The sequence below is a fragment of the Ruminiclostridium hungatei genome, from assembly GCF_002051585.1.
In the GTDB taxonomy this organism is placed as follows: Bacteria; Bacillota; Clostridia; order Acetivibrionales; family DSM-1351; genus Ruminiclostridium; species Ruminiclostridium hungatei.
This window is the reverse complement of record NZ_MZGX01000025.1, coordinates 1-57,671: the sequence shown is the minus strand read 5'-3', so window position 1 is coordinate 57,671 and position 57,671 is coordinate 1. Positions and strand designations below refer to the sequence as shown.

Below are 57,671 nucleotides of genomic sequence, written 5' to 3'. Positions count from 1 at the left end.
AAGTATAACATCAAATTTGTATTTGCCGGCAAGTTTGACGGCGGCCTGCCCGCTGTCCGCAAGATAAGCCTCGAAGCCCATGCCGTTTAATATTTCCTTTGTCATCAGCAGGTTTATTTCATTGTCCTCAACCAGGAGCACCCTTTTGTTTATAAAGCTGCTGCATACAGGGCCTTTCTCTTTTTCCCCCTCAGCGCCGAGCAAATGGTCAGGAACTGCAAGTTCGGCTGAAAATCTGAAGCAGGAGCCCTTTCCCGGTTCACTGGCAACCTCTATCGTACCGTTCATCAATTCTGCAATTCTTTTGCAGATAGCCAGCCCCAGCCCCGTGCCTCCATATTTTCTGGTTGTTGAAGCATCTCCCTGGGTAAAGTGGTCAAATATGACAGCCACCTGCTCCTGGGATATTCCAATACCTGTGTCTTCAACACTTATACATGCCAGCACAGAACTGTTGCTTCCCGGCTTGCAATCAAGACCGATGGTTATTGAGCCTTTTTCCGTAAACTTTATTGCATTTGACAGCAGGTTCAGCATAACCTGCTTGAGTCGCGTAACGTCACCTGTCAAAAGCCCAGGTATGTTTTCGCCCAGGTTCAGCCTCAGTTCAAGCCCTCTTCTTCCGGCCTCCACCCCCACCATTCCATATATGTCCTGTACTGCCTGAACTATATTGAATTCAACACTTTCAAGCAGCATTTTCCCGGCTTCTATTTTTGAAAAATCCAGTATGCCGTTTATCAGACCCAGCAGGTTACTCGCCACCATTCCAATCTTGTCGCAGTACTCCTTCTGCCTGGCCTCAAGATAAGTCTCATTCAAAAGGAACTGGTATCCGATGATGGTATTGAGAGGCGTCCTGATTTCATGGGACATACTGGCCAGAAATTCACTTTTTGCGTTGTTTGCAAGCTCAGCCTCCTCTTTTGCGGACCTCATGGTTTTTTCGGCTTCCCTTCTCTTCTGCAGCTCATCATGAAAGGAAAAATAAAGTTCATTGAAGGTATTGGCCAACTGCTGAAGCTCCAGAGTTCCCTCCGGCTTCAGACTGAACTTGTCATCCTCAAAGGAAAAATTTCTCAGGAGTCTTGTATAGCTGTTTACAGGATATGTGACATATTTGAACAAGGTGCTTATCAGCAGCGCTATGGCGCATATTATAATCAGCGCCAGCACTATCTGTACCACAGCGGCATTTGCAGTGGCACTTCTGGCAGCCTCCAGCTCATTTTCCAGACGGGCATTCATGACTTCCTGAAACCTGGCTATGGGCTCCATGATCTCTTTCTTGTCTGAATCGTACTGCGCGTCAAACATTATCTCCCTTGCCTTATCAAGCTTTTCTGCGCTGCCCAGTATTTTTTCGGCCTGAGACAACTGATAGGCCGCCACCTCGGGAGCCATGCGTGCCTCCGGCACCTCCAGAGCTTCCAGTACCAGCCTCATGGACTGTCTTTCCGTATTTACCAATGCATCAGAGTGCTGTTTTGCCTTTGCCAGCAATTCCAGCTCCTGCTCGGGGGATTCCAGCTCCTTTAGCTTGAGTATTACCTTGTCACGGGTCTGGGTGTTGTTTATCTCCTCCCAATACCTCTGCAAATGAACCAGGTCTGTGGTGATGGCATATTTCCGGGCTTCATCCGTCAGATAGTCCGAAGCATCCGCCAGGTCTATGCCCAACTGTTTGAACTCCGTTCTCCGCCGCTCGGCAGCCTGTTCTGCCTGTATGCTGGACCGCATGTAAACGATGCTTCCTATGAGCAAGGCCGCTATGAGAAAAAATATTCCAAGTATCAGACCGCTTATTGTTGATTGTTTTATGGCTATCTGTGATTTCAACCCCTCACCTCCGCAATACACTAAAAAAAGCGCACAGGTCATATAGAAGTATGACCTGGCGCCTTTGCCGTTTTACGTATTTGTATGTTTTATATTAATCTCCCATCTATGCGTATAGCGCGTACACAAATAGAAATGAAAGACACGTAGTGGCTTTTGCTGCGTGAAAGCCACTTTGACATACAACATGTATCTTTCACGCTATACCAGCACTTAAAATGAAAACCATATTTATTATCGACTATTTCTAAATTATATTATAAAATGTCTTAGGTGGTCTATACAAGATTTAACTGAAGAATATTGACTGAAACAATGATAATGGAGCCGAAATGAACAGTAACAATTCAATTGACATGTATGAAATTCTGATTGTTGACGATACACCCGAACAGATTGAAATGGCATTGGTGGTTTTAAAAGGCAATAACTATAAGGTCAGGGTTTCCACAAAGGGCTCGTCAGCCCTCAAGCTGCTTGAAAAGCAAAAGCCCGACCTTATACTGCTGGATATTTTCATGCCTGAAATCGACGGCTTTGAATTATGCAGGATAATCAAGCAAAATACTGAATATAAAAATATCCCGGTGATCTTTTTGACCTCCAGCGGAGACGAACAGAGTATAAAAAAAGGGTTCGAGGCAGGCGCCCAGGACTATGTCACCAAGCCCTTCAATACCACAGAATTGCTGGCAAGAGTGAAGACCCATATAAAGCTCAAGCAGCAGACGGAATTCCTCTATCTGGCCAACAGGGAACTGGACAGCTTTTGCTATTCCATCGCCCACGACTTAAAGGCGCCTCTTCTGTCAATGGGAAAACTTATAGAATACCTGTCACTGGACTATTTTGACAAGCTTGGAGAAGATGGAAATACCCTTATTTCCAACATTCATAAAAAGTCCGGGGAGCTTACCGCTATAATAGACCATCTGCTTGAGTTTTCACGTATGTGTGAGCTTGAGATGAAGCCGGAGCATATAAACCTTGAGCAGCTTTTCAGAAGCGTCTTTGATGAACTGATGCTGACCCGGCCCAACAGGCAGGTTGAGCTCAGGCTTTCCGGCCTGCCTGATATTACCGGTGACAGCATAATGCTCAGAATACTTGTAACCAATATTCTTTCAAATTCCATAAAATATACTGCTCCCAGGAAAATTGCCAGGATAGCTGTTGAATACACCGAATACCCTGACAGTTATGTATTCTGTGTTACCGATAACGGGGTGGGCTTTGATATGAAATACTCTTTAAGGCTCTTCCAGGTTTTCCAGCGCCTTCATTCCTCAAAGGAATTTGAGGGCTCGGGAGTGGGACTGTCCATATGCCAGAGAATTCTCAAACGCCATAACGGAAGAGCCTGGATGACAGGGCAGGAAAATCAGGGTGCCTCCTTTTACTTCAGCTTTCCTAAAAATCCCCCAATCTAAAAAAAACAGCCCCAACCTACCTTCTCACACTAGATTGGAGCCTTGCGGGCATCAGCATTGACACCCTGACACGATTAAATTGGCAACTATATATAAAATGCAGTTATGGGGCTGCCTCCTACACCTGTATTGTATTTGTCGCTAAACCAGACAAAAAGGCGCACAAGTCTATGAAAGACCTGGCGCCCATGCCTAATTGATATTATTTTAACTATATTATAGTACTATTGCTTTTAAAATGCAATTTCTTTTCTATTAATTTCTTTTTTTATCATCATAAGGAACTTACGATGCCTCAGCTTCTTCAAACTGGCTGTTGTAAAGTGCTGCATAGAAGCCTCCGGAAGAAAGCAGTTCCTCGTGTGTACCCTGTTCCACAATATCTCCGTTCTTCATAACAAGGATCAAATCCGCATCTCTTATGGTTGAAAGCCTGTGTGCAATGATGAAGCTGGTCCTGTCCTTCATAAGGTTCTCCATGGCTTGCTGTATCAATACTTCCGTACGGGTATCAACCGAGCTGGTGGCTTCGTCCAATATGAGAATCCGGGGATCTGACAATATTGCACGGGCAATGGTCAGGAGCTGCTTCTGTCCCTGTGAAACATTGCTGGCTTCTTCGTTCAATACCATATTGTAGCCGTCGGGCTGGGTTTTGATAAAGTGATGGGCATGAGCAGCCTTCGCTGCCTTTATGACCTCTTCATCTGTGGCGTCAAGCCTGCCGTAGCGGATATTTTCCATTATTGTGCCGTTAAACAGCCAGGTATCCTGCAGAACCATCCCGAACATGTCTCTTAAGTCGTTTCTCTTGAAATCCATGGAATTAATGCCGTCAATAAATATGTCTCCGCTGTTTAAATCATAAAAACGCATCAGCAGTTTTACTATGGTTGTCTTTCCTGCTCCTGTAGGCCCGACTATGGCAACTCTCTGTCCGGGTTTGATGCTGGCTGAGAAATCATTAATTACTATATTCTCAGGATTGTAACCGAAATGCACACTCTTAAACTCAACCTGCCCCTTGACATTTTCAGTGACGACCGTTTTTTCAGCATCCTCCGGCTCTTCCTCTTCTCCAAGAAACGCAAATACTCTTTCGGCAGCGGCAGCAGTGGACTGCAGGATATTTGCAACCTGAGCCGCCTGTCCGATTGGCTGCTGGAAGTTTCTTACGTACTGTACAAAGGATACGATGTCTCCCACCTTGATGGTGCCTTTAATGGTCAGCCAGCCACCCAGGATGGTCACAAGCACATAGCCTATGTTGCCTATGAAGCCCATGATGGGGAACATCATGCCTGAAAGGAATTGTGATTTCCATGCGGATTTATGAAGGGTCTCATTAATTGTGTCAAATTTGTCTACCGCCCTCTGTTCTCCGTTGAAGGCCTTCATTATATTGTGGCCGCTGAAGATTTCCTCCACATGGCCGTTTATCTGTCCAAGTGATTCCTGCTGGGTTTTGAAATATTTCTGAGACTGTTTTACAATTATACCTATAAATATTATGGACAGAGGAATAATTATCATGGAAACAAGCGTCATTATCCAGCTTATGGTCAGCATCATCACAAGCACACCGATAAGAGTGGTGAATGAGGTTATCATCTGGAACAAACTCTGGTTCAGGGTCTGGCTCACAGTGTCAACATCATTTGTAACCCTGGACAGCACTTCACCGTGGGTCATCTTGTCAAAATACTTCAGTGGCATGCGGTTTATCTTTTCTGCTATCTGCCTTCTCAGGTTGTAGGATATCTTCTGGGCCACACCTGACATGATAAAGCCTCCCACGAAGGAAAACAGCGAACTTGCCCCGTACAGCACCATCAGATATATGAGGGTCTTTGCAATAAAGTCAAAATCTATGGAACCTCCGGCAGCCTTGCCGACCAGGCCTTCATACAGCTTGGTGATGGCCTCTCCAAGTATCTTGGGACCTCTTATGCCTACAATTACACTGCCGATTGCAAATATCAATACAACTATGATACGTGGTATGAAAGGCTTTATATACGTCAAAAGCTTTTTCATGGTACCCTTGAAATCTTTCGGTTTTTCCGTCTTAATACCCATTGGGCCTCCGCCGCCCACAGGGCCGCCCCGTCCTCTCCGGGACGAATGCTGCTTCATGTTCTCATTTTTGCTCATGCCAATTCCTCCTTTGAGAGCTGCGATAGAGCTATCTGCTGGTATACCTCGCAATTCGCAAGCAGTTCCTTATGGGTACCCATTCCCACAACCCTGCCTTCATCCAGAACCAGGATTTTATCTGCATTCATAACCGTGCTTATTCTCTGAGCCACTATTAATACTGTTGCACCCCGGGTCTTTGTCTTCAGGGCCTTTCTGAGGGCTGCGTCAGTCTTGTAGTCAAGGGCCGAGAAGCTGTCGTCGAAAATGAATATCTCAGGCTTTTTGACCAGGGCCCTGGCAATAGAAAGTCTCTGCTTCTGACCGCCGGATACGTTTGTACCCCCCTGGGCTATTTCAGTCCCGTAGCCCTCATCTTTTCCGCTTATAAATTCCGTAGCCTGGGCTATATCCGCAGCAAGCTCCAGATCCTCCTGGGTTGCCGACTCCAAACCGTACTTCAGGTTGCTTTCAATGGTACCTGAGAACAGTATGCCCTTCTGCGGCACGTAGCCTATCTTTTCCCTCAGCTCCTTCTGCGGCACTTCCCTTATGTCTGCACCGTCCAGCAGAATCTGACCGGAGGTGACATCATAGAAACGGGGTATAAGATTTATAAGTGTGGACTTTCCGCTTCCGGTACTGCCTATGAAGGCCACTGTTTCTCCCGGCTTTGCAGCAAAGTTTATATTTGAAAGTACTTCGTCTTCCGCCCCCGGGTATTTAAAGCCAACATCCCTGAATTCCACAGTGCCCTTAAGGCTTCCGTCAAATTCCTTACTGCTTTTGGGGTCCAGAATGGAGGGCTTTGTATTGATTACCTCGGCTATACGGTTAATGGATACCGACGCACGGGGCAGTGTGATTGAAACCATTGAAATCATAAGGAAGGCAAATATTATCTGCATTGCATACTGCATAAATGCCATCATGTTTCCTACCTGCATGTTTCCCATATCCACCTGGTGTGAGCCTACCCAGACTATGAGCAGTACCACTCCATTCAATATAAGCATCATCATGGGGAACATGGCTGTCATAATCCTGCTTACAAACAGGTTTGTATTTGTCAGGTCGGCATTTGCCTTTTCAAATTTCTCCTCTTCCTTTTTCTGGGTGCCGAATGCCCTGATAACCAGCATACCCGTCAAGGATTCACGTGTAACCAGGTTGAGCTTGTCAATGAGCTTCTGTATACTCCTGAACTTGGGAATAGCTACTGCAAACATCACCAGCACAAGGCTGAGTATGGCCAGCACCGAAACACCGATAACCCAGGACATGGAGGTGTCGGTATGCATTGCCTTCAGGAAGCCTCCCACTCCAAGTATCGGAGCATAGAATACCAGTCTCAGGAACATTACCATAAACATCTGCACCTGCTGGATATCATTGGTACATCTGGTTATAAGAGAAGAAGTTGAAAATTTGTCAAACTCGGTGTTTGAGAAGTCAACAACATTCTCGAACACATTCCTTCTGAGGCTTCTGCCAAGACCTGCCGATACTCTGGCAGCCCACAGGCCCACAATAACGGAAGCCGCCATACCTATAAGTGCAACTCCCAGCATTTTGAGACCGGACAGGATTATGAAATCCGACTGCATTTTGCCCGTATCTCTGCCCAAAGCCTCATATTCGGCCTTGACATACACTACTGCGCCCTGGCTTATGATGCTGTCGGGCAGTGCTTCAAAACCCTTGTCGATTTCACTCCGTATTGCCTTAAGCTGTTCTTCCGGCAGCTTTGCAAAAAATTCAAAGGGATCTGTACCTTCAGGAAGCTGTGAAAGTCCCTGCAGGAGCTTTCCATTGTCTCCCTTGCCGTCCATTTGGAATTCAGAGGCACCGTCTTTTGCTTCCATCAGATAAACTACAAGCTCGGGTTTGCTTAAAGTCTTTATCAGCAAATCCGTGGTCTCTTCAGTTATATCATTTAGTTTATAGACATCGTTGTCTTTTATTTCAGGATAATTCTTTGAGTACTTGTCCGAATCCTTCTGAGATATCTTTGATTTTTCAAGCAGTGTGTAGTTATCCAGTACAAACTTTTTATCCTCCGCTGTCATGAAAAAGGTCAGCTTATCCATCTCGCCTTTTCTGATCAAATCCGGAACTGCATTTTCAATACCTTTTTGTTGAATACCTACATTTACAATATTGGACATATAGTCTGGAAGTGACAGGTCGCATACCGCCTGCACAAGTAAAAAGGCTACTATGCCAATAATGGCAAAAATATGCGGTTTCAGATGTTTCAATATTTTACCCATGTATTACTCCTTTCTTTTCTAAAGCAGCAAATTTTGTAGTCCGGCCCAAATATATCAATTCAAGTCAAAGACCAATAATTTTCAGTAACTCGATATAATTATAAATACATAACTATTATATGTCAATAATAATTTTGATTGTATAATTATTATAAATAGTGTATAATAAAGTCAATTACTATCAACTTAAAATCGATAGTTCGGGTTTGATTACCATACTTTTAGTATTGCCAATCAAACGATTATACAGAGACCATCTATAATATACGCTTAATATTTTATTAAGTCTTGTTAAAAATATATGATTTTTTTAAATATGATAAAAGGAGTTTCAGATATGTTTACCAAGGATGCTTTAATTGAAATATCAAATAGCTTGTTTTTTCTTTTTCTATCATTAAATAATAAAATGATAAATCGTAATATCATGTTAAAAGGACTATGTGTTCCACCTTCACATATAAAAGTTATATTCTATCTGACAACAAACGGGCCCAGTCCCGTGTCAAAAATCGCCAATGAGCTGGTTATATCAAAACCAAATATGACGCCTATTATAGATAATCTGATTACAGAAGGATATGCCGTCAGATATGATGACCCTTCCGACAGGCGTATAGTTATTATTGAAGCCACAGAGAAATCCTTTAACTTTTTAAAGCAGAAAAAGCAGGAAACAGTGGAAGCCGTTTCAGAAAAATTATCTTCTCTCAACAATGAAGATATTGAGTCCTTAAAAGCCCTGGTGCCCAAGCTGACCGAAATCCTTGGGAAGATACAGTAATATCTTCTTGACTCTCCCAATATCTAGAACTATAATATATGTAATATCTAAAATTTAATAGAGCCGGATGATTGATGGAGGAGAGTTCCTTTGCAAGGCAAAGGACACCGAAGGAGTAGCACTCTCAGGTAAAAAAGGACTTTATCAGGACGGATCTCTGGAGAGACCAATGTTGGCGCCGAAGGGGCAATACGGTGAGTTTGATGCCGTCAATCTCTCAGGCAAAAGGACAGAGTATAAATTTATAACTATTTTAATATAGTTTTATTTTGCTTTCTTGTTCCATAGGTCAAATCATACAGATTTGGCCTTTATATATTTTATATAACTAAAAAAGGAGTGTTTATATGAACAGAGTTTATAACTTTTCTGCAGGTCCTTCTATTCTGCCGGAATCTGTTTTGGCAAAGGCTGCTGAAGAAATGTTAAATTACAATGGTACAGGAATGTCTGTGATGGAAATGAGTCACAGGTCAAAAGCGTACACTTCCATAATTGAAAATGCTGAAAGCCTTCTGCGCAAGCTGATGAAAATTGATGATTCATATTCGATATTATTTGTTCAGGGCGGTGCTTCCACTCAGTTTTCCATGATTCCCATGAACCTTTTCAGCAAATATAAAAAGGCTGATTTCATAAATACGGGAAACTGGTCAAAAAAGGCGATTTCTGAAGCAAAGCTCTTTGGTGCCGCAAATGTGGCGGCTTCTTCAGAAGATTCCAATTTCACATATATTCCCGAAGAGTACAATCTTTCCCAGGAGGTTGACTACGTTCACATTACCAGCAACAACACCCTTGAGGGAACCCGTTTTGTAACCTTCCCCGACACCGGAAACGTACCTCTCGTGGCCGACATGTCCAGTGAGATAATGTCCAGGGAGATGGATGTGAACAAATTCGGGCTCATATATGCCGGAGCGCAGAAAAACCTGGGTCCTGCCGGACTTACCATAGTTATTGTAAAAACCGACCTCATAGGCAAGCACCTTGAAAATACACCAACCATGCTGAGATACGAAACCCATGCCAAGGAAAAATCCCTTTACAACACTCCGCCCTGCTACAGCATTTATGTTGCAGGACTGGTGTTCAAGTGGCTTGATGATATGGGCGGCGTTAAGACCATTGAAAAAATCAATAATGAAAAGGCCGCCATACTTTATAATTTTCTTGACGAATCAAAAATGTTCCTAAACAAGGTAAACAGGAAGGACCGCTCATTAATGAACGTGCCCTTTACTGCTCCCACCGACGAATTGAATGAAAAGTTCATAAAGGAAGCTGAACAGGCAGGTCTCTGCACCCTCCGGGGACACCGTCTCATAGGAGGCATGAGAGCGAGCATTTATAACGCAATGCCTGTTGAAGGTGTAATTAAGCTTGTTGACTTTATGAAGAAATTCGAGCTTGAAAATAAATAGATACCTGAAAGGATGAATCAGTATGTATAAAATACAAATGTTGAATAAGATAGCCAACTGCGGGCTTGAACTGCTGCCAAAGGAAAACTATGATATTTCGACTGAAGAGGCCAATCCCGACGGCATACTTGTCAGAAGTGCAAATATGCTGGAGACGGAACTGCCCAAAAATCTCAAGGCCATTGCAAGAGCCGGTGCAGGAGTGAACAATATTCCCATAGAAAAATGCACTGAAAAAGGCATAGTTGTCTTCAACACTCCCGGCGCGAATTCAACAGGAGTCAAGGAGCTGGTTATAGCCGCCCTCCTGCTTTCATCACGTAAGATTACAAAAGGCATGGAATGGGTGCAGACCTTAAAGGGCAAGGGCGATGAAATACCCAAGCTGGTGGAAAAGGGCAAGTCACAGTTTGAAGGTCCTGAAATCAAGAGCAAGAAAATCGGTGTTATAGGTCTTGGTGCCATCGGAGTTATGGTGGCTAACGACTGCATATCTCTAGGTATGGAGGTTATGGGCTACGACCCCTATATTTCCGTAAAGGCTGCCTGGGGGCTGTCAAGCTCGGTTATAAGGGCAAACAGTCTGGAGCATCTGCTGTCAACCTGCGATTACATCACCATTCATGTACCTTTGACCAAAGAGACAAAAAATACCCTTGACAAGGAAAAATTCGAAATAATGAAAAAGGGTGTCAGAATAATAAACCTTGCAAGAGGAGGACTGGTATCAAACCAGGATTTACTGGAAGCAATCGGCAACGGAACGGTTGCCTGCTATGTAACCGACTTCCCCGAGGAAGAACTCCTTGGTGTGGAGGAAATAATAGCAATCCCCCACCTTGGTGCCTCCACCCCTGAATCAGAGGAAAATTGCGCTATCATGGCAGCAAACCAGTTGAAGGATTACCTGGAAACCGGCATGATCAAAAATTCGGTCAACTTCCCCGACTGTGACATGCTGCCCACGGACAAGACCAGGATTATTACCGTTCATCGCAATATTCCCAATATGATAGGCCAGATGACCACCATACTTGCCGCAAACAAAATAAATATTGCAGATATGCTGACCCGTCACAAGGATACAATCGGCTACAATGTAATCGACATTGAAGGTGATCTGAACGAGGAGGTCATAGACAGGATAAGAGCCATAGACGGGGTTAAGACAGTAAGGGTCATATCCGGAAAGTAATTTCAGACAGGCAATCAGTAATACCCATACAAAAAACAGTGAGTGCGGGATTCCCGCACTCACTGTTTTTTATCTATTTGGTTTTTAAGCTCTCAAGTTTTGGAGTTAATTTTTCTATCATACCTTTTGGAGCTTTCTCTTTAAACATTTTCAGACATAATTCCTCAGTTACCACTGTAACCTGGTTTTTAACCAGCCAATCCTGAATTTCATGTTTAACTAATCCAAGGAATATTGAAGGAACAGCATCCAAAACCAGCTTAAACATTTTTTTGCTGTTTCCCTCCCAGGTCAGATTATCCAAGACAGATCCCCTCATATATTGCCTCCTAAATAATTTCAAGTCAGTTAATAGGATATCATTACATACTATGGCAATATAATAAATTTAGTTCCAGTTTTCTACCGGAATTGTGACACGGATAGTTTCCCTTAAAAATCCCGGGTATACGCCGCCGGTCTTTCAGTTATATGTTAAAGGGTGCAATAATATCCTCAAAAGTATCTCTGCGCCTTATAAGTACAGCTTCCCCATTTTCTTTTATCATGACCTCGGCCGGGCGCAGCCTCATATTGTAGTTGGAGCTCATGGCAAAACCATAGGCGCCTGCATCCATTATCCCCAGTATATCCCCTTCTTCCACTGCCGGAAGAGTCCTGTGCTTGGCAATAATGTCTCCGCTTTCACAAATGTTTCCCACTACGGTAACCTCCTCAGTGGCTCCCTGGTTCTGAGGCTTGCCGTTTCTATAAACCTCAATGTCATGATGGGAATCATACATAACCGGTCTGGCAAGAACATTGAAGCCCAAATCGGTTCCCACATATCTGTTTCCATAATTGTTTTTGGTTGCATATACGGTTCCCAGCAGGATACCGCTCTCAGCCACTATATACCGCCCGGGCTCCGATTTGAACAGTATCTTCTTACCGTATTTCTCAGTCCACTGCACCAGCACGGCAGTCAACTTTTCCCTGAAGCTTGCCAGATCAAGGGCTTCCTGACCCTCCTGCTTTCTGTAAGGAATTCCAAAGCCGCCGCCCATATCGACAAAGTCTATATCCTCAAACTGTTCTGCAACTGCGAGAATGGATTTCACACCTTCAATATAGGAATCCCCCTCCATAAACAGTGAGCCTATGTGCTGGTTGATTCCGCAAATCCTCAGATCATATTTTTTTGCTATTTCCTTAACCTGTGAAACACAGTCGGTATTAACTCCGAATTTGGTCTTTTTTCCGGCGGTTACCACCTTTTCGTGGTGTCCTGCGCCCACGCCGGGATTAAATCTCACGGCCGCCTTACCTCCCCTGTTGAGCTTACCCAGGAGCTCAAGCTGTGACAGTGAATCCACACTTACGAGCACGCCGTTGTCAACAGCATATTTGAGCTCCGCCTCGGATACATTGTTGGGGACAAAAAACAGCTCTTCAGGCTTGTATCCCGCATGCAGCAGAAGCTGTATTTCTCCTGCCGACATGGCATCAGCCCTTAAGCCTTCCTCCCTGACGGTTTTAATTATATTGAGGTTTGAATTCGCCTTTATAGAGTAATTAGGAATAAAGAAGGGGTAATCAACAAGATTTTTCATATCCCTGCACTTCTGCCTTAAAATCTTTTCATTATAAACATACAAAGGGCTCCCAAATTCCTTTACAAGCTTTTCAGGGTCTGAATTTCCAAAAAAGTTCATTTTTATTGAATAGTATTCTGTCATAATATAGCCTCCGTTTTATTTATTTTGTATTTATATTTATAAGCTTTATTTCGTTGGTAAGAGAATCCTTTATCAGATCAACCATGTTTGAGTTTCTGGAAAACAGGCAGGTGGGATTCGTGCCGCCGAGCTGGCCTGTCAGAACATTTTCCGAATCGGTAATAAGTCTGACACTTTCAAAGCGCTTATTTTTGCAGTAGCAGATTACCCGCTCCATAGCAAGCTTTTCAGAGGTTATCACCACCACCTTGAGCCCCTTGTCCCTGGCCTGGATAAGCTCCTCCAGCACCTCGTCCAACTGCTCTCTTGAAATGGAGATGTAAATCCTTTTACGTGCCTGGTTCATCAGATTTTTCATCTTGTCCAGCATCTGCTGCCTGCCGTTTATTGTTACAAAGCTTTCTCCCATGGCATTCAACTGAGGTATTTCTTCCTGTATAACCTTCATTATCTCGGAAAATTTCCTCTTCAGGTTCTGAACCAGTTCTTCGGGCTGGACAGCAATATATCTGGCAGCCTCACCGTTTATCTTGTATGCTCCGCCTTTATCCGAGAGTCCTGCAAGCCCCAGATATGCGTTTGACCTTGGTATTCCGGTCAGTTTGGAAGCCTCATAGCCGGTGAGCTCACCTTCCTTGCACAATGTCATGTAAAGCATTGATTCATGTCTGGTGAAGCCTGCCTGCATCAAAGCGTCTATTACGTCCACAGCGCACCTCCGAGCTTCCGATTTTTAGTGGTTCTATATAAAACCACTATATACTATTCATATTATACTGTCAACTCAAAGAGGATTTTTTTTGCCCGGCGAGAAAAATTTTTTCAGAACCAGGCAGAGGTTACAGACCACTACTACATTTATACAAGGTTTACAATAAAAATGGCACAAATTTTTTTATATTTGCGCCCGATTGAGACATATGGAAATTACATAATGCTATTTTTCCAGCAGCTTTTCCTCCAGCAGGCCCAACTGCTCTTTTTCTGGTGCAAGGTCGGCATACCGCGCGCTGTCATAGCATTGGGCCAGCAGTGAATTAAACTGCATGGCTTCGGGTTCTGCTCCCGCATCCCGGCATAGCTCCCTGGCGGTGGAAGCAGGCGGAATTCTCACTCCCCGGAGCCTTAAACCCCGTATGAAATATTTCATGAGCCTTCTCACTTTTGCTACATCATCAGTCAGACTGTCATAGGGTATTTCTCTTGCGAATATTCCCGAAGCGGCATTTTTAAACCTGTTTACAAAATTTTTGAGATTTCTGTCAAGTAAGCTTTCCTTTTCGTCGGTGTGCCCGCATTCCGAAACTACATCCACAAAATGCTGTCCGCTTTTAAACCAGTTTATCAGTCTTATGGCCATATTTATTATGAATTTCACCAAATGATAGAAAGCAAGAAATATGAATCCCACCACAAGCAGTACGCCTAAAACGTGTATCACAATTATGAATATTTTCTGGAGCAGCGAAGGGTCCTCCGTTCCGGCATTCATAAGCAATTCCTGCACCTGCATATCCGGCAGGGCGGCGTCCTTGTCATTTGAGGCAAACAGGCCTGCCAGGGCGGAAAACAGCCAGCCGATTGTTCTGAATACAAATTTATATATTTCCGTAACTTGTCCGAAGGAACCAGCGAATATAAGAATTATCAGTAACAGCCCGGCAAATATCCTGTTGTTTTTCTGCTGGATGCTGCTTATGTCCATGGAGTTTTTTCCAAACCGCCTGGAATCGTCCACCTGCTTTATTACAAGGACCGTAACAGACGCCGCAACAGATATTCCTATGGCTATATTACCGAAAAATATAAGGGAAGAACGGTCGCTATTTACAAATACGATTGCCAGAAGAATATTTATAGTGATTGAGGTCAGAGCCACTTGTACACCCATGTCCCTGCCTGTGGCCAACACGGTTCTCACATGGCTGAAAATGAATATGCCTGCGGCAAATACCACAAGGCCGCCTGCATTGATTCCGGCTGTAAAAAATACCACAAGGGCCGATATGACCACAGTAACAACCTTGTATACAAAAGGTCCCGGCTTCAGACGGCATATAAAGATTGCCGCCAGCACCAATACATTGAAAAGGCAGGTCAGCATAAAAGCCGTAACAGGAGGCATAAAAAACTGCAGCACCATATATGCCCCCGGCATCAGCATCAACATTTCAAGGATTGAAGTCAGGGTAAAAATTCCGAACATCAGAACACACCGCCTTCCTGTATAAGCATAACCTCAACCTGGCGGCCTTCCCGCCTCAGATATAGTATTTCCTCTTCGATACTCTCGTCGGAATACAAAGAAACTATCAATATATCGGTGTCCCTGGGTATTTCTCCTCTCAGGTTCCGCAGCAGGGTGTAAAAGGACAGGCTCCTGTCAAACTGGAGCTTTGCAAGGGCTTCCAATACTGTATATAGCTGTGGCTTGCTGCAGCGGGCAGGAATATTCACAAACTCGCTTGAATCCCTGAAATGGCCGTTAGTACAAAAGCCGGTTGCAGTCCCCTGCTTTATGGCCTTCTCCAATATGGCGGCGCAAAAATGTATGCCGAATTCTATCTGCCGGCACTGCTCCTCGTTGGGAAACCGGTCCTGCTTGCTGCTGGTGTCGATATTAAACAGGATCAAAATATTTGAATTTGCAGTAAAATCATACTTGAATACCTGCAGGGAATTTGTCCTGGCAGTGGCCTTCCAGCTTATTGCCGACATGGGATCACCCGGCCGGTACTCCCTGACACCTGCCACTATGAACGGATCGGGATTTATGAACCTGCGGACCACCGCGTCCCCCTGCAGTGAACGGAAGCAATTTACAAGCCTGTCATTATTAAGGGGGCTGGGGTATACAATCAGTCTGGTTTCATTTTCATATGAGGTTATTTTGGTTGTAAGTCCCAAGATATCTCCCGAGGTAATCGTAACATTGCCCACATTGTAGTCTCCTCTTTGAAGGCAGGTTACTTCATGGGTTCTTTTGATACGGTAGTAGGGCATTATTGAGAATACGCTCCGGTGGTATCCCTCCTGGGCCTCCTCCATGTTCTTTGCAGAAGCCAGCTTCAGCCTGGGGCTTATTTTCGATTCGGCCTTCATCCACGCTATGGGCAGCAGGCTGTTGTTTTCTATTTCTTCAACAAGATATACCTTCTCCCCCTCAAAGGCAGTGGACTGGGATATGCTTCTCCTGTATGTCATGCCCCGCAGTAAAAACTGCCTGTAAATAAAGTATTCCACCAGGATGAGAAGAGGTAGTGCAAGTACAATTTGCAGCAGCATAAGCCTCCTCCTTACTCTCCCTGTTCAAGGGGAACAGCCGTATGAGCCAGCACATCCCCCACAATTTTTTCTCCTGCATTTACATTTTCCAGGGACAGCCCTCTGGCAATTATCCTGTGGGCCAGAACAGGCAGCGCCATCGCCTTTACATCATCAGGAGTTACAAAGGTCCGTGCCTTCAGCAGAGCATATACCTGAACCGCCCTTAGCAATGCCAGAGCTCCGCGGGGGCTTGCTCCCAGGTGGGTATTCGGATGTTTTCTTGTGCCCTCGGTTATTTTGATTATGTAATCCAATATATCCTCAGATACCTTGACTCCCGAGTACAGAGCCGAGGCCTCCAGGATTTCCTCCGCACCCGCCGCAGGCTTGAGGCTGTCCAGCGGATTGTCACCCTTGAATCTTTTGAGAATATTTATACCTTCACCTGTATCCGGATAACCCATGGAGGTTTTGATTAAAAATCTGTCCAACTGAGCTTCCGGCAGGGGAAAGGTGCCCTGGATCTCAATGGGATTCTGAGTGGCTATGACCAGAAACGGTGCCGACAGCTTTTTTGTCTCTCCGTCAATGGTAACCTGGCGTTCTTCCATACATTCCAGCATGGCTGACTGGGTTCTGGGGGTAGCACGGTTTATTTCGTCTGCCAGCACTATATTTGAAAAGACCGGTCCGGCTCTGAATACAAAGCAGTTTTCTTTCTGATTAAAGTAATTGATTCCCGTTATGTCCGAAGGCAGAAGGTCGGGAGTAAACTGTATTCTCCTGAAGGAACAGTCCACGGATGAAGCCAATGCCCTGGCGAATACCGTCTTGCCCGTACCCGGCACATCCTCCATCAGCAGGTGCCCTCCTGTAATAAGGCATATAAGGGCCAGATCAATTACATTCTCCTTGCCCACAATAACCTTTGAAACATTCTCTCTGATTCTTCCCGCCCAAAGCCCTATCTGGTTTATTTCCATATTTATCTCCCCCACTTAATAAATTTTACGGTATTTTTGTTTTATCTCAAGTCCTTGCACACAATTGGAAAAATACAGTAATATTATACCATATCCGGCTGTATCAACTGTTTGGATAAAACCTCCAAAACGAAGTGTATTATTTTGGCAGAATGCCCCAAGAACCGCGCGGTCTGCGGCGGTATTTCACTTCACCCGTCCTTTTCCTTTGGATCTTTTCCTTTGGTCTTTTTCCTTTTTCCGAAAATTTCATACAGCCCCATGGCCAGCAAAAATACCCCGAAGCCCTTGCGCAGAAGCATCCCGTCCGCCGCAAGGGCAATGCGTGAGCCAAGGATAGCTCCTGCAAGACCGAACAGCATTATTGGAATGCCTGTTTTAAAATCAATTCTCCTTCGTTTTATATGTATTGCCAGGGCGACTGCAGCAGTGGGTATGAAAAAAAGCAGGTTCGTACTCTGGGCAACATGCTGCTCAGGTCTGACAAACAGCACCAGAGCCGGTATCAATACCGCCCCTCCCCCGATTCCCATTCCGCTGATTATTCCTGCTGCCAGGCCTATTAAAAATACTGTCATTGTCCCCGTCCTCTTATTTGCTGAATTAATACTGCCTATCTGAATAAATGTCTTCCTGCCTGCAAGGCCGGTTTAAAAAATCATCCTGACCGCTGCCGCCAGCATGAAGGCTCCAAATATGATTCTCAATATTCCGGAGGGGAATTTATTCAGGAGAAACGCTCCTATAGCGCCCCCGGCAGCTCCTCCCAGCATGGCCTTCCAGGTGATGTTCCAATCTACGAAGCTGTTGGACAGGTAGAAATAACTGCTTACCAATGTCAGGGGCAGGATTATAAGCAATGCCGTGGCATGTGCCGTATGATCCTCCTCCCCAAGCAGGTAAACCATGGCAGGAACTGCGATGGTTCCTCCCCCCGAGCCGAAAAGTCCGTTTGCAGCTCCTGCAAAAAGGCCGATTCCCATATATTTTATAAATTTACTCTTCCATATAGGTTTTACCACTGCCGTTTCTCCTTCTGGATATTTGCTCTGTTTAAAGTTGCCCATAATCATATTGTCTAAAAAAAACTTATTAATATACAGTTTTCTCTTGACATTTCCGTACTGGCTTAATAATATAAAAATATAGTGAGTACTCACTCATTTTTTTTATAAACTGTTGCACATCAGCAGCGGCTAACCCTGAAAGGATGCTTGGAAACTATGAATGTAAATATTGATTTGTCGGAGCTTGAGCTCCCGGATAAAGAAAAAAAAATTCTTGAGGCTGCCATTCTCATATCCAATGAAAAGGGCTTCTCCTCCACCACCACCAGCGAAATTGCCAAAAGGGCCGGTGTGGCGGAAGGAACCATTTTCAGATACTTCAAGACAAAAAAGGATATATTGCACGGCATAATGCTGCAGGCAATAAGGATTGCTGCGGACAAGATACTTTTGAATTCCCTGTACGACATATTTAAAAGCAGAGAGCAGAAGGAATTGCGGGTTATACTCAAGGAAATCCTTTTGGACAGACTGGAGCTGGTACAGAGATTTTTTCCCATGTTCCGTGTCCTGATAAGCGAAGCCCTCTTCCATCAGGATATCAGAGAGGTGATATGTTCAAATCTTATCAACAGGCTGGATAAGGAAATACGAGAATTCTACAGCAACCTGGCGGCCCGCGGACAGATTCGCACCGATGTGGACCCCATGCTCGTAATGAGAAACATAATAGGAAACTTTCTGGCCTTCATCGGCCAAAAGATGCTGTTTACAGACAACTTCAGCCTGTCGGAAAGCACCGGGGAAATAGATGCCATGATTACCCTGATACTGGACGGCATCTCTCCGGCAAAACAGACCAAAGGAGGAGATTAATATGGAATATGCCATATCTGTAGAAAACCTTACCAAGAAATTTGACAGCTTTACGGCAGTAGACGGGATAAGTTTTTCCATTCCAAAGGGCAGTATCTTTGGATTTCTGGGGCCCAACGGCTCCGGGAAGTCAACCACCATCCGCATGCTCTGCGGTGTCCTCCACCCCACCTCCGGCAAGGCCCTCGTAATGGGAAAGGACGTAACCAGGGAAACCGAGGCCGTAAGACAGAGCCTGGGATATATGAGCCAGCGCTTCAGCCTGTACGAAGATCTTACGGTTGAAGAAAATCTGAACTTTTATGCAGGTGTATATGGCTTATCGGGAAAGGTTACCTCGCAGAGGAAAAAGGAACTTATTGAGATGGCAAATCTCACGGGTAAGGAGAGAAGCCTTGCCGGAACATTGTCAGGAGGCTGGAAGCAGCGGTTGGCCCTGGGCTGTGCGCTGATTCACAAGCCTGAACTGCTGATACTGGATGAGCCTACCGCAGGTGTTGATCCGGTATCCAGAAGAGTCTTCTGGGAAATAATACATTCCCTTGCCAGACAAGGCATTACCGTTCTCGTAACCACCCACTACATGGACGAAGCAGAAAGCTGCAGCCAGGTGGGCTTCATACTTAACGGCAGGCTTATGGACATCGCTTCGCCCCGGGAGCTCATTGAAAAAGAAGGAGCAAAAAATCTGGAGGATATTTTCATAAAACAAGTTGAAAAAGCAGAAGGCAGCAGGCTTGCCGGCAGGTTTGAACAGCTTGGGTTTCTGAGAGGAGATGACCGGCATGATTAAGAACAGGCATGGCTTTAGCTTTAAGAGGTTTTGGTCCATAATAAAAAAGGAATTCATCCAGATGAAGAGAGACCCTATCAGTTTAAAACTTCCCTTTATTATGCCTGTGGTTATGATGCTGCTTTTCGGCTATGCGGTAAATACCGAAGTGGACAAAATTCCCACTGCGGTTTATGACCTGAGCAGCTCGGAGGAAAGCCGCAGCTTCCTTGAGCAGTTCACCGGGTCGGATTACTTTGTGATATATGAAAACGTCCAATCGGAAGAAAGGCTGGAGGAGCTGATAAAAAGCGGCAGGGCAAAAGCCGGGCTTGTAATACCCGGTGACTATTCCCATAAAATAAAAAACGGTGACAATGCCCAACTGCAGTTGATAATTGACGGCACGGAGCCCACTACGGCCCGGACCGCCCTTGCCAGCGGGCAGCTCATAGCAGGGGGCTTCTCTCAAAAATACACCTCCCAGGGGCTCCTGAAATACGGAATAACCCCCGAAAAGCTGGCTGGTCTGACCTTGAAAACCGCTGTATGGTATAATCCTGATATGGAGAGCTCAAAATTTACCATTCCCGGCCTTGTAGGGCTCATTCTTCAGAATATTACCATAATGCTCACTGCCTTTGCCCTTGTCAGGGAAAAGGAGCGGAGCACCATCGAGCAGTTGATAGTAACTCCCATAAAGCCTTCGGAACTCATATTGGGAAAACTTATCCCCTATATAGTAGTGGGTTATTCGGGCTTTTTATTCTCACTGGCCATATGTGTATGGTTTTTTAAGATTCCTGTGTCCGGTTCTCTGGGCCTGCTGCTATTATTGGGTTTCCTTTTTGTTTACTGTTCCCTTTCAATAGGTATGCTTATATCCACCTTTGCAAAGAATCAACTCCAGGCGATGATAGTCATGGTGTTCGTGCTTCTTCCAAGTATCCTGCTTTCCGGCTTTATATTTCCAAGAGAGGCAATGCCTGCAGCTATAGGCTATATAGGGTATTTCATTCCCCTGACCTATTTTCTTGACATTATCCGCGGCATCACTTTAAAGGGTGTGGGACTGGATTATCTCTGGCAGGATGCCCTGGCACTTCTCAGCTTCACAATAGTAATCCTGTTCATAGCTACAAAACGGTTCAGAAAAAGCCTAGACTAGACTTTGGTTTATGTGTGGACGGTTATATGATAAAATAAGATAAAAAGCTCAGGAGTCTTTAATATGACTAAAAAGCAGCCTATGGGCATAAAATGGACTATAGCGCTCTTACTTGTAACAGGTATGATTTTTACCTGCTTCACCTTTGCCGGTGCAGCTCCGACTGCGGTAAAAAAATCAGACCTGGTACTTGTAGAGGATTACAGCAAGGACTTTGTCATTGATATGAAATATGCCACTTATGAAAACTTTGTAGGCAAGACCCTCTATCCCTCTCCCACCTGTGTGCTGACAAAGGGCACTCTGGATAAGCTTATTAAAGCCAATAACCTGGTAAGGAAGCAGGGCTGTTCCATAAAAATATGGGATGCCTACAGGCCGCTCAGTGTTCAGAAAATAATGTGGGAGGCAACTCCCGATAAAAATTATGTGGCGAATCCCTACCGCTCGGGTTCGAAGCATAACAGGGGAGCTGCCGTGGATGTTACTCTGGTGGACAAAAACGGAAAGGAACTCCGGATGCCCACCGGATTTGACAATTTTACAGTGAAGGCCGCCCCCGGCTATAAGGGAATGAGTGCAGAGCAAAGGAAAAACCTTGACATCTTGTCAAAAGCAATGACAGCCTCCGGGTTTAAGCCCCTCAGCACCGAATGGTGGCATTTCGAGGATACTGATTTTAACAGCTATAAAATACAGGACGTACCTTTAAGCAGGTTTGACAAGACCAATTATATTTTGAGCCATAAGACCATTTCCGGTCTGAAATTTCAAAAAGACAGCCCCGTCTCCCAGTTGGTGGTGGCAACCTCCCTGACAGGCAATTCCTCCAATGTGGTAATCAGTACATATGAGAAAAAACAAGACCTGTGGGTAAATGTACATAAAAATATTGCCGGGTATATCGGCCAGAAGGGCTTTGCGGCAAACAAGACCGAAGGAGACAGGAAAACCCCTGTAGGGGCCTACGCTATCGGCACCTGCTTTGGAAAAAGTGCAAATGTTGCCACAGGTCTTTCCTTCTACAAATATGATTCAAAGGATGTATGGGTGGACGACCCGGCTTCACCGTACTATAACACCCACCAGAGAGAACCCTCCAACGGGCGCTGGAAATCTGCAGAAAATTTCAGCAGTATGAAAAACGGAGTATACGATATATTCTTTAATATTGGCTATAATTCTGATAGGGTAAAAAACAAAGGCAGTGCCATCTTCTTCCACATTGTGAATCCGGCTGCGGAAATCAAGTATACCGCCGGCTGTGTGGCTGCAGACAGAAAAGATGTATTGGCTATAGTGAAATGGCTCAACAGGGATAAGTCTCCCATGATTCTGTTAGGACCTCTTTCAGACATTGTAAAATATTGATTGTATATTTTTACATTTAATTCTATAATTTATGGTAACCGAAGGAATGGGGAGGCCCAATCAGCCCTGAAATATTAAAATCATAAGTATAAGAGGTATATATGGATAACAATACGAATTTTGTTTTTATTAAGAGTAAATTTTTCAAATATGGCTGTTATCTGCTGCTGGTGCTGCTTATAATATTCATGTTCGGGAAAATCGACTTCTTTTTCTCACCCATTTTAAGCTTCATTTATTCCATCATTTTCCCCCTTCTTTTCGGAGGCTTGCTGTTTTATATTCTGAGACCTCTTGTAAAGCTGCTGGAAAAGGGTAAAATACCCCATATCTGGTCAATAGCCCTGGCCTTTATCATTGTATTGTCGGCCATAATACTGTTTACCTCCTACACAGGTTCACTTGTAAAAACACAGTTTTCAGAATTCTACCAAAGCCTCCCAAGCCTGTACCAGAAGGCTGAAAATACGGTCAACAATCTGCTCAACAGTGAATTGTTCGGGTATTTCGACCTATCACAGCTTCAGAGGCCGGACATTGCAAGCAAGCTTTCGGAATTTGCCCAGAGCCTGATACAAAGCGCAGGTAAGGGCACTATTAACTTTATCGGTGCAATAACCAATGTAGGTTCAATTATTATAATACTTCCCATCATACTTTTTTACTTTCTTAAGGACGACAGCAAATTCATGCCCAGTGTGGTAAGATTCGCTCCCGCCTCACATAAGTCCAACCTGAGAAAGATTTTATCCGATATAGATTACGTCCTGTCAAATTATATTGCCGGCCAGCTTCTGGTAGCTTTTTTCATTGGACTGCTCATGTATATCGGCTACCTGATTATAGGCCTTAAGTACTCACTGATTCTGGCCATATTTGCAATGATAACCTGTATTATCCCGTTCTTCGGGCCCTGGCTGGGAATAATCCCGGCAATACTGCTTTCTCTGGCAGATAATCCGTTTATGGCGGTTAAAATCTTTATAGTAATGATAGTAGTACAGCAGATAGACAATAATTTCATATCACCCCAGGTTATGAAGAAAAGCATGGATATCCATCCCCTTACGGTAATACTGCTGTTAATGGGCATTATACCCATACTGGGCTTTATAGGTCTCATAATCGTTATCCCTCTGTACTCTGCCATAAAGATTACCATAAAAAACATTGTTGAAATGTACTATCCAAAATACGCAATGACCCTGGAGCTGGACAAGACAAACGCTCCGGAAAAACAGAAAAAACAGTGGAAATTTGATTTCACCAAGAAAAAGTAAAGCTAATTTTGTAAACACAATCTATTTTTCAAAGTCAATATTGAGCCTGACCACCTCGGACTGGCTGCCGATTCTCACAGTAGGCCCCCAGGTGCCATAGCCGCAGGAAACCACCAGATTGAAGCTGCCGTCCTTGAAATACCCGTAATCTTCTTCAAACATCAGATTGGTAACAAGATTTGCAGGGAAAAATTGACCCCCATGAGTATGTCCCGACAACTGCAAATCAACTCCTGCCTTTCTGGGTTCCGAGAGTCCGGAGGGCTGATGGTCAAGAACTATGACCGGCAGGCTGGTATCGGCATCCTTCAGCATTTCTGACAGGTCTGCCCTGTTATAGCCGAATCGTCTGCCATCCATATCTTCTCTTCCGAGCAGGTAGAAGCTGTCGGCTATTTTGACCTTTTTGTCCCTCAGAACGGTTACTCCCGCTGCTTCCATAAGCTCTGTTATTTCGTCCATAGCATCGGCATAATGTTCATGGTTTCCCATAACAGCATAAGTGCCGTATTTGGATTTTATCCCCTCAAGTTCCTTAAGCATATTCTGGTTTTTTACAGGTTTTACCGAACCGTCAAACAGGTCTCCGGCAATAACCACCAAATCGGGCTCCATGCTGTTGATCATCTCCACTGCGGTTCTAAGCCTGTCCCTTCCAATAATCTCGCCCAGGTGTATATCCGAAATCATGGCACATTTGAGACTCTTTAAATTCCCTGCCTTTTTATCTATGGCAATGGTATATTCCTTTACCCTAGGCACCATTGCATTATAGGTTCCCACCGCCAGAAGTATGGCAACAGCGGCAATAACGCAAAATGCCATAAACCAGGTATTGTTCCTTATTACAGCGGGCAAGGCGTTCAGCCTCCGTGCAAGGAAACCGAATATGTCAAAAATAATTACAAAACCCAGCAGATAGACAAACCCGGCAATCCAGTATCCGCCTACAGTGCTGAAAAACCTGGCAGGCCCCTCCGGCAGATTGTTTCTGCCTGCCATGCCTATAATATAAGCTGACGCCAGGAAAATTACAATCAGCCAGTATGCAATTTTGTTTATGGGTATTTGAGCGTTTATGCTGTGGAAACCTCTGATGCCGATGTAATAGACCAACAATCCGTAAATAATTAAAAATACTGAAATGAAAGCAAATTGCATTATGTAACCCCTTTTACTCATAATTTTTCCTTTTCCTAATGTAATAATTACCTTGTTTATCAGACTTGATTCACACTATTTAAAAAAAGTATAACATAAGAATATATAAAATGACACCCGGGCCATTAACTAATGCAGTGCTCCCGCCCGGGTGCCGTTCAATCAAGGAGGATTCCCTTAATCCGTATAATATGTAGCTATTTTGCAGCTATCTCATGGCAGCTTTCCTGTTTTTCTGACCTGCTCCGGCTTTAAAGCCGCTTTTGTCGCCGGTGCCGTTTCCTCCTTTACTCATCTGAGCCTTCAGCTCTTCAACAGTTATTCCTTTCTTTTCTGCCAGCTCCTTAAGGCGTTTCTCCTTTTCGTCTTCCAGCTTTGCCTTTGCGTCATTGTAAGCCTTTGTTATAGCATCCGCCTGGGCCTGTGTAAGTGTTCCGGCCTCAACCAGACCTCCCAGTGCACTTTCCAGTGTCACCGCTTTTCCTTTGGAAGGCTTCATTGCATTTCGGACGGCTTTTTGCTGTTCAGCGGTAATTGCCCCCGCTGTAACAAGCTCGGAAAGAACGCTGTTACAGGTATTTATGCCGTTGCCTTTCTTTTCTGCCCTGTCTGTAAGGCGCTTCTCCTTTTCGGCCTCCAGCTTTGCCTTTGCGTCATCATAAGCCTTTGCTGCAGCATCCGCCTGGGCCTGTGTAAGCGTTCCGGCTGCCACCAGCTTTTCCAGGGCCTCCCTGGCAGTTATTCCCGATTTTTTTATAGACTTTAAAGCTGTCTGGACAGCTTTTTGCTGTTCGGTTGTTATTGTTCCCGATGTAACCAGTCCCGACAGCAAACCTATATTTCCACCCCTCTCCATACCTTTAAGCTTCTGCACTTTCAAAATGCCGTCCTTGTTCGTACCGGGTGTATAAGCCCTATTGCCGGCTGCAAATGCAAAACTCGTAGAGGTAACCAAAATTGCCAGGCTGACACCCAAACTGATAATTTTTTTTGCTTTCTTCACTCAACCACTCCTTTAGCTTGTAAAATTCTGGAATACTACTGAAATCCTCCGCAAAACCAAACTGCCTTTTCTGAACAAAGATAAAAGTATATCCCATAAGAAAAATATAACCTTGGAATATGTTGTTACTGTGAGATATTTATGAATAAACTTTGAATAGGGAATTATATTTTTGTTACATTGATTTTTTATTATTATCCGGTACTCATTTGAATATATTATAAGGAGTCGTCCAATTTAATTTTAAATTCCCGGCATAGTAAAATCAGGCATCATAATAAACATTGATCGGGGGGCATATGAAAATATTAACAAAGCGCATACTTATCATTTCAATAATACTGCTGGCATTTTTTATAGCTGCAATCTGTCTCAGAGTGGGCAATCAGGAAAGCTCCCATAATAATTACGTTCTAGGCGGTCTACTTATGGCCGAGCAGCCTGCTGTAAATATTGACCCGGCAGCCACAGGCCTGTCCAGACAAACCATACAGGTAATGAACAAAAGAATGTCCGACCTGAATGAGACATATTTCAGGCCTTCAAGCCTCAAATCCCTCAACAGCAACTTTATGGATCATGACACCTTCATGTCCAGTTTCAAAGCTGAAAGTGTCCCTGCAAAACTGATGGATTCCCCGGAAGCTTCAGTTATTAATTATTTCAGCGTGCTTCAGCAGGCTTCCAATCTGACAGAGGAGAAAAATGGCGGCTGCGGAACAGTGGGTTATGGGCTTGAGCCCTTTCCAATAGCCTATTCCTTTCTCTCTGAAAACAATAAAAAGTCCATGAGCTATGATGAATTTGTTCAATCCTTTGAAGGGATAGGGCATATTAACCTGATTAAGTTGCTTCCTATGGCTGCACCTTCCCAAGACATGAGCAAGTTCTTCCTTGAGCTTGAGATACTGGAGGGCAGCAGCGTCGGAGTGACCACCTTCAATTACTATACAGGCGAGCTGGATGTTATAAAGGTTAACGGCTTGTATTACGTAGATTCTCTCACCCTCTCCCCCGAGGATTTCTTCTGCGCCGCGTACCATGGCTGGGCTCACAACGCTGAATCCTATGTGGAAACTGTTTACGGCAACTGGTGCGGCCTTATAATGAGGCAATATGCTCCTGAACAGGATGAATACAGAAAAAAGATAATTATTGACGGTGTGGATGAAAGAAAATATATGTTTGAATTTGCAAAGCTTACAAATGGAACCGATTTGTTGATTAATACGTCGGTTAAGAACAAATCAAAATGGGTTCCCGTTCAGATTGATGTGGAAAAATATCTGGATAAGGGCAAAATACAGTAGCCCCGGTTCAAAGACCGCGCCCTGTCCTTCAACCTTCAAAGGCAGGTTGCAGACAAAAAACAGCCCCGTGACAGGCTTGAAGTCAAAGACTGCAAACCTCTGTCACGGGGCTGTGATGTACCTGTGCAAATCAAACCTTCAGGCTGTTGTATACTTTTCTTGCATATTCCCTGGCACATTTTACATCATTTTCATCAGGCCTGTTCCTGTTAAAGAAGATAAAGTTTTTTCCCTTGCAGGAAAAAGCTTCCTCTACCACATTTATGCCCTTTTCCCTCAACATGCTCTTAACCGTTGCAATAGCCTTTCCTTCGGCAGTTCCTCCGCCGCTGGTCCCAAAAACCGCAGCATTCTTAACCCGGTTGGTGTTCAGGGTTCTGATGAATTCAACCATCTTTGAATCGGGCTTTCCCGCGTATTCACCGGTGCCTATAAACAGCAGGCTTACATTTTCAGGAGGATACGCCGGCGGTATCTGTTCCGACTTCAAAACCTCCTCAAGCTCATCTGCTATGGCCTCGGCAATTTTCTTCGTATTTCCGCCCTTACTGTAGTACAATACCCAAGTCTTCATTTTCTTTTACTCCATTCTGCATTTTTTATATGCTATATAAAGTTTCAAAAACAATAGCTGTTATTTCTGGCTCTGCTGCCTGATATACTTGTCCATGGCCTCGGCAGCCTTTTTACCCGCACCCATTGCAAGAATAACGGTAGCCGCACCTGTTACAGCATCTCCACCGGCATATACTCCGCCCTTGCTGGTTGCTCCTGTCTCTTCCTCCACAATTATTCCTCCCCAGGACTGCACATCCAGGCCCGGTGTTGTCGAGGCAATGAGGGGGTTTGGAGACTGACCTATGGCAATGATAACTGTTTCCAGCTCCACTACATGCTCCGAGCCCTTCTTTTCAACAGGTCTTCTTCTTCCTGACTTGTCGGGCTCTCCCAATTCCATTTCAACGCACTCCATGCCCTTTACCCAGCCATCCTCCGTTCCGAGAATTTGCTTTGGATTGGTGAGGACCTTCAGAATAATCCCCTCCTCCTTTGCATGGTGTACCTCTTCAAGTCTGGCAGGCATCTCGGCTTCCGAACGGCGGTATATGATGTATACGTTTTCCGCACCCAGACGTTTCGCACTTCTGGCTGCATCCATTGCAACATTGCCTCCGCCCACAACAGCCACATTTTTTCCTACAAATACCGGAGTGTCGGTGTTTGGGAATTTATAGGCACTCATAAGATTTATTCTTGTAAGGAATTCATTTGCAGAATAAACACCGTTCAGGTTCTCCCCGGGAATTCCCATAAAGCTTGGCAAACCCGCGCCTGAACCTATAAATACGGCTTTAAAGCCCTCTTCCCTGAGATCATCTATGGAAAGCACCTTGCCGATAACCATGTTTGTCTGTATATCAACTCCAAGAGTCCTGACTGTCTGAATCTCCTTCTGAACAAGTGCCTTTGGAAGACGGAATTCAGGAATTCCATACATCAGAACGCCTCCCGGAACATGAAAGGCTTCAAAAATTGTGACCTCATAGCCCAATTTTGCCAAATCTCCCGCACAGGTAAGTCCTGAAGGGCCTGAACCCACAACAGCAACCTTGATGCCGTTGCTCTCGGGCTTTTCTTCCTGACTGCTGCAGTTAGCCATATACCAGTCTGCTACAAAGCGCTCCAAACGGCCTATTCCCACAGATTCACCCTTTTTCGCCCTGACGCACAACTGCTCGCATTGTGTCTCCTGGGGACAGACTCTTCCGCATACGGCAGGCAAGCTGTTTGTTTCTCTGATTTTTAAATAAGCCTCCTCAAATTTGCCTTCGGCTACCAACTGTATAAATTCAGGTATTTTTACGTTTACGGGACAGCCTGCCACACAGGGCTTGTGCTTGCAGTTCAGGCATCTTTGGGCCTCTTCCGCAGCCATAGCCTCATCGTAGCCCAGTGCAACCTCCTGAAAATTCTTGTTTCTTATATCAGGATTCTGTTCAGGCATTTTAACTTTATTTAAAGCCATATTAGGCATTGGTCACACCTCCAAGTTTGCATACATGTATTTCTGTAGATTGGTTCTCATGTTTTTTGTACATTCCCTGTCTTCTCATTGCTTCGTCGAAATCCACCTCATGCCCGTCAAAATCCGGCCCGTCAACACAGGCAAATTTTGTCTTTCCGCCCACCGTAAGCCTGCAGCCGCCGCACATGCCGGTTCCGTCTATCATTATAGGATTCATGCTGACCAATGTCTTTATTCCGTATTCCCTTGTCATATTACTAACGGCTCTCATCATTACCAGAGGGCCTATTGCTATTACAAGATCATATTTGTTGCCCTCTTCGATCAACTGCTTAAGGACATTTGTTACAAAGCCCTTGTTTCCGTTTGATCCGTCATCTGTGGCAACAATAAGCTTATGGCTTACAGCTTCCATTTCCTTTTCCAGGATAATAAGCTCCCTGTTCCTGAAGCCTGTTATGGAATGCACCTCCGCGCCCAGGCCATGAAGCTTTTTAGCCTGAGGATAGGCAATCGCGGTTCCAAGACCGCCTCCGATAACTGCTACCTTCTTATAGCCTTCCAGATGTGACGCCACTCCCAAAGGTCCGACAAAATCCAGCAAAGTCTGACCTTCATTCATTTCAGCCAGAACACGGGTTGTCTTTCCTACTATCTGGAATATAATGGTGACCGTACCCTTTTCTCTGTCATAATCCGCTATAGTCAGAGGAATTCTTTCTCCGGCTTCATCTATCCTGAAGATAATAAATTGTCCAGGTTCTGCTTTTCGGGCAATATATGGCGCCTCAATATCCATAAGTACAACAGAAGGATTTAGTATGGCTTTTCTAACTATCTTGTACATAAGTAACCCCCATTTTGTGTCAGATGTTAATTGACCTCATTATGAACATTATACTCTATCTGCATCAAATTATCAAACGTGGTATCAGCCGGGTTTGACAGAATTGCTTCAAGTACTTCCTGCTCTGTCATTACCTTGATTACTCTCATATCCTCGTCCAGCACATTGATGATATGAAACCTGTCTATGTAGTCCAAAGCCTTGATTACCTCCGACAATTTCATATGTTTCAATGCAACTATCTCACGTACAGGATAAATACCTTTTCTAATAACCCTGGATTTTCTGAAAAGTAGGCTTTTAATATTCATAAAGGCTGTCTCCTCCCTGCTTGTGCCCATGCACATAAAAAAGTATACGCCGATAACCATAAGATTCACACCGCTTCTGGAATAAAATAATCCTGCAAGCCCCGCTGCTATGATTGCAGCGGAGAGTAACACCGAGACATGCTTCAATACCTTGCCTGTCCTTAAGATGCCAAGCCTTGCTGCAAGCAGCTCCTGTATGATTTTTCCGCCGTCCAAAGGAAGTATCGGAATGAGGTTGAAGCCTCCAAGGTAGAGATTTGTATATAATCCTGCAAGAAAAAACCCTCTGGGGTCACAGATATTGTATAAAAGAAAAAAGATAAGGGCCAATAGGAAGCTGGTGCACGGTCCGGCAGTATACACGGCTATCCTTTGCCTCCCGGTGCAGTCTGCCATATTGATTCCGGCATTTAAACCTACGGGCAGAAGCCTGATATTGCATACCTGTGCCCCCAGCAGCGACCCCACGGTCAAATGCCCTGCCTCATGTACAAATATGAAAAAAAGGGTCTGGATATATTCCCTGAAATACCCCGTCAGAGCCGCTGCCCCGGCAAATACCAAAATCAGCAGGTTGAATGTGACATTCAGCCTGCCGAAATTCCTGCTTATTGATAATGATATACGCGCCATAACCTCACCTGAAAAATTTACTATTTAACCTATTGTGCTAATTAAAAATGTGGTAACAGTCAGAAAAATACTACTCACTCCCGGAACTTGCAAACTTGTCTCTTAAAGACTTTATCTAACCAGCACTACAGGTTAATTTGACCTATTGTACCAGTCTGGCTGTTTGTCACTGATTCAACAGGTTAAGCAGTTTTTCAGGATCCACAGCCTTGTCATCCTTCCATATCTCAAAGTGCAGTGCTCCGGACAGACCTTCGGTGTCCCCCACCTTTGCAACCACATCTCCCTGCTTGACCTTTTGTCCTTTTTGTGCCACAAGAATTGAACAATGGGCATATACCGTATACAACCCGTCATTGTGCTTCACTTTTACATAATTATCATATTCGGGGCTGGAGCCCACTTCCGTCACCTCCCCGTCAAGGGCGGCCTTGATGGAGGTGCCCATATTGGCTCTTATGTCAATACCACTGTGGAAAGCGGTTTTCCCGCTCAAAGGGTCGGTTCTTATGCCAAAGGGTGATTCAATTTCACCCTTTATGGGAGTTACGAAGGAATACTTGTCTGCAATTGCCTTTATCTGGCTTTCTTCCAAAACAGGAACCTCCGTTATTGCCTTCAGGGTATCGTCTATGGAACTGCTGCCGGTAGAAAACCCCGAGCTTAAGTCTGAACTGTTCTCACCCTCACCGCTGACAGGCTCCCCCTTCAGACCGGCAGCCTTATTTTCAATGCGGCCCTCATTTGCTGCCTTGTCCAAGCTGCCCTGTCCGCCGCCCTGTACCGTTTGAGCCAGTCCCCCTGCGGCATCCCCGGTTTGGGCATCTGTATCGGGTAGCTGTCCTGCCGAACCGGTCAACCCGGAGGAATTTCTTTCGGGCAGCCTGACTCCCAGTGCTGTTGCCGCACCCGTCAGATATTTTCCGGCATCAAAATTTTGTGTTGTTATTACCTTTACCCGGGAAACAAAATAGCTGGTTGCAGGCGTATCTGCTGCCTTGCATAGGGCATATACAGACAGGAACACCACTACCGCAAGCATTTTTACCGCAAAAAAAGTAGACATCATTTCAGTTTCATTTGATCTTTTCCTGTTTCTTGGAGTACTTGTCTGCCGTGAATACTTAGGCCTTACAATCATTTCATCCATACTTTATCACCTGCATTCTTGTCCTATTTGACATGCTTTATTAAATTATATTTTGCTGCCGGATAAAATATTACAGGACAATACGGCTAACAGGCTCACAATCTGACGTGAAGTACCCGTATAACTGCATAAAAAAGCCCGGGAATTTACCCGGGCCTGATAATTACAGCCATGTGCAGCATGTATGTTTTTATTTGTTTACCGCAGCAAATCTCTCCATGCAAGGTCTTCACGCTCCAGACCTTTTACAAGAACTTCCGCAGTGGCGATATTGGTAGCGTAAGGTATGTTGTTGGCATCACAGTGCTTGAACAGCAGGAATGTGTCTGTGTCGTTCTCTTTATTGGGATCTCTGAAATATATCAGCAAATCTATTTCATCACATGCAATTCTTGCTCCAAGCTGTTGAGCTCCAAGGCTCCCATAAGCCAGCAGATTAATATTCAGTCCTGTAGCCTTGTTTATAACAATACCTGTGGAACGGGTTGCAATAAGATGATGTCCCTGCAAAATATTCTTATAGGCAATACAAAAACTGGACATTAATTCTTTTTTATTATCATGAGCTATAAATGCAATATTCATGGTTAAAAATCACATACCTTTAAATTTATTTACCTGCATTTTTTACATTTTTAATAGGTATATTCGCTACTAATGCTGGAACTATTCTGTCGCTCTCGTCGCTTTTCGTTCTGGTAAGCTGGATATCAAGTGCACTTTCATCAATTTCCATATAATGCTGTATGACCTTTATAATCTCTCCCTTTACCATTTCCAGAAACTCAGGAGAAACATTGGCCCTATCATGTATCAACACCAACTGCAATCTTTCCTTGGCCACATCCTTCGATGGCTTAGATCTGCCAAAGATCTTTGAAAAATCAATCAGCATACCCTATTCCTCCTTATGTAGTCTTAAAACCCAACATTTTTTTAAATTTATTGAAAAATCCGTCATCTGTCTCAAGATTGAGTATGGGAACCTCTTCTCCCTGAATTCTTCTTGTAACATTTCTGTAGGCTTGTCCTGCCAGGGATTTGTCATCATTTACAGCAGGCTCTCCTCTGTTTGTTGATATAACTATTTTTTCATCATCAGGAACAACTCCTATGAGGTCTATAGCCAGTATATCTATTATATCTTCAATACTCATCATATCTCCGCGTTTGACCATGTCCACCCTTACCCTGTTTATCAGGAGTTGGGGATTTCTCAGTTCATTTGCTTCCAGAAGCCCTACTATACGGTCTGCATCTCTTACCGCCGAAACCTCGGGAGTAGTGACAACAATTGCTCTGCCGGCGCCTGCTATGGCATTTTTGAAGCCCTGTTCTATACCTGCCGGGCAATCAATTATTATGTAATCAAATTCTGCTTTTAATTCATTTACCAGATTTATCATCTGCTCTGGAGTTACTGCCGACTTATCCCTTGTCTGGGCTGCGGGAAGAAGAAATAGCCCCTCGTACCTTTTATCCTTGATCAATGCCTGCTTTACACGGCACACACCTTCTACAACATCAACAAGATCGTATACTATTCTGTTTTCCAGGCCCATAACAACGTCGAGATTCCGAAGTCCTATATCAGTGTCGATCAGTACAACCTTCTGACCTGCCAGCGCCAGACCTGTACCAATATTGGCTGTTGTTGTGGTTTTCCCAACGCCGCCTTTCCCAGATGTAATTACAATTACCTCGCCCATACAGCTTGCCTCCAATTCTTGTCCAAGAAAAATGTTTTGCAAAAATTTATTGTTAGTATAAAGATATACACATTAAACTATATATATCTTTTACTGTTTTGTCAATCGAATTGCCGCCATTTCTCCACCTGTCAGAGCTTTTGAAATGCCTGTTAATTCCTGTCAGCGAGCTGGCAAAAACCGCTCCACATACAGCATGTCTCCCCTGACATAAGCCAGCTCCGGAACCTGTCCTGCTCCTTTTTCATCAGGAGGTCTTGTTATGATATCTGCAATCCTCAACTGTGTGGGATTAAGTCCCAGTGCAGCAACTATTGCCTCTTTATTTCCATCACTGCCGGCATGCACAACCCCTCTGAGCAGCCCCATGACAACAACATTTCCTGTGGCTTCTATAACTGCCCCCGGGTTTACATCACCAAGGATAACAAGGTTCCCGTCAAAGGTTATAAGCTGCCCCGACCTCACTGTGCCACGGTAAAACTTGGTTTTTCCCTCTTCTATACCTTTGAAGAACATGTATTTTTTGATCTGATTATTTCTCTCCGCAGTGGCTGCGGTACTCTTCTGACTGTTAGTGCTGCTTGCTTCCGCCACTTCCTCCTCAAAGGACAATATAGTGGCACCGCTCTCTTTTTTCAACAGTTCCAGCAGTTCATCCCTTTCAGTCTGACTCAGAACCCGTCCTCTGTATCTCACCGCAAGCTTTGCACCACGAAAAAATTTGCCGGCGCTTTCTATCTTCATTCGCATGCTGTCAACAACTTCATCAAAACCGGTGTCAGGCTTTATTATAATAGTCAGGCCGTTAACCGTTCCCTTGAAAGTTACTGTTTGCTCAGTCATATTTTTTGTCTCCCATCTGTGTGAAAAAAGTTCCTCACACAAGTAAATATAGTAAAAATAAATATTTATTTAGTTAACTCAACAATATCCATTTTTGCAGTAAAGTCTTGAGTACCTGACCCGTTATTGTCGAAATACGCCTTTAAAATATCATAGGCTATAGGCGCCGTATACGAGCCCAGTATACCTCTTTCAACTACCACTGCTACAGCAATCTGCGGTTTGTCTGCGGGAGCATAGCATATAAACAGCGCGTTTGAGGAATGCTCCGATTCCCGTCCTGTCTCGGCAGTACCGGTCTTGCCGGCCACCTTTATAGGCAGAAGCCCCTTGAATGCATTTGCCGCAGTTCCGCCATCCTCGTTATTTGCAACAGCTATCATGCCTTCCTGTATGATCTTCATATTTTCCTTTTTAACGGGTAATATTTCATATTCCGGTTTTGTCTCAGTAACAATGGACCCGTCATATTTAACCACCCTTTTAATTATGTGGGGCTTAAAGTGCTTACCTCCGTTTGCAATGGTAGCGGCATAGTTGGCCAATTGTATGGGCGTAAAGCTGTTATAAAGCTGTCCGATTGAAGATTGTGCAGTATCAGCCTTTCCCCAGTTATATGGGTTGATTTTTGCCTTATATTCTTTTGAGGAAACAATACCTGCTTCTTCACCCAGCAGATCAATTCCTGTCTTCCTTCCCAGTCCGAACAGCTTAGCCCACTTTACAATATTATCAATACCAGTCTTAACGCCCAACTCATAAAAATACGGATTGGAGGACTTCTGAATGGCCTGAATCATGTTGACCCAGCCCAAACCGGTTTTATACACATTATATTCAATGGAGCTGAGCATCATATTATCGTAAATCTTATAACCAGCGTCAAATACCTTTGTGTAAGGATCCATCTTCTTCTCTTCCAAAGCGGCAATACCTACCAAAGGCTTAAAGGTGGAACCCGGGGTATACGTTCCTGCAATTGCCCTGTTATATTCCGATGAAGTCGTATTGTTGGGATTATTTAACTTGTCTATGGCTTTTTGCGCCTCCACATCTTCCGGACCGGCCAGGAATATGGAAGGGTCATAGCTTGGATAACTGGCAAGTGCAAGAACTTCCCCCGTGTTAACATCAAGCACTACAGCCGCTCCAGCATATGCATCCTTAAAATTCTTCGAATGCGGTTTCTGCCTGATTATTTGTATATTCTTTTCAAGGGATTCCATTGCAGCCTTCTGAAGTCTCATATCAATGGTCAGAACCACATCACTGCCTGGTTTTACAGCCTCTTCGCTGATGGTTTTTATTTTTCCGCTGTCATCAATCTGAATTCTCCTGTATCCGTTTGTTCCTCTCAGATAACCTTCTGCGGTGCGTTCAATGCCGGATTTTCCTATAATATCATCAATTTTATAGCCCTGGTCGGATCTTTTAGCCAATTCATCCTCACTGATGGTTCTGACATAGCCGATTACCTGAGCGGCATCCTGGGCATCCACATACTTTCTGCTGGGCACTATATCTACAATAGCTCCCGGAAACTCATCGGTTCTTTCCTCTACTTCAGCAACAGTGTCAGTGCCTATGTCTTCGGCAATAATGGGATTGAAGCCCAGCACTTCAAACCTCAGCGTCATAATCTTATAAATATCAGGCTCCTTGTATTTTTCCGTATCGATTTTAAAAACAGTGTCCCTGAAATATTCATAAAACTCCAGGGGAGCCGAGTCCTGATCCAGACCTGAAAATTTGTAGCCTGTGGCATTTTTCAGCACCTTTATCCTGTCCTTGCTGTTTTCAAGCAGAGTGCCGAATTTTACCGCATCCCCGCTTAGATATTTGGAAAAGGTATTGCTGTACTTCTCACCGTTCTTCTCAAATATTTTAATGAGCTTATACATCATGGCATTAAGCTCTTCGGAAGGCTTGCCCGTATCTACCAGCATGAGGCAGTAGCTTGTGGAATTCACAGCTATGGGCACTCCGTACCGGTCAAGTACATTGCCCCTTTCGGCAAGGATGGTACGGGATCTCAGATTTAACACCTGGGATTGTGTGTAATAATTCTCGCCCTGCACAAGCTGTAAATTTGCCAATTGATATACAATTACTGAAAAAACCAAAATCAGTATAATACTGACGATTGTATGCCTGTCTTTAAAAAAATTCTTCATTCTTCAACCACCACTCATTAATGTCCCACTTCTATAAAATATCCTTCTTAATATCTGTTTTTAGCGTCCATGCCCACAAGTTTCCTGTTGATTCTTATAAGTATGAAAAATATGACTGCACCGAGTACGCTGTTTACCGCGGCTTCAGTTAAAATTGTGGTCCGCAGGGTGTCTATGTAGTTGATTCTCAGGCCCAAACCGTATGACAGCATAATAACAGCCGATTCAAATATTATTGTAGATATGAAGGTACAGGTGACCATTACAAAAATATTTTCCTTAAAAAACCGCCTGTTTATATTGCCCAGCAAAATACCCAGCAGCATTCCAAGCAAGGCTTGATAGCCAAGTGCAATACCCACTACGGAATCCATGCAGATACCTGCAAAGAAACCTACTATTCCGCCGTGGTTCCTGCCTTCCAGAAGTGCCACACTTACTATCAGGATTATTATCAGGTTAGGCTTGACGCCAAATACATCCGTAAAATTAAGAAACGTAACCTGAACAGTGACAAATATGAATATCAATATGGTATAAATGATTATTCTGCCTCTCATTTATCAGTGATCTCCATTTCTGAAGATGTGTCCGGCATATCCCTTTTCAAAATCACTACCTGGCTCAGCCGTCTTAAATCCACAGAGGGCTGTATGATAGCATATCTGTCCAGATCACTTTCACCTGTTCTGACTTCCTTTACCGTTCCTATGATAATACCCTTGGGATAAATCCCACCCAGGCCTGAGGTTTCAATTATATCTCCCTGGGCAAGATCCAAATCGTTGGGGATGTATACCAGCTTGCAAAGGCCTTCCTTCCCCAGCTTCAGATCACCCTTTACCACCACCAGATCCCTGCTTTTTGAAACAATGGCGCTTACGGCACTGCCATCTTCTATAATACTGATTATCTTTGAGGAGAAAGGCTGAGAAGAGGACACCTTTCCCACCAGCCCCTTGCTGGTAATTACCGGCATATTATAGGAAACCCCGTTTGCTGAACCCTTATCTACAAGGAAGATGTTGAACAGGTTTCCCGAATCCTTGGCAATTACATTTGCCCCCAGCATTTCCACCTCTTCAAGCTGTTCTCCCAGCTTGAGAACATTCTTAAGATCTTCATTTTCGGTTTTAAGCCTCTGGTATTCGGTTCTCTCATTGGTCAATTTATCAATTGTCTCTTTTAAAGTCTTATTCTCGGCCCTCAGGACTTCAACATCGCTGAAAAGACCCACCCCGGCTTTTATCTCCTGACCTGCATAGGTAAATACCTTTTCAACAGAAGTAAATGGGACGGAAATCAGGTTCCCCAGCCAGTTGACACTGCTTAAGGGATTCATGGTAAGACCGATGGTCACTATGAGCAATAAGGTTATTATCAATATTATTAACGCCCTGCTTTTAAAATACTTCAAGGAATATTCCCCTCTCTACCCCCTATACTTTCACAAGATTACCTCAACCTTTTTGGTGAAAGCAATACCTTTTTAAGGGTTTCTATCTCGTCCAGCACCTTGCCTGTGCCCAATACCACACAATCCAGAGGCCTCTCTGCTATGGAAACGGGCATTCCGGTTTCCTGCATTATCAATTTATCCAGACCATCCAAAAGCGCGCCGCCGCCTGTGAGCATAATACCTCTGTCCATTATGTCGGCTGCCAGCTCGGGAGGTGTCTTCTCAAGGGTATATTTTATGGAATCTATTATGGAATTAACAGGCTCTTTCAAAGCTTCATTTATTTCCGAAGAGGTTATTTCTATATTCTTAGGGAGACCTGTTATCAAATCTCTTCCTCGTATATTCATTTTTACTTCCTTGGTCTTTGGAAAAGCTCCTCCAATGGTCACTTTGATTTCTTCTGCAGATCTTTCGCCTATCATCAGGCTGTATTCCTTTTTTATATAATGGACTATGGCCTCGTCAAGTTCATCTCCGGCAACTCTCAAGGACTTGCTGGTAACTATTCCTCCCAGTGAAATAACAGCAACCTCGCTGGTTCCACCTCCAATGTCCACAACCATGCTTCCTGAAGGCTCTTCAACCGGCAATTCCGCACCTATAGCCGCCGCCATGGGCTCTTCAATCAAATAGGCCTCCTTTGCTCCCGCCTGGAGTGTCGCATCTTCAACAGCCCTCTTTTCCACCTCGGTTACACCTGAGGGTACGCATATGACAACTCTGGGCTTATTGAAAACACCATTTGACATGGCCTTTCTTATAAAATACTTAATCATGCTCTGCGTTATGTCAAAATCGGCAATAACGCCGTCCTTCATAGGTCTTATAGCCACAATGTTTCCAGGCGTACGGCCGATCATTTCCTTCGCCGCCTCACCAACTGCCAGAACCTCGTTATTTTTAATGTTAACAGCAACAACCGAAGGCTCTCTTACAACTATTCCCTTTCCCTTTACGTGCACCAATGTATTTGCTGTTCCCAAATCTATTCCGATATCTTTTGCAAACAAACTCATTTTTAAGCTCCTATCCGCGTGCCCTTCACGCTGTTTTGTAAATAATATATGACAAATTATAAAAAATCTCTTTCTTTAAAGCTGATGAATCTTCCGTCCCCGACTATTATATGGTCCAATACCTTTATCCCCAGTATATTGCCCGCCTCCACAAGTCTCTGTGTGGTTTGCAGATCCTCGGGGCTGGGGGCCGGGTCACCGCTGGGATGGTTATGAACAAAAATCACACTGTTGCTTCCGCACTTGACTGCCTCACTGAAAACCTCTCTGGGATGAACAATGGATGAATTAAGACTTCCTATGGAGATATCAACGATTTTGATTACCTGGTTTTTGGTGTCCAACAGTATTGTCTTAAATACTTCCTTCCTCAGGTATCTCATTTCTTCCATAAGGAGATTATTTGCATCATTAGCATTTCTTATTGTATGACGGATTGCGCCATCACTTGTTGCAACTCTTTTGGAAAGCTCCAGGGCAGCTTTTATCTGAATAGCCTTTACCCTGCCTATTCCCTTTATCTTCTTAAGCTGCTGGATGGATAGGTTATTTAAAGACGATATCCGTCCGTCATGAGACAGCCTCAATACTTGCTGGGCTAATTCCACAGCAGTGTATGACTTTGTTCCGGTCTTAATTATAACTGCCAGCAGCTCGGCATTGGATAAATGCTCCGCACCGGCAGCCTCAAGCCTTTCATAAGGTCTGTCCCCCACGGGAAGTTCTTTTATTTTCAGTCTTTCCATACTACACTCCATCTTCCAGCCTGTTTGTCACTGTGAATACTTTTACCTGGCAAGAGCACTTAAATCAATATCGTAACCCAATTGCCCAAGCATGCGGGATAACCTGTAAATCGGCAGCCCCATTACATTAAAATAGTCTCCTTCAATCTTTTCCACCAGCAGAGAGCCAAACCCCTGTATACCATACGCGCCGGCTTTATCGAAGGGCTCCTTTGTAGAAATATAAGCCTTGAGAAATTCCTGGGATTTATTTGCTATTTTAACCCGTGTTACTTCAAATTCTGAAATGGTTTTCATATCGTCAGTTCTGCAAAGACAAACTCCCGTGACAACTTCATGCCATTGGCCATTGAGGCTGTTAAGCATCTCAAGAGCTTCCTTCTCATCCTTGGGCTTTCCGAGAAGCCTGTCTTCCTTTACTACGATAGTATCAGCTCCGATCACAATACTGTTGTACCTTGTCTGAGTAGCAATATCAATGCATTTCTGTTTTGCCAGAGCCGTGGCGACCTGATGGGACTCAAGACTCCAATCCATTACTTCTTCAACCTTGGAAGGCGACACCTCAAATACAAGTCCCATTTGTGTCAGTAACTGCTGCCTTCGCGGAGACGCTGAGGCCAATATAAATTTTACCATGCTTTCACCATTCATTTGTTTTTGTCTTATTTACTCCAGGCGACAAACGCACCATATTTATTATATATTTTTATAGATGATTTTTCAAATAAAAAGCTGGTTTCCCCATCAAAATATATTATTTGTAAATTAAATTATTTTATTTAGCAATATATATAATTGCTTCCACAATAGATACAGAATATGGACATTCTCTTAAAAATTACATTTTCTATTATGAATAATATTAATAAATATCACTTCTCAATTCAAGTTTTTAGAAGTATAATATAGTAAAACTATATATAAATCCGCTGATTATAGTATGGTTCAAATGCATTGAAGGGAGTTGGTGATTATATGAGAATTGAAAAAATTAATGAGAATGTATTGCGGGTCACTATAACCTTGAATGATCTTGAAGAAAGAAATATTGATTTAGGCTCTTTGAATTATAATTCGCCTGCTGCTCAGGAACTTTTCTGGGACATGATGGAGAAGGCGGAAGAGGAATATGGCTTTGCTTCGGGTGAATCCCAACTCATATTTGAAGCATCTCCCGAAAACGAAGACGGCTTTGTTGTCACAATCACCAAGGTGGATATAGATGGGGAATTTGAGTCTATTCAGAAATATATAAAGAGCAAATACAAAAACTCGGAGTTAAAGCAAAAGAAAAGAAGGAGCAAGGTTTGTTCGGCAATAAAGATATACTGCTTTGACAGTATTGATGATGTATGCAGACTGGCCCGACGTATAACGCCGGTTTATCAGGGAGAAAGCACACTGTTCAGATACCGGGACAGCTACTACCTCCTGTTAAGCGGCAGTACAGCAAATTCCCAGGCTCTTGATGTGATAATGTGCGAGTACTCGGTATTAGTTGGAAATCCTGGATTTTTTGAAGGTTATCTGAATGAATACGGTGATAAGATAATACAGGACAATGCCATAGAGACTTTAAATACTTATTTCTAGATAACTGCAAACATAATATAATAAGCCTATAACCAGCATTCAGGGCTTTCTCAAATGAGAAAGCCCTGAATTTTATTTATCTGTTATTCATAACCAGCTCAATTACCTTACCGTTGGTCTTCGCAATATCAAAAACCACGTCGTCAATAACTGTATTTTCTTCAATCAATGTATTTCCTTCATTATCAAATATGGTTTTGGTGGCAACCTTACCGTTAAGGTATTCACGGTGCTTCAGCTCCATCATATCCGAAACGGCGCCGGGCTGTATTTCATCTTCGGCAGGGGTACTGTTAATAATGTCGCTTAAAGTTGGAACTTCAGAATTTTTTTTTTCCGATTCTCCAGTTTCCTCTGAAGAAGCCAGGTCCGCAGCTCTGTCCAAAAGCCTGGATTCCACATCCTCCTTAACGACCACCAGATTTTTTCCAAATGTTATGATACTGTCTCTTGGTATAATCCTGATATTCTTTTGAGTAATATCTGCAATGTACTCAAGGCCTATAATGTTGCAATTGTCTTCCTCGTCAATATATATATCTCCGATTTCGCCAAGCAGACGGCCTTTCTTGGTTAGTACCTTTGTTCCCTTAACCTGGATGTTTTTCTGAAGAAGATCAATAGCAGCCGGGATTTTACTGATGTCATTTATGGCATCCTCATTCTCGATCGTCAACGCGTATTCACCAATTCCCAGTACATATTCAGTAGGTATAACCTTGGCACTCAGTATTTGAATACCGCTATCAACTACTACATAATCAATAGCACCCTTTTCAGCATTGATTATAACCGTTTTAACCTTGCCGACTTCAATACCGTCAGATATGCTGATTATAGGTAAGCCTACTATTTCCTTCGTCTTTTTCATTAAAAAGTACCCCCTCAAATTCCCAAAAATCTTTCTTGCAAAGTATTTATTTCAGGTTTTTTATAATTTCCTCTTTTATTTCAGGTTGAATGATGGTTCCATATTTTTCAACCATTCCTTCAAGTATGTTCCGTGCCAATTCCATTCGTCCCAACTGCTTATAGAGCGTACATACATCCAGCACTATCCAGAATATCATCTCCCTGTCAGGCTTCTGTTCAAGAGCCTTAAGGTAATATTCCACTGCGGTGTCCTTTCTGCCCTTGTCCTTGCTTTCAAAAGCTTTCATTACAAGAGACCCGGCAGAAGTCTCTGTTTCCCCGGCAAGCTCGTCGTGGGATACGAACTGTACTGCATTGTAATCATCAGCATCGGCAGCTTCTGCATTTTCAACCTCAATGGCTGCATATGCTTCCACATCAACAGCAGCCTCATTCTGAGGCAGCTCCACATCCTCGCTTTCCCGCAGGCCGATTTCCCCAATCAGGTCTTCGGAGTCCTCCAGGTCTTCCCAGGTATTGTCATCCATCATCTCGACAGGCTCTGAGGGCTCTTCAGGAACGCCCATGCTGTCCTCAACCTGTGCAGTCTCATTTTCCTGACGTATCTCCTCCTCAAGGTCTGAGTTATCTTCTTGGAGGTACATCTCATTTTCAGCTTGGGCTGCAATGACCTGATCCATATCAACTTTGTCATCAGCTTCCCGGTCATAAGGAGCTTCAACCTCTTCAAATACGGGAACAGCCTGCTCAGCTTCAATCTGAACAGCCGCTGCCACATACCCGGCAGTTTCCATTTCTTCAGAAATACCTGTCAAATCAGAAGAAGGTTGCGGACTAATACCATTTTCACTTTTTTCTATTCCCATTTTATCAATTATTTGAACAGTGTCAACTGGTTTTTTCAACTTATTTTTAAGAATATATGTATTTCTTACAGTATTTATCAATGGTGTAAGGCCTTTTGAGGCAAAGACGCGAAGTCTTGCGGGAATTCCAGTAATAAAATGTCTTGTGGCGGCAAAGAATTTTTCAATATATATGCCGCAGTCAATGGAGGAAAATTTCTTAGGTATGGCAATTGATATGATGAGACTTAAGACACATATAAAAATCAGAAATACGAACAAAACTATAAACAGTGCCAGAACAAGTGCCAGTTTCCTGTTTATACTGATACTTTCACTTAATAGTCTCAATAGCAATTTAAAAGCGGGACTGAAGGAGAAACCCAAAACTATGGAACCAGTAGTTATGGAAATCAGGATGCCAAGATTCAATTCTTTTGCCTTGTAGAGTAAATAGAAGGCAATCAATGAAGTTAATAAAATAGTGATGATAACCGAAATCCCATAGTAGGACATAAAACCCTCCAGTATTCTGATTTTTATCTTTTGTTTGGCAAAAAGCCTTTTTTGGACTAATAGTTTATATTCGATATAAATCAACAAAATTCCTGCTATTTTAAATTGGAAATGCCAGGTTATTTAAATTTTATTTTATTTAAAAGGGCTCACCAAAAGTGTCTTCTGACAAAGCACCTTTGATGAGCCGGTAAATCTAAAAATCCATATGAATAACTATGCTTTTACCAATGCATTTTTCAGGACGGTTTTCATGTCCGAGGCACAGATAAACTTTAAGGAAGCTCTTACATTCTCGGGTATTTCATCAATATCCTTCTTATTGTCAACAGGCAGTATTATTGTTTCAATTCCGGCCCTGTGAGCGGCCAGGACTTTCTCCTTCAGCCCTCCGATAGGCAGGACTCTTCCTCTCAAGGTTATTTCACCCGTCATGGCAACTTTCCTGCTGACCGGGATACCCGACAGTGCGGAAACCATGGCGGTTGCCAGGGTAATTCCCGCAGACGGCCCATCTTTCGGTATGGCACCTTCGGGAACATGTATGTGTATATCCTTTTTTTCATAAAAGCTCTCATCTATTTTCAAATCCTTGCACTCAGACCTGATGTAACTCATGGCGGCCCTTGCGGACTCCTTCATTACATCCCCCAGATGCCCGGTGAGCTCAAGCTTTCCGTTTCCATTCATAAGGTTGACCTCTATGGATAAGGTATCCCCGCCCACAGGAGTCCATGCAAGACCTGTAGCAATTCCCACCTGGTCCTTTTCATTTGCAAAATCAAAGCGGTACTTTTTAATGCCCAGGTACTTTTCAAGATTGCTCTTTGTAACAGTAACCACACGTTTATTTTCAGATACTATGGTCTTTGCAACCTTTCTGCAGACAGACCCTATTTCTCTTTCCAGATTTCTCACACCGGCTTCCCTGGTATAAAAATTGATGATATCTCTTATAGTTTCCTCATCAATTTTCAGGTTTTTCCGGGTAAGGCCGTTGAGTTCTATCTGCTTTGGAAGAAGGTATTTCATGGCAATGTTTGCCTTATCCTCTTCGGTATAGCTGGAGAGAGGGATAACCTCCATCCTGTCAAGCAGCGGACGCGGAATGGTCTCAAGGCTGTTGGCTGTGGTCAGGAACAATGCATTTGAGAGGTTGAAGGGCAGCTCAAGGTAATGATCCCTGAAAGCAAAATTCTGCTCCGCATCCAGCACCTCAAGCATTGCAGAAGCCGGGTCCCCTCTGAAATCGCTGCTCATTTTATCTATTTCATCAAGGAGTATCAAAGGATTATTGGAACCCGCCTGTTTAAGCGCGGAAATTATTCTTCCCGGCATGGAGCCAACATAGGTACGCCTGTGGCCTCGTATTTCCGATTCATCCTTTACTCCTCCAAGGGATATCCTTACATAATTTCTGTTGAGGGCCTTGGCAATGGATTTTGCAATTGAAGTCTTTCCCACACCCGGAGGTCCCACAAGACAAAGGATAGGTCCCCGGAGATTGTTTTTAAGCTTATGCACCGCAAGGTATTCAATTATACGCTCCTTGACCTTTGCAAGCCCATAGTGATCCTGTTCAAGAATCTCTTCAGCCTTTGCCAGATCAATATCCTCCTGTGTGGATTTATTCCAGGGAAGATCAAATATCCAGTCCACATACGTCCTTATGACACTGCCTTCGGCAGATCCTGACGGCATCTTGAGCAACCTGTCCAATTCCTTGAGAACCTTCTTTTCGGCTTCTTCCGGCAAGCCTGCCTTTTCCAGCCTGGCCTTGTACTCCTCAACCTCTCCGCTTACACCGTCCCGGTCTCCAAGCTCGTTTTGAATAGCCTTTATCTGTTCCCTAAGGTAATATTCCTTCTGAACCTTGTCAATCTGCTTTCTTACCTTGGTATTTATATCCTTTTCAATTTCCAGTATTTCCGTTTCCTGATATATGATTTTCAATAGTCTTTCAATTCTTCTCAGGGGATGGAACTCGGACAGAATCTCCTGCTTTTGTTCAACCTTCAGAGGAATATTGTTTGCGATAATGTCGGATACCTGACTGATGTTTTCTATTTCGGAAACAGTCAGGGCTGTGTCGGGAGAAACCTTCCCACTCAGCTTGACATAGTCCTCAAACACCGAAACCAGGCGTCTTTTAAGCGCTTCAACCTCATTTGGCTCAAAGCTCTCCTCTTCCATATGCCCTTCAACTACCTCCGCAATGAAAAAAGGTTCCCTTTGTATGATATTTTTTACTTCTGCCCTGCTTATACCCTCTACAAGTACTCTGATGGTATCTCCCTGAAGCTTGAGCAACTGCTTGACCTTGGATATTGTTCCGATGTTGAATATATCTCCCTCACCCGGTGAGTCAGTTGATGCATCCTTCTGTGCAACGAGAAAAATCATTTGATCATTAATCATTGCCTCTTCCAGTGCCTTAATTGATTTTTCTCTTCCTACATCAAAATACAGGGTCATAAAAGGAAATACTGTCAAACCCCTTAAAGGCAACAGCGGTAATGTTTTAGCCATATCTATCCTCTCATTTACCAAAATTATTTATCATCTGGTATTTTATTTTAGTGACTTTATAATAATATACCATTTTTTTACTTTTTTCCACCATTAATCACATCTCAATACAAGTCCTCTTTCGGCGTCAACAGTTACAACAGAACCGGTCTTCAATATCCTGGTAGCGTTGTCGGCGCCCACGATTACAGGAATATCAAGAGCCAGCCCTACTGTTGCCGCATGACACGCCTGGCCTGCCTCTTCTACAATAATTGCAGACGCTCTCTTAATAACAGGTAGCATTTCATTATTTGTAAAAGGCGCAACCAATATGTTTCCGTCGGTGAATTTATCCAGGGCCTCCTTTGGGGACTGCGCCACGCACAGTTCTCCTGTTACGGCTACTTCACCTATTCCCGTGCCCTGTACCAATACTTTTCCCACAATATGAACTTTCAATGTATTTGTAGTTCCGCTGATTCCGGCAGGCACTCCCGCGGTGATTACAGCAAGTTCTCCATTTTTCACAAGTCCGGATTCCAGCGCCTTTTCAATACCCATGTCGAACATTTCGTCCGTAGTATTTGCAACCGGAACCAGGTAAGGCAGCACCCCCCAGGAAAGATTGAGCTGTCTCATTACTTTTGGATTTACGGTTGTGGCAATGATAGGGCATGCCGGACGGAATCTTGAAATCATCCTGGCGGTATGACCTGACTGTGTGACGGTTATTATGGCGGAAGCCTTCAAATCAAGGGCTGTGGTACAAGTCGCATGACTGATGGCGTTTGTAACGCTGGTATTGATTTCAGTCTGCTGGGAAGTAAAGCGCTTCCAGTAATCCATGGCACTTTCGGCTTTTTCAGCAATTTTTGACATAACCGCAATAGTCTCCAGAGGGTATTTACCTGCCGCAGTTTCCCCTGAAAGCATTACGCCGCTGGTTCCGTCATATATGGCGTTTGCAACGTCACTTGCCTCGGCTCTTGTAGGTCTGGGGTTCCTTATCATGGAATCCAGCATTTGCGTAGCCGTTATGACAGGCTTTCCGTTCCTGTAGCATTTTTCAATAATGTTCTTCTGAACAATAGGTACTTCCTCAACGGGTATTTCAACTCCAAGGTCGCCTCTTGCCACCATTATGCCGTCCGATACCTTTAATATTTCATCAAAATTCCTAATACCTTCCCTGTTCTCAATTTTTGCAATAACAAGAATATCGCTTCCGCCGTTCTTTTCCAGCACTTTTCTTATTTCTATCACGTCGGTGGCTTTTCTCACAAAGGATGCGGCAATTATATCAAAATCATTTTCAATACCAAATTTAATATCCGATATATCCTGGGCAGTCAATGCAGGAAGTCTTATGTCGGCACCCGGAACATTAATCCCCTTATGATCTCCCACCGAGCCTCCGTTTTTTACCACACAATAGATGTCCTTGTTTCTTACCTCTCTTACCTCAAGTTCCACCAGACCGTCGTTAATCAGTATCCTGCTGCCATTGGAAACATCCCTGTACAATTCCTTATAGGTTATGGAACAACGGGTTTCATCGCCTATAATATCTTTATTTACAAGAATGAATTCATTGTTTTCCTTCAGAGTAACCTGTCCGTCCTTAAAATCTCCGGTTCTTATTTCAGGACCTTTGGTGTCAAGCAGCAAAGGTATCGGCAAACCCAATTCACTTCTTATTTTCTTAAACAAATCAGCCCTTTTTCTATGCTGTTCGTGATTACCGTGTGAAAAATTCATTCTGGCTACATTCATACCGCTCAGCATCATATTTCTTAACGTCTCTTCGTTATCCGACGCAGGTCCCAGGGTACATATAATTTTCGTTCTTCTCATAAATCAAGCCCTCCAAAAGCAATATTAGTAGTAGTGTGTTGTAATCTATAATTTGAAATCTCCCATATGCGCCATTGCTAATATTTTGAAGATTAAATTGCGAAGCAGTAAAGTTTTATTTGAAAACATCTAATATGATATTTTATTTTTAACAGATTGTCTACTACATATATTCTGAATTTCCTTCTTTTAATCTTGTTATACCCTGTATTTTAATATTTAATCTGTTATTTTGTCTTTTTTGTTTCTTTTAATCTCAGGTGATGGTAAAATTATATCTCTCCAATTTTATCCGGTTTTATGTCAACATTTGGATGTGGTCAGAGGAAATGGGGCAGTATTATAATCGCCTGGTATGTTTAAAATATTATCATTGAATTCAGAGGTTGTGCAGTTTTTGTTGTAAGTTTGCAACCCAATCCGTTGAAGCCTTTAAAACAAAATACCTTAAAGGCAAGGTTTCAACGTAATTGACTTTATGAAACACATTGGCAAATCCTTACTGAATCTATGGAGGTTAATATGAAGGATCGAAAAAACTCGTCTGAAAGGGAACGGTTCTCCACCGGTCTGGCAGTATTTTTTGCTACTCTGAGCTCTACGGTGGGCCTGGGCAACATTTGGAAATTTCCGTACCTGACCGGCAAATACGGAGGCGGTGCTTTCCTTATCATTTATTTTTTATGTGTTGTATTTGTTGCCTTGCCGGTAATGATAAGTGAAATGTTCATCGGAAGAAAAACCAGAAAAAACGCCATTGGAGCAATCAAAGCACTCACCGGCAGAAGGTTCTGGAAAATTATCGGGTACATGGGCATCCTATCGGCCTTTTTCATACTGTTCTTTTACAGTGCTGTGGCAGGCTGGGTTTACTCTTATATCTTCAAGGCAATTGCAGGACAGTTTGGCGGTGCATCCATGGAGAGAATGGGGGATATTTTCGGCAAGACCGTTACAGGGCCCCTTCCGCCTATTATATGGCAGATTGTGGCAATCGTCGTGGTTTCCACCATTTTGCTCTTCGGAGTCAAGAAAGGTATTGAAAGAATTACAAAGCTGCTGATGCCGGTCTTGCTTATACTGATAATAATTTGTGATATCAGGGCGTTGTCGCTGCCCGGAGCCATGGATGGCATAAGGTTCCTGTTCAAGGTGGACTTTTCCATGGTTACAAAAGAAATAGTGCTTATGGCGCTGGGGCTTTCATTTTTCAAGCTTTCGCTTGGCATGGGAACCATCATAACTTACGGAAGCTATTTTACACAGGACAACAATATGTTTGCAACCTCCGGAAAGGTAGCTCTGTCGGATACGATTGTGTCCCTGCTGGCAGGCCTGGCTATTTTTCCTGCGGTATTTTCCTTTGGTCTGAAACCTGAACAAGGTCCCGGGTTATTATTTATGACAATCCCTCTGGTTTTTTCAAAAATACCCCTGGGCGGATTGCTGGTGGTGCTTTTCTTCATTCTCACCGCTATTGCAGCCACCACCGCAATGATGTCTATTTTTGAGGTAGTCATCACCTTTATATCCGAAGAGAAGAAGATTCCCAGAAGGAAGGCCGTAATCATAACTGCGGTTGTGGTAATGCTTTTCGGCTTTCCAGCCGCACTCTCCGCAAATAATGTAAGCCTGCTGAGCAATGTAAAGCTATTCGGGAATACTTTCTTTAATTTCTTTGACAGCGTTTCCTCCAATATCCTGCTGCCTCTGGGCGGCCTGCTGATTGTATTGTTTGTAGGCTACTTCCAGCACAGGCAGGTGGTAAGGGATGAGCTTTCGAACTATGGTGCCTTGAATAACCGGGGTCTGATTAAAATCTATTTGTTCCTGCTGAGGTACATTACTCCACTTTTGCTGGTAATCGTATTCCTGAGCATGGTTGGAATAATATGAGTGGTGAGCTGTTTATTGAATATAAGCCGGCATATGGTCCGGCCTTATATTCAGCAGAATTTTCATTTTTCAAAGATGCCCTTCGGCCTGATTTACCTTTCTTCCAGATGAACAAAGGGCTGAGGCATTGTAATGCTCTTGTAGGCGGGCCGGATAATCTTCTGCATACAAACAACCTCTTCAATTCTATGGGCACACCAGCCCACTATTCTTGCAACCGCAAACAGCGGTGTAAACAGTTCTGTGGGAATTCCCAGCGCATTATATACAAACCCGGAATAAAGATCCACATTTGCACAAATATTTTTTGAAGTGCCTTTTTTACGGGAGAATACCTCCGGTCCGATTCTTTCAACTGCATCATACAAGAGAAATTCCTTTTCTCTTCCCTTTTCAATTGCAAGATTATGGGCCTTTTCCTTCAAAAGTATGGTTCTCGGATCAGACAGGGTATACACCGCATGGCCCAGACCATATATAAGTCCGGCCCTATCAAACACTTCCCGGTTCATCATTCTGGTCAGATATGCCTTTACCTCTTCATCGTCACCCCAGTCAGACACATTTTCCTTGATATCTTCAAGCATCTGCATGGCCTTTATATTTGCGCCGCCATGCTTGGGCCCCTTCAGGGAACCTACCGCCGCGGCAATCGCCGAGTATGTATCGGTTTCCGTAGAGGAAACAACCCTGGCTGCAAAGGTTGAATTGTTTCCGCCGCCATGTTCCGCATGGAGCACCAGTGCCAGGTCCAGAATCTCAGCTTCTGTCCTTGTATATTTATTATCCGGTCTTATCATGTGCAGTATGTTTTCCGCTGTTGACAAATCCGGTCTTGGCATGTGAATGTAAAGACTCTGTCCTCCGTAATAGTGGGACTTTGCCTGAAAACCGTAAGCGGCCATGGTCGGAAAGCGGGCAATCAATTCTATGCTCTGCCTCAGCAGATTCTTTGCTTCAATGCTGTCGGGATCATTGTCATAGGAATATGATACCAGCACGCTTCTGGCCAGCTTGTTCATTATGTCCGAGCTGGGCGCCTTGAGAATCATATCTTCGGTGAAACCGTTAGGAAGGGTTCTCATATCCCCCAGAAGTGATGTAAACTCATCAATCTGCGCCTTATTTGGCAGTTTTCCGAATAAAAGCAAATAGCAGACTTCTTCAAAACCGAATCTCTGCTCCTGCTGGAAGCCCCTCACCAGGTCAACCACATCTATACCCCTGTATATAAGCCTGCCTTCGTCTTCCTTTCTTTCTCCCTCATAAAGAACATAGCCGTGAACCTCGCCTATTTCGGTAAGCCCCACCAGAACCCCCGAGCCGTCACTGTTTCTAAGGCCCTTTTTTACGTTATACTTGCTGAAATATTCCGGATTGATTTTGTTGACATCGTCAACAGCGCCTACCATTTTTTCCACATAAGCATTCAGTCTTTTTTCCATAACACCCTCCAAACATTTCGCGTGAAATATGCCTATCCAAGTCTTTCATATCTCACTGGAAAACTACCCCAATTGTATAATATTTCTATAGGTATTGCAAGTTCTATTTGTTAAAAAATCATCATTCTTTCCTGCCCTTTCCCGCCTGCAATTATTTCCCTTCACCGTAAGCACTACACCCTCAGATGGAGGCACAAAGTCAAACTGCCGGCAAACAGGCCCCTTTTGAAGCCTGTTTGCCGGCAGTATTCACAATTGATATCTTTTTATAAGCGCCGGAGCTTTTTTACTCCTTACCGCAGCATTTCTTGTATTTCTTTCCGCTTCCACAAGGGCAGGGGTCATTTCTTCCCACCTTGTTGCTTACAGCCATTCTGGATATTCTGAACTCCTTGGCTATTTCTTTTCTTCTTTCTTCAGGAAGTATGTTGTCCCACTCGGTCAAATTGTAAAGCCAGTCGGCTTTGGCATCCAGCATATTGAAATAGAGCTTTTCATAGTCTATTTCGATATCTATGATGCTGGTCTCTTCAAGGGTGTCCAGGTCTGTCTCTTCAACCAGACTGGTGTTTATACCATCCAGAAAGCCGATGAAAGTGACAGAATCCATATTAAAGGAGCCTGCAACTTCCGATAACTGACCTTTTATGTTTTTCAGATTATTTGCCAATATATAAGCATAGTTGTCTTTTTCCTTTAAAAAATAATCCTTCCAAAAGGCTTCATTTTCTTGTGGAGTTCTTTCCTTGTCTGCAATCTCTCTCCACCTGTCATTCAATGTCATAACAATTACTCCTTTTCATTAAAATCAAAGTATTGCCCGCAGCATTCCACATACATCAGATGTTATGAAGAGACACCTGCGGCTGTTTAATCCTTTGGTATTATATCATAGGTACAAGTGAGCCGCAAGTGCGTTAAAATGCGGCCTGCCTGTGCCATTTGACAGCGCCCGACTTTTATGTTAACCCTTTCTCCGCATTTTGCATATATTAAAATAGAGTAACAATTTTTATTATTTTTCAGTTATGGTGGTGTTAGTATGACAACTGAAAGCTTTTATTATACCGATGATTACAGTGATTATGATGATTACACGGATGAAAGACAGCTCCCGGGCAAATCACATATCAGGGTTTTTCATGCAGCTCCCGGCGCTCCTGAAGTGGATATCTATGCAAACGGCAGGATTATAGCCCGCAGGCTTGCATTTGGACAGTTTACGGACTATATTACCGTAGATGCGGGCACTTATGCCATAGAGGCCTTTCCAGTGGGCCTGCATGCCTCCCCCATATTGCGGGTGAATATCCCGCTGGGAGCCGAAAAGGTGTATACCCTCTCAGTAATCGGCCTTTTACCGAGAATAGGGATATTGCCTGTGGAGGATGTTTATGAACCGGTGAGTCAGGGAAGAACCAACATAAGATTTATAAATCTGTCTCCCAACGCCCCCGGCTTAAGCCTGTCCCTGCGCGGAGGGATGGAACTCTTTTCAGACATAAGCTATACCGAAGTCAGCAATTACAGGCCCCTGCTGCCGGGCAGGTACAACCTCATAGTCACGCCCACAGGAACTCCCGGTATAGTGGCAAACCTTCCAAATGTGCGGCTGTTGCCCAGAAGGAATATAAGCTTCTATGCCGTCGGGATGTTCGGGCAGGTGCCTTCTTCTCTGGAGGTGTATATTCCTCTTGACGGAACAACTTATCTTCGGGATTTTTAGCGGGTGTATAAAGCCGTGAAAGCAACCTTTATCGTACAAAAAAAGAACATTCTGAAAATGTTCTTTTTTTATATGTCCATAAAGCTCCTGCTCCAGGTTGTAAAAAACCTGTCTGCTTAAAATTCACAGCTTCCTGTGGTTCTGGGAAAGGGTATTACATCCCTGATATTTGACATGCCTGTCAAATACATTATGGCCCTTTCAAAGCCCAGTCCAAAACCTGCATGCTTGGTGCCCCCATACTTCCTGAGCTCCAGATACCACCAGTAATCGTCTTTTTTAAGCCCCATGGCCTCCATCTTGCTTTCCAGAACCTCAAGACGTTCTTCCCTCTGGCTTCCGCCGATAATCTCACCCACTCCGGGAACCAGCAGATCCATGGCGGCAACTGTTTTATTGTCATCATTTATTCTCATATAAAAAGCTTTAATTTCCTTGGGATAGTCGGTAACAAAAACCGGCTTTTTGAAAACCTGCTCGGTCAAATATCTCTCATGCTCGGTCTGCAGATCACTTCCCCACTCCACAGGGTACTCGAAGTTCTCCCTGTTCTTGCCGAGCAGCTCGATAGCCTGGGTATAGGTTATGTGGGCAAAATCAGAGTTCACAACATTGTTCAGACGCTCCAGCAAGGTTTTGTCCACAAAACTGTTGAAAAATTCCATTTCTTCAGGAGCATTTTCCATGACATAGTTAATGATATATTTGAGCATATCCTCTGCCAGCATCATGTCATCCTTCAGGTCCGAAAAGGCAATTTCGGGCTCTATCATCCAGAACTCGGCGGCATGGCGGGCGGTATTTGAATTTTCAGCTCTGAAGGTGGGGCCGAAGGTATATATGTTCTTAAAGGCCAGTGCATACGCCTCCCCTGTAAGCTGCCCGCTCACCGTCAGGCTGGTTTCCTTTTGGAAAAAGTCCTGAGTGTAGTCGATTTTACCGTTTTCATGCCTTGGAGGATTATTTATGTCAAAGGTGGTAACTTTGAACATCTGTCCTGCGCCCTCGGCATCACTGCCGGTAATCAGAGGAGTGTGCACATAGACAAAGCCTCTCTCCTGAAAAAATTTGTGTATGGCAAACGCAGCCAGCGACCTCACCCTGAAAACTGCTGAAAAGGTATTGGTTCTTGGCCTCAAATGCGATATGGTTCTTAAAAACTCAAACGAGTGCCTCTTTTTTTGAAGCTGGTAGTCAGCAGGGCACGTGTTTTCTATAGCTATACGAGACGCCTTCAATTCGAAGGGCTGTTTTGCATTGGGAGTTTCCAGCAATTCGCCTTCCACCTCAATGGCAGAACCTACTGTCAGTTTTGCAACCTCCTTGAAATTTTCAAGCCTGCCTTCCTCAAAAACCACCTGAAGATTTCTGAAAAACGTACCATCATTTAGCTCTATAAAGCCAAAGGTTTTTGAATCACGTACAGTTTTGACCCAGCCGGGAACGGTTATGGTTTTTCCCACATAAGCCTGTGGCGATCTGAAAAGCTTCCTTATTTCTGAATAGCTCATGTTTAACTCCTTCATAACGACTTGTGAGTATTTCTTATAGTTTATAATATGCCAAAAATAATAAAAATTAAAGTATTCCCGTGATTTTTTGTTAAATATTTGTTCAATAAATATTATTTATCATAACAGCTCCATGTTATTTTCATAACATGCTTTTATCATGGCTTCACTCCAGACAGAGGCCTGGACTTCTCCGATATGTGCCTTTCCAAGAAAGAACATGCATATTCTTGACTGACCGATTCCTCCCCCTATGGTATATGGGAGTTCCCTGTCTATAAGCTGCTTGTGGAAGGGCAGGCTTATACGGTCTTCACAGCCGGCCTTCTTCAACTGGGACAGCAGTGAAGCCTCGTCAACCCTTATACCCATTGAGGAAACTTCAAAAGCAATGTCAAGTACAGGGTAATAAAAAACAATGTCTCCGTTCAGCGCCCAGTCATCATAGTCCGGTGCCCTTCCGTCATGTTTTGTTCCCGACTTCAGCGTATCTCCGATTTTCATTATGAATACGGCCTTCTTCTCCTTTGCCAGGAGCCTCTCCCTTTCCTTTGGAGTATGCCGGGGATACATATCTTCAAGCTCCTGGGTGGATACAAAAAATATCTCTTCCGGCAAATACCTTTTCAGTTCTGGATACAGTTCTGCCATATAATCTTCCGTTCTCTTAAACACCGAAAAAATCTGCCTTACCGTACTTTTAAGAGTCTCTTCGGTACGCTGGCTCTTATGTATGATCTTTTCCCAATCCCACTGGTCTACATACACGGAATGCATATTGTCAAGCTCTTCATCTCTTCTTATTGCATTCATATCCGTATACAGGCCCTCACCTGCCGCAAAACCGTAGCGCTTTAACGCCATTCTCTTCCACTTGGCCAGAGAGTGGACAACCTCCACAGTGTCACCGCCAATACCTTTTACATCAAAGGCCACCGGTCTCTCCACACCGTTCAGATTATCATTGAGTCCCGATTCAGGCTTCACAAATAATGGTGCCGAAACTCTTGTAAGCTTCAATTCCTTTGAAAGTTCACTTTCAAAATGGTCCTTCAACCGCTTGATGGCAATTTCTGTATTTCTAATGTCAAGGCCCGATTTATAGCCATCAGGCATAATATTACCGCTCATATATTCCCTCCTTAATTCGTATCTTCTTTTTTAACAGGCAAAAATAATTGCAAGAAGTTAAATTATTGAAATCATTTTATCATATATTTCCTTATAAATAAAACATTATAATAAAATTACTGCCGGGTATATGCAAAAGACAAAAAAAGGGGCTGTCGCAATAGCAATGTCAATAAGTTAAGCTAACCAATTGGTTTGAAAATCAAAATGAAAAGTAGTCAATAATAGTTTTTCTATTTTTGACTGCTTTTTTGCATGCAAATAAGAGCAATCAAAGCCTGTGCTTCATTCGGATGGCGCCCTGGTTGAATAATGGCATCCAAGTAAATACGATTTTCTAAATCATACAAAGCATTTAAATGCAGTTGATTATAACCCTTTTCATTTTTTTCTACAGAATTATGCCTACGATAAGTCATAATATCTTTTGGATTATAGTTAATGGCCAAATCTGAACCATCGCACGCACGCAAGCAGTCGATAACCATGATAATTGCGAAGTGCTTTAAAAGATTCTGTAAACGGATGAAACGAAAAATCCATCGCTTCTGGCAAAATCTTTGCTCTTTCTAATTCTTAACTTATTGACATTGGTCGCAATAGGTATTGAAAATAGTTGTTCGCAGCTCCTTTTTCATTGGATAAATAGGTTCTTACTATAGTTTTTATAGGGGTAAAATCATTGATTTTATGAAAAAGGCGCACTTTAATAAGCCATTTAATACCACTGCATTTTTAATCACTTTCTTTTTTGGATTTTGGGATTTATGCTGTTTCTTTTAATGGATATAGGTGCGTTTTAATTCTATCTGCCTGGATTTTGTTGTGAAGCTTGTTTATGTTATGTGCCATTGCCAAAAGAATACTTTCTGCCAAGACATTTTGCTTTCCCTTGCATAAAAATCTACGAAATCCCACATTCTGCTTCAGCTCTCCAAATGAGCCTTCAACCTGAATACTACGGTTCATTCTGAGGGTTCACAGCCTTCGCTGCTTACTCTGCTTACTCCGAAGAACATTTATAACTCTGTTAAGGATGCTCCTAAATATCCTGAAAGCTTTACCGCCAGACAAAATGGTACAAAGAATTATAATGTTGATAACTGGGAACTATTATCAACATTAAGAGAAATTGAACCAGGAGAATGGAAGACTTCCGCTAAATTGTCAAGTAATTTAGAAAGACCAGAAATTCCGACAAAAAAGTGGATTGATTAGCAATATAATAGCTTTAAAGATAAACTGGATTGCAGGTTGATAAATAAAATTTCCGGTACCGAAAAAATGGAAAATGACAAGAGATAAACCCGAACAGATATAAGCAGGAGGTGAGATTGTGGCGACCATAGCGTTATATGCCAATAAAATCAACCAGATGCCCGGGTTAATCAAAGACGTTAAAAAATCTGTAACCGATTATAAATCTGAATTATCCGCGCTTAAGACAAAATCCTTAACAATCAATAAAAGCATATGTAATTTGGATGATATCATCAGTTCCATACAAACGTCTTCGCAAACGCAGGAACAGAAAATCACTTCCCTTGACACATTTAACAATAACAGCGAAGAGTTCATATCAGACGTTGTTCGCATTGATAGTGATGCGGCTGAAATTATAAAAAAGCGTAAAGATGATTTTTACGATAAATACAATTATTTAAAGCCGGAATGTGAAAAGAGTTGGTTAGAAAAGCGCTGGAATGATTTAAAGTCAGTTGGTGAGTGGTGTAAGGATAATTGGAAAGCAATCGGTAAAATTCTTATTGCTGTTGTCATTATCGCAGCGTTGGGAATTGCGACAGTGTTGACAGGCGGCATTTTAGGGGTTATACTGGCTGGTGCATTCT

The 57,671-nt window shown here is 43.5% G+C and carries 50 protein-coding genes, 2 pseudogenes and 2 riboswitches (1 of these 54 running past the window's edge); of the genes and pseudogenes, 14 read left to right on the top strand and 38 right to left on the bottom strand.

The genetic code is table 11. From position 1 onward, the window contains the following. Positions 1-1,839, bottom strand: partial view of an ATP-binding protein gene (locus CLHUN_RS16945; protein ID WP_165755779.1) — the 5' portion only. Its footprint begins 873 nt before the window's first position; 1,839 of the gene's 2,712 nt are visible here — the first part of the coding sequence; its start codon is at positions 1,837-1,839; its stop codon lies off the left edge, out of view. A 332-nt stretch (positions 1,840-2,171) separates the two neighbouring features. Between CLHUN_RS16945 and CLHUN_RS16940 the strand changes: the two genes are divergently transcribed. Beyond that, positions 2,172-3,269, top strand: coding sequence for a response regulator (locus CLHUN_RS16940; RefSeq protein ID WP_080065819.1), 1,098 nt, complete (start codon positions 2,172-2,174; stop codon positions 3,267-3,269). Between the two features lie 285 nt (positions 3,270-3,554). Here the strand turns inward: CLHUN_RS16940 and CLHUN_RS16935 are convergent, their stop codons facing one another. Together CLHUN_RS16935 and CLHUN_RS16930 are read right to left on the bottom strand one after the other, a co-directional pair. After that, positions 3,555-5,423 carry an ABC transporter ATP-binding protein gene (locus CLHUN_RS16935; protein ID WP_080065818.1) on the bottom strand — a complete coding sequence of 623 codons (1,869 nt, stop codon included), beginning with the start codon at positions 5,421-5,423 and terminating at the stop codon, positions 3,555-3,557. Next, the gene (locus CLHUN_RS16930) at positions 5,420-7,678 is read right to left on the bottom strand and encodes an ABC transporter ATP-binding protein (protein ID WP_080065817.1); all 2,259 of its coding nucleotides are present in this window, start codon (positions 7,676-7,678) and stop codon (positions 5,420-5,422) included. The genes CLHUN_RS16935 and CLHUN_RS16930 overlap by 4 nt, the downstream gene beginning before the upstream one ends. A gap of 337 nt (positions 7,679-8,015) precedes the next feature. On the opposite strand from CLHUN_RS16930, the gene CLHUN_RS16925 reads away from it, so the two are divergent. The 3 genes from CLHUN_RS16925 (at position 8,016) to CLHUN_RS16915 (ending at position 11,081) form a co-directional block, all read left to right on the top strand. After that, positions 8,016-8,462, top strand: a complete 447-nt coding sequence (locus tag CLHUN_RS16925) for a MarR family winged helix-turn-helix transcriptional regulator (protein ID WP_080065816.1) — start codon at positions 8,016-8,018, stop codon at positions 8,460-8,462. Positions 8,463-8,529: 67 nt separating this feature from the next. Beyond that, positions 8,530-8,614, top strand: a riboswitch (glycine riboswitch). A gap of 3 nt (positions 8,615-8,617) precedes the next feature. Beyond that, a riboswitch (glycine riboswitch) is annotated at positions 8,618-8,697 on the top strand. 112 nt (positions 8,698-8,809) lie between these two features. Continuing rightward, positions 8,810-9,886, top strand: a complete 1,077-nt coding sequence (gene serC, locus CLHUN_RS16920) for a 3-phosphoserine/phosphohydroxythreonine transaminase (protein WP_080065815.1) — start codon at positions 8,810-8,812, stop codon at positions 9,884-9,886. A 22-nt stretch (positions 9,887-9,908) separates the two neighbouring features. Next, on the top strand, positions 9,909-11,081 hold the full coding sequence (locus CLHUN_RS16915) for a phosphoglycerate dehydrogenase (RefSeq protein ID WP_080065814.1): 1,173 nt from the start codon (positions 9,909-9,911) through the stop codon (positions 11,079-11,081). Positions 11,082-11,154: 73 nt separating this feature from the next. On the opposite strand, the gene CLHUN_RS16910 is transcribed toward CLHUN_RS16915, so the two are convergent. The 8 genes from CLHUN_RS16910 to CLHUN_RS16875 form a co-directional block, all read right to left on the bottom strand. After that, positions 11,155-11,385, bottom strand: coding sequence for a hypothetical protein (locus tag CLHUN_RS16910; protein WP_242656545.1), 231 nt, complete (start codon positions 11,383-11,385; stop codon positions 11,155-11,157). A 163-nt stretch (positions 11,386-11,548) separates the two neighbouring features. Beyond that, the gene (gene lysA / locus CLHUN_RS16905) at positions 11,549-12,799 is read right to left on the bottom strand and encodes a diaminopimelate decarboxylase (protein ID WP_080065812.1); all 1,251 of its coding nucleotides are present in this window, start codon (positions 12,797-12,799) and stop codon (positions 11,549-11,551) included. Positions 12,800-12,818: 19 nt separating this feature from the next. Further along, positions 12,819-13,508, bottom strand: coding sequence for a TrmB family transcriptional regulator (locus CLHUN_RS16900; RefSeq protein ID WP_080065811.1), 690 nt, complete (start codon positions 13,506-13,508; stop codon positions 12,819-12,821). Between the two features lie 228 nt (positions 13,509-13,736). Further along, positions 13,737-15,005, bottom strand: coding sequence for a DUF4129 domain-containing protein (locus tag CLHUN_RS16895; protein WP_080065810.1), 1,269 nt, complete (start codon positions 15,003-15,005; stop codon positions 13,737-13,739). Beyond that, a complete protein-coding gene (locus tag CLHUN_RS16890; RefSeq protein ID WP_080065809.1) occupies positions 15,005-16,084 on the bottom strand; it encodes a DUF58 domain-containing protein in 1,080 nt (359 codons plus the stop codon). The genes CLHUN_RS16895 and CLHUN_RS16890 overlap by 1 nt, the downstream gene beginning before the upstream one ends. 11 nt (positions 16,085-16,095) lie before the next feature. Beyond that, entirely contained in the window at positions 16,096-17,049 is a 954-nt protein-coding gene (locus CLHUN_RS16885; RefSeq protein ID WP_080065808.1) for an AAA family ATPase, read from the bottom strand. Between the two features lie 191 nt (positions 17,050-17,240). Continuing rightward, positions 17,241-17,627: a sulfite exporter TauE/SafE family protein gene (locus CLHUN_RS16880; protein WP_080065807.1), complete on the bottom strand. Its 387-nt coding sequence runs from the start codon at positions 17,625-17,627 to the stop codon at positions 17,241-17,243. Positions 17,628-17,699: 72 nt separating this feature from the next. Beyond that, entirely contained in the window at positions 17,700-18,071 is a 372-nt protein-coding gene (locus tag CLHUN_RS16875; protein ID WP_479692035.1) for a sulfite exporter TauE/SafE family protein, read from the bottom strand. A 201-nt stretch (positions 18,072-18,272) separates the two neighbouring features. Here CLHUN_RS16875 and CLHUN_RS16870 point away from each other — a divergent pair, with 201 nt between their 5' ends. The 5 genes from CLHUN_RS16870 (at position 18,273) to CLHUN_RS16850 (ending at position 23,523) form a co-directional block, all read left to right on the top strand. Then, a complete protein-coding gene (locus tag CLHUN_RS16870) occupies positions 18,273-18,932 on the top strand; it encodes a TetR/AcrR family transcriptional regulator (protein ID WP_080065806.1) in 660 nt (219 codons plus the stop codon). A gap of 1 nt (position 18,933) precedes the next feature. Beyond that, a complete protein-coding gene (locus CLHUN_RS16865; protein WP_080065805.1) occupies positions 18,934-19,725 on the top strand; it encodes an ABC transporter ATP-binding protein in 792 nt (263 codons plus the stop codon). Beyond that, the gene (locus CLHUN_RS16860) at positions 19,718-20,872 is read left to right on the top strand and encodes an ABC transporter permease (protein ID WP_080065804.1); all 1,155 of its coding nucleotides are present in this window, start codon (positions 19,718-19,720) and stop codon (positions 20,870-20,872) included. Before CLHUN_RS16865 ends, CLHUN_RS16860 begins: the two co-directional genes overlap by 8 nt. A gap of 63 nt (positions 20,873-20,935) precedes the next feature. Then, positions 20,936-22,243, top strand: a complete 1,308-nt coding sequence (locus CLHUN_RS16855; RefSeq protein WP_080065803.1) for a M15 family metallopeptidase — start codon at positions 20,936-20,938, stop codon at positions 22,241-22,243. Positions 22,244-22,344: 101 nt separating this feature from the next. Further along, complete coding sequence (locus CLHUN_RS16850; protein ID WP_080065802.1) at positions 22,345-23,523, top strand: AI-2E family transporter; 1,179 nt, start codon at positions 22,345-22,347, stop codon at positions 23,521-23,523. A 21-nt stretch (positions 23,524-23,544) separates the two neighbouring features. On the opposite strand, the gene CLHUN_RS16845 is transcribed toward CLHUN_RS16850, so the two are convergent. Beyond that, positions 23,545-24,684: a metallophosphoesterase gene (locus tag CLHUN_RS16845; RefSeq protein ID WP_080065801.1), complete on the bottom strand. Its 1,140-nt coding sequence runs from the start codon at positions 24,682-24,684 to the stop codon at positions 23,545-23,547. Positions 24,685-24,892: 208 nt separating this feature from the next. Next, complete coding sequence (locus tag CLHUN_RS16840) at positions 24,893-25,687, bottom strand: hypothetical protein (RefSeq protein WP_207559179.1); 795 nt, start codon at positions 25,685-25,687, stop codon at positions 24,893-24,895. A 299-nt stretch (positions 25,688-25,986) separates the two neighbouring features. On the opposite strand from CLHUN_RS16840, the gene CLHUN_RS16835 reads away from it, so the two are divergent. After that, a complete protein-coding gene (locus CLHUN_RS16835; protein ID WP_080065800.1) occupies positions 25,987-26,997 on the top strand; it encodes a hypothetical protein in 1,011 nt (336 codons plus the stop codon). A 130-nt stretch (positions 26,998-27,127) separates the two neighbouring features. Here CLHUN_RS16835 and CLHUN_RS16830 read toward each other — a convergent pair whose 3' ends face one another. The 15 genes from CLHUN_RS16830 to CLHUN_RS16760 all read right to left on the bottom strand — a co-directional run bounded on the left by CLHUN_RS16830 (position 27,128) and on the right by CLHUN_RS16760 (position 40,556). Then, complete coding sequence (locus CLHUN_RS16830) at positions 27,128-27,571, bottom strand: flavodoxin family protein (RefSeq protein ID WP_080065799.1); 444 nt, start codon at positions 27,569-27,571, stop codon at positions 27,128-27,130. 60 nt (positions 27,572-27,631) lie between these two features. Then, positions 27,632-29,032, bottom strand: a complete 1,401-nt coding sequence (gene gltA / locus CLHUN_RS16825; protein ID WP_080065798.1) for an NADPH-dependent glutamate synthase — start codon at positions 29,030-29,032, stop codon at positions 27,632-27,634. Then, the gene (locus tag CLHUN_RS16820) at positions 29,025-29,870 is read right to left on the bottom strand and encodes a sulfide/dihydroorotate dehydrogenase-like FAD/NAD-binding protein (protein ID WP_080065797.1); all 846 of its coding nucleotides are present in this window, start codon (positions 29,868-29,870) and stop codon (positions 29,025-29,027) included. The genes gltA and CLHUN_RS16820 overlap by 8 nt, the downstream gene beginning before the upstream one ends. 26 nt (positions 29,871-29,896) lie before the next feature. Next, positions 29,897-30,814 (bottom strand): M50 family metallopeptidase, encoded by a 918-nt coding sequence (locus tag CLHUN_RS16815; protein ID WP_080065796.1) that lies wholly within the window; start codon positions 30,812-30,814, stop codon positions 29,897-29,899. A 166-nt stretch (positions 30,815-30,980) separates the two neighbouring features. After that, positions 30,981-31,964, bottom strand: a complete 984-nt coding sequence (locus CLHUN_RS16810; RefSeq protein ID WP_080065795.1) for a M23 family metallopeptidase — start codon at positions 31,962-31,964, stop codon at positions 30,981-30,983. A 198-nt stretch (positions 31,965-32,162) separates the two neighbouring features. Then, positions 32,163-32,549 carry a methylglyoxal synthase gene (locus CLHUN_RS16805; protein ID WP_080065794.1) on the bottom strand — a complete coding sequence of 129 codons (387 nt, stop codon included), beginning with the start codon at positions 32,547-32,549 and terminating at the stop codon, positions 32,163-32,165. A 25-nt stretch (positions 32,550-32,574) separates the two neighbouring features. Next, a complete protein-coding gene (gene minE, locus CLHUN_RS16800) occupies positions 32,575-32,859 on the bottom strand; it encodes a cell division topological specificity factor MinE (RefSeq protein ID WP_080065793.1) in 285 nt (94 codons plus the stop codon). Positions 32,860-32,872: 13 nt separating this feature from the next. After that, entirely contained in the window at positions 32,873-33,673 is an 801-nt protein-coding gene (gene minD / locus CLHUN_RS16795) for a septum site-determining protein MinD (RefSeq protein ID WP_080065792.1), read from the bottom strand. A 162-nt stretch (positions 33,674-33,835) separates the two neighbouring features. Continuing rightward, a complete protein-coding gene (gene minC, locus CLHUN_RS16790) occupies positions 33,836-34,519 on the bottom strand; it encodes a septum site-determining protein MinC (RefSeq protein WP_080065791.1) in 684 nt (227 codons plus the stop codon). 65 nt (positions 34,520-34,584) lie between these two features. After that, a complete protein-coding gene (gene mrdA, locus CLHUN_RS16785) occupies positions 34,585-36,693 on the bottom strand; it encodes a penicillin-binding protein 2 (RefSeq protein WP_080065790.1) in 2,109 nt (702 codons plus the stop codon). A 47-nt stretch (positions 36,694-36,740) separates the two neighbouring features. Continuing rightward, positions 36,741-37,253, bottom strand: a complete 513-nt coding sequence (mreD, locus tag CLHUN_RS16780; protein ID WP_080065789.1) for a rod shape-determining protein MreD — start codon at positions 37,251-37,253, stop codon at positions 36,741-36,743. Further along, on the bottom strand, positions 37,250-38,110 hold the full coding sequence (gene mreC, locus CLHUN_RS16775; protein ID WP_080065788.1) for a rod shape-determining protein MreC: 861 nt from the start codon (positions 38,108-38,110) through the stop codon (positions 37,250-37,252). The genes mreD and mreC overlap by 4 nt, the downstream gene beginning before the upstream one ends. 38 nt (positions 38,111-38,148) lie before the next feature. Continuing rightward, positions 38,149-39,171 (bottom strand): rod shape-determining protein, encoded by a 1,023-nt coding sequence (locus CLHUN_RS16770; RefSeq protein ID WP_080065787.1) that lies wholly within the window; start codon positions 39,169-39,171, stop codon positions 38,149-38,151. Between the two features lie 56 nt (positions 39,172-39,227). Then, complete coding sequence (gene radC / locus CLHUN_RS16765) at positions 39,228-39,917, bottom strand: RadC family protein (protein WP_080065786.1); 690 nt, start codon at positions 39,915-39,917, stop codon at positions 39,228-39,230. A gap of 42 nt (positions 39,918-39,959) precedes the next feature. Next, on the bottom strand, positions 39,960-40,556 hold the full coding sequence (locus tag CLHUN_RS16760; RefSeq protein WP_080065850.1) for a Maf family protein: 597 nt from the start codon (positions 40,554-40,556) through the stop codon (positions 39,960-39,962). Positions 40,557-40,895: 339 nt separating this feature from the next. Between CLHUN_RS16760 and CLHUN_RS16755 the strand changes: the two genes are divergently transcribed. Beyond that, entirely contained in the window at positions 40,896-41,513 is a 618-nt protein-coding gene (locus CLHUN_RS16755) for an adaptor protein MecA (RefSeq protein ID WP_080065785.1), read from the top strand. Between the two features lie 76 nt (positions 41,514-41,589). Here the strand turns inward: CLHUN_RS16755 and CLHUN_RS16750 are convergent, their stop codons facing one another. The 4 genes from CLHUN_RS16750 to pyk all read right to left on the bottom strand — a co-directional run bounded on the left by CLHUN_RS16750 (position 41,590) and on the right by pyk (position 48,112). Next, a complete protein-coding gene (locus CLHUN_RS16750; RefSeq protein ID WP_080065784.1) occupies positions 41,590-42,384 on the bottom strand; it encodes a PRC-barrel domain-containing protein in 795 nt (264 codons plus the stop codon). A gap of 46 nt (positions 42,385-42,430) precedes the next feature. Then, positions 42,431-43,831, bottom strand: coding sequence for an AI-2E family transporter (locus tag CLHUN_RS16745; RefSeq protein WP_080065783.1), 1,401 nt, complete (start codon positions 43,829-43,831; stop codon positions 42,431-42,433). Positions 43,832-43,963: 132 nt separating this feature from the next. After that, a complete protein-coding gene (gene lon, locus CLHUN_RS16740) occupies positions 43,964-46,276 on the bottom strand; it encodes an endopeptidase La (protein ID WP_080065782.1) in 2,313 nt (770 codons plus the stop codon). Positions 46,277-46,369: 93 nt separating this feature from the next. Then, positions 46,370-48,112: a pyruvate kinase gene (gene pyk / locus CLHUN_RS16735; RefSeq protein WP_080065781.1), complete on the bottom strand. Its 1,743-nt coding sequence runs from the start codon at positions 48,110-48,112 to the stop codon at positions 46,370-46,372. Between the two features lie 522 nt (positions 48,113-48,634). On the opposite strand from pyk, the gene CLHUN_RS16730 reads away from it, so the two are divergent. After that, complete coding sequence (locus tag CLHUN_RS16730) at positions 48,635-50,008, top strand: sodium-dependent transporter (protein WP_080065780.1); 1,374 nt, start codon at positions 48,635-48,637, stop codon at positions 50,006-50,008. Between the two features lie 92 nt (positions 50,009-50,100). Here CLHUN_RS16730 and CLHUN_RS16725 read toward each other — a convergent pair whose 3' ends face one another. Together CLHUN_RS16725 and CLHUN_RS16720 are read right to left on the bottom strand one after the other, a co-directional pair. After that, a complete protein-coding gene (locus CLHUN_RS16725) occupies positions 50,101-51,453 on the bottom strand; it encodes a citrate/2-methylcitrate synthase (RefSeq protein ID WP_080065779.1) in 1,353 nt (450 codons plus the stop codon). 286 nt (positions 51,454-51,739) lie between these two features. Further along, positions 51,740-52,237: an SEC-C metal-binding domain-containing protein gene (locus tag CLHUN_RS16720; RefSeq protein ID WP_080065778.1), complete on the bottom strand. Its 498-nt coding sequence runs from the start codon at positions 52,235-52,237 to the stop codon at positions 51,740-51,742. Between the two features lie 258 nt (positions 52,238-52,495). Between CLHUN_RS16720 and CLHUN_RS16715 the strand changes: the two genes are divergently transcribed. Next, positions 52,496-53,179, top strand: coding sequence for a DUF4397 domain-containing protein (locus tag CLHUN_RS16715; protein ID WP_080065777.1), 684 nt, complete (start codon positions 52,496-52,498; stop codon positions 53,177-53,179). Positions 53,180-53,295: 116 nt separating this feature from the next. Here the strand turns inward: CLHUN_RS16715 and asnS are convergent, their stop codons facing one another. The 4 genes and pseudogenes from asnS to CLHUN_RS16695 form a co-directional block, all read right to left on the bottom strand. After that, on the bottom strand, positions 53,296-54,690 hold the full coding sequence (gene asnS, locus CLHUN_RS16710) for an asparagine--tRNA ligase (RefSeq protein WP_080065776.1): 1,395 nt from the start codon (positions 54,688-54,690) through the stop codon (positions 53,296-53,298). 120 nt (positions 54,691-54,810) lie between these two features. Next, on the bottom strand, positions 54,811-55,821 hold the full coding sequence (asnA, locus tag CLHUN_RS16705; protein ID WP_080065775.1) for an aspartate--ammonia ligase: 1,011 nt from the start codon (positions 55,819-55,821) through the stop codon (positions 54,811-54,813). A 233-nt stretch (positions 55,822-56,054) separates the two neighbouring features. After that, positions 56,055-56,270: a hypothetical protein gene (locus CLHUN_RS16700; protein WP_080065774.1), complete on the bottom strand. Its 216-nt coding sequence runs from the start codon at positions 56,268-56,270 to the stop codon at positions 56,055-56,057. A 316-nt stretch (positions 56,271-56,586) separates the two neighbouring features. Continuing rightward, positions 56,587-56,796, bottom strand: a pseudogene (locus CLHUN_RS16695) (transposase); the annotation flags it as partial. Between the two features lie 361 nt (positions 56,797-57,157). On the opposite strand from CLHUN_RS16695, the pseudogene CLHUN_RS16690 reads away from it, so the two are divergent. Beyond that, positions 57,158-57,671, top strand: a pseudogene (locus CLHUN_RS16690) (hypothetical protein); the annotation flags it as partial.

Coding starts and splice junctions, on each gene's coding strand:
- CLHUN_RS16935 (WP_080065818.1), bottom strand. CDS start 5,423: ATGAGCAAAAATGAGAACATGAAGCAGCATTCGTCCCGGAGAGGACGG.
- CLHUN_RS16770 (WP_080065787.1), bottom strand. CDS start 39,171: ATGAGTTTGTTTGCAAAAGATATCGGAATAGATTTGGGAACAGCAAAT.
- CLHUN_RS16810 (WP_080065795.1), bottom strand. CDS start 31,964: ATGGATGAAATGATTGTAAGGCCTAAGTATTCACGGCAGACAAGTACT.
- CLHUN_RS16815 (WP_080065796.1), bottom strand. CDS start 30,814: ATGGCGCGTATATCATTATCAATAAGCAGGAATTTCGGCAGGCTGAAT.
- minD (WP_080065792.1), bottom strand. CDS start 33,673: ATGGGCGAGGTAATTGTAATTACATCTGGGAAAGGCGGCGTTGGGAAA.
- CLHUN_RS16720 (WP_080065778.1), bottom strand. CDS start 52,237: ATGACATTGAATGACAGGTGGAGAGAGATTGCAGACAAGGAAAGAACT.
- CLHUN_RS16755 (WP_080065785.1), top strand. CDS start 40,896: ATGAGAATTGAAAAAATTAATGAGAATGTATTGCGGGTCACTATAACC.
- CLHUN_RS16715 (WP_080065777.1), top strand. CDS start 52,496: ATGACAACTGAAAGCTTTTATTATACCGATGATTACAGTGATTATGAT.
- CLHUN_RS16925 (WP_080065816.1), top strand. CDS start 8,016: ATGTTTACCAAGGATGCTTTAATTGAAATATCAAATAGCTTGTTTTTT.
- CLHUN_RS16760 (WP_080065850.1), bottom strand. CDS start 40,556: ATGGTAAAATTTATATTGGCCTCAGCGTCTCCGCGAAGGCAGCAGTTA.
- CLHUN_RS16830 (WP_080065799.1), bottom strand. CDS start 27,571: ATGAAGACTTGGGTATTGTACTACAGTAAGGGCGGAAATACGAAGAAA.
- CLHUN_RS16930 (WP_080065817.1), bottom strand. CDS start 7,678: ATGGGTAAAATATTGAAACATCTGAAACCGCATATTTTTGCCATTATT.
- asnA (WP_080065775.1), bottom strand. CDS start 55,821: ATGAGCGGTAATATTATGCCTGATGGCTATAAATCGGGCCTTGACATT.
- CLHUN_RS16870 (WP_080065806.1), top strand. CDS start 18,273: ATGAATGTAAATATTGATTTGTCGGAGCTTGAGCTCCCGGATAAAGAA.
- asnS (WP_080065776.1), bottom strand. CDS start 54,690: ATGAGCTATTCAGAAATAAGGAAGCTTTTCAGATCGCCACAGGCTTAT.
- CLHUN_RS16915 (WP_080065814.1), top strand. CDS start 9,909: ATGTATAAAATACAAATGTTGAATAAGATAGCCAACTGCGGGCTTGAA.
- mreD (WP_080065789.1), bottom strand. CDS start 37,253: ATGAGAGGCAGAATAATCATTTATACCATATTGATATTCATATTTGTC.
- lysA (WP_080065812.1), bottom strand. CDS start 12,799: ATGACAGAATACTATTCAATAAAAATGAACTTTTTTGGAAATTCAGAC.
- CLHUN_RS16725 (WP_080065779.1), bottom strand. CDS start 51,453: ATGGAAAAAAGACTGAATGCTTATGTGGAAAAAATGGTAGGCGCTGTT.
- CLHUN_RS16820 (WP_080065797.1), bottom strand. CDS start 29,870: ATGTACAAGATAGTTAGAAAAGCCATACTAAATCCTTCTGTTGTACTT.
- CLHUN_RS16750 (WP_080065784.1), bottom strand. CDS start 42,384: ATGAAAAAGACGAAGGAAATAGTAGGCTTACCTATAATCAGCATATCT.
- gltA (WP_080065798.1), bottom strand. CDS start 29,032: ATGCCTAATATGGCTTTAAATAAAGTTAAAATGCCTGAACAGAATCCT.
- CLHUN_RS16940 (WP_080065819.1), top strand. CDS start 2,172: ATGAACAGTAACAATTCAATTGACATGTATGAAATTCTGATTGTTGAC.
- CLHUN_RS16865 (WP_080065805.1), top strand. CDS start 18,934: ATGGAATATGCCATATCTGTAGAAAACCTTACCAAGAAATTTGACAGC.
- CLHUN_RS16885 (WP_080065808.1), bottom strand. CDS start 17,049: ATGGAAATAAACCAGATAGGGCTTTGGGCGGGAAGAATCAGAGAGAAT.
- CLHUN_RS16890 (WP_080065809.1), bottom strand. CDS start 16,084: ATGCTGCTGCAAATTGTACTTGCACTACCTCTTCTCATCCTGGTGGAA.
- lon (WP_080065782.1), bottom strand. CDS start 46,276: ATGGCTAAAACATTACCGCTGTTGCCTTTAAGGGGTTTGACAGTATTT.
- CLHUN_RS16850 (WP_080065802.1), top strand. CDS start 22,345: ATGGATAACAATACGAATTTTGTTTTTATTAAGAGTAAATTTTTCAAA.
- CLHUN_RS16880 (WP_080065807.1), bottom strand. CDS start 17,627: ATGACAGTATTTTTAATAGGCCTGGCAGCAGGAATAATCAGCGGAATG.
- minC (WP_080065791.1), bottom strand. CDS start 34,519: ATGACTGAGCAAACAGTAACTTTCAAGGGAACGGTTAACGGCCTGACT.
- CLHUN_RS16835 (WP_080065800.1), top strand. CDS start 25,987: ATGAAAATATTAACAAAGCGCATACTTATCATTTCAATAATACTGCTG.
- CLHUN_RS16855 (WP_080065803.1), top strand. CDS start 20,936: ATGACTAAAAAGCAGCCTATGGGCATAAAATGGACTATAGCGCTCTTA.
- CLHUN_RS16895 (WP_080065810.1), bottom strand. CDS start 15,005: ATGTTCGGAATTTTTACCCTGACTTCAATCCTTGAAATGTTGATGCTG.
- CLHUN_RS16805 (WP_080065794.1), bottom strand. CDS start 32,549: ATGAATATTGCATTTATAGCTCATGATAATAAAAAAGAATTAATGTCC.
- mrdA (WP_080065790.1), bottom strand. CDS start 36,693: ATGAAGAATTTTTTTAAAGACAGGCATACAATCGTCAGTATTATACTG.
- radC (WP_080065786.1), bottom strand. CDS start 39,917: ATGGAAAGACTGAAAATAAAAGAACTTCCCGTGGGGGACAGACCTTAT.
- pyk (WP_080065781.1), bottom strand. CDS start 48,112: ATGAGAAGAACGAAAATTATATGTACCCTGGGACCTGCGTCGGATAAC.
- CLHUN_RS16845 (WP_080065801.1), bottom strand. CDS start 24,684: ATGCAATTTGCTTTCATTTCAGTATTTTTAATTATTTACGGATTGTTG.
- minE (WP_080065793.1), bottom strand. CDS start 32,859: ATGCTGATTGATTTTTCAAAGATCTTTGGCAGATCTAAGCCATCGAAG.
- serC (WP_080065815.1), top strand. CDS start 8,810: ATGAACAGAGTTTATAACTTTTCTGCAGGTCCTTCTATTCTGCCGGAA.
- CLHUN_RS16860 (WP_080065804.1), top strand. CDS start 19,718: ATGATTAAGAACAGGCATGGCTTTAGCTTTAAGAGGTTTTGGTCCATA.
- CLHUN_RS16730 (WP_080065780.1), top strand. CDS start 48,635: ATGAAGGATCGAAAAAACTCGTCTGAAAGGGAACGGTTCTCCACCGGT.